Origin of the sequence: Paenibacillus cisolokensis (assembly GCF_050481165.1) — a bacterium.
Taxonomy (GTDB): Bacteria; Bacillota; Bacilli; order Paenibacillales; family Paenibacillaceae; genus Paenibacillus_AH; species Paenibacillus_AH cisolokensis.
Map to the genome: position 1 here is coordinate 1 of NZ_JBCNFP010000015.1, position 57,010 is coordinate 57,010.

The 57,010-nt window shown below is 60.0% G+C and carries 55 protein-coding genes, 2 pseudogenes and 2 riboswitches (1 of these 59 cut by a window edge); of the genes and pseudogenes, 50 read left to right on the plus strand and 7 right to left on the minus strand.

Annotated features, from left to right (window positions below; translation table 11 throughout):
- From ABEV74_RS02165 to ABEV74_RS02175, 3 genes are all read left to right on the plus strand, one after another.
- Positions 1-409: hypothetical protein (locus tag ABEV74_RS02165; RefSeq protein WP_430143136.1), on the plus strand; the 409-nt coding region annotated here is incomplete at its 5' end.
- Positions 410-811: 402 nt separating this feature from the next.
- Positions 812-3,076, plus strand: a complete 2,265-nt coding sequence (locus ABEV74_RS02170; RefSeq protein ID WP_430143138.1) for a heavy metal translocating P-type ATPase — start codon at positions 812-814, stop codon at positions 3,074-3,076.
- The gene (locus ABEV74_RS02175; protein WP_430143140.1) at positions 3,073-3,756 is read left to right on the plus strand and encodes a sulfite exporter TauE/SafE family protein; all 684 of its coding nucleotides are present in this window, start codon (positions 3,073-3,075) and stop codon (positions 3,754-3,756) included. The genes ABEV74_RS02170 and ABEV74_RS02175 overlap by 4 nt, the downstream gene beginning before the upstream one ends.
- Before the next feature lie 277 nt (positions 3,757-4,033).
- Here ABEV74_RS02175 and ABEV74_RS02180 read toward each other — a convergent pair whose 3' ends face one another.
- Positions 4,034-4,474 (minus strand): FixH family protein, encoded by a 441-nt coding sequence (locus ABEV74_RS02180; RefSeq protein ID WP_062492666.1) that lies wholly within the window; start codon positions 4,472-4,474, stop codon positions 4,034-4,036.
- Positions 4,475-4,671: 197 nt separating this feature from the next.
- A riboswitch (cobalamin riboswitch) is annotated at positions 4,672-4,901 on the plus strand.
- Between the two features lie 245 nt (positions 4,902-5,146).
- On the opposite strand from ABEV74_RS02180, the gene ABEV74_RS02185 reads away from it, so the two are divergent.
- The 6 genes from ABEV74_RS02185 (at position 5,147) to cobS (ending at position 10,627) form a co-directional block, all read left to right on the plus strand.
- Positions 5,147-6,193, plus strand: a complete 1,047-nt coding sequence (locus tag ABEV74_RS02185) for an ABC transporter substrate-binding protein (protein ID WP_430143142.1) — start codon at positions 5,147-5,149, stop codon at positions 6,191-6,193.
- 5 nt (positions 6,194-6,198) lie between these two features.
- Positions 6,199-7,236, plus strand: a complete 1,038-nt coding sequence (locus ABEV74_RS02190) for a FecCD family ABC transporter permease (protein WP_430143144.1) — start codon at positions 6,199-6,201, stop codon at positions 7,234-7,236.
- Positions 7,233-8,012, plus strand: coding sequence for an ABC transporter ATP-binding protein (locus tag ABEV74_RS02195; RefSeq protein WP_062492669.1), 780 nt, complete (start codon positions 7,233-7,235; stop codon positions 8,010-8,012). Before ABEV74_RS02190 ends, ABEV74_RS02195 begins: the two co-directional genes overlap by 4 nt.
- Before the next feature lie 30 nt (positions 8,013-8,042).
- Positions 8,043-9,095, plus strand: a complete 1,053-nt coding sequence (gene cobT / locus ABEV74_RS02200; protein WP_430143266.1) for a nicotinate-nucleotide--dimethylbenzimidazole phosphoribosyltransferase — start codon at positions 8,043-8,045, stop codon at positions 9,093-9,095.
- A 6-nt stretch (positions 9,096-9,101) separates the two neighbouring features.
- On the plus strand, positions 9,102-9,713 hold the full coding sequence (gene cobU / locus ABEV74_RS02205; RefSeq protein ID WP_213527786.1) for a bifunctional adenosylcobinamide kinase/adenosylcobinamide-phosphate guanylyltransferase: 612 nt from the start codon (positions 9,102-9,104) through the stop codon (positions 9,711-9,713).
- Between the two features lie 107 nt (positions 9,714-9,820).
- Complete coding sequence (gene cobS / locus ABEV74_RS02210) at positions 9,821-10,627, plus strand: adenosylcobinamide-GDP ribazoletransferase (RefSeq protein WP_430143146.1); 807 nt, start codon at positions 9,821-9,823, stop codon at positions 10,625-10,627.
- A gap of 135 nt (positions 10,628-10,762) precedes the next feature.
- Here the strand turns inward: cobS and gluQRS are convergent, their stop codons facing one another.
- The gene (gene gluQRS / locus ABEV74_RS02215) at positions 10,763-11,743 is read right to left on the minus strand and encodes a tRNA glutamyl-Q(34) synthetase GluQRS (protein ID WP_213527811.1); all 981 of its coding nucleotides are present in this window, start codon (positions 11,741-11,743) and stop codon (positions 10,763-10,765) included.
- Between the two features lie 405 nt (positions 11,744-12,148).
- On the opposite strand from gluQRS, the gene ABEV74_RS02220 reads away from it, so the two are divergent.
- Entirely contained in the window at positions 12,149-13,102 is a 954-nt protein-coding gene (locus ABEV74_RS02220; protein ID WP_430143148.1) for a hypothetical protein, read from the plus strand.
- Positions 13,103-13,305: 203 nt separating this feature from the next.
- On the plus strand, positions 13,306-15,912 hold the full coding sequence (gene hrpB / locus ABEV74_RS02225) for an ATP-dependent helicase HrpB (RefSeq protein ID WP_213527780.1): 2,607 nt from the start codon (positions 13,306-13,308) through the stop codon (positions 15,910-15,912).
- Positions 15,913-16,036: 124 nt separating this feature from the next.
- Here hrpB and ABEV74_RS02230 read toward each other — a convergent pair whose 3' ends face one another.
- Complete coding sequence (locus ABEV74_RS02230) at positions 16,037-16,711, minus strand: LysE family translocator (protein ID WP_430143150.1); 675 nt, start codon at positions 16,709-16,711, stop codon at positions 16,037-16,039.
- 133 nt (positions 16,712-16,844) lie between these two features.
- Between ABEV74_RS02230 and ABEV74_RS02235 the strand changes: the two genes are divergently transcribed.
- The 13 genes and pseudogenes from ABEV74_RS02235 (at position 16,845) to ABEV74_RS02295 (ending at position 30,084) form a co-directional block, all read left to right on the plus strand.
- A complete protein-coding gene (locus ABEV74_RS02235; protein ID WP_430143152.1) occupies positions 16,845-17,132 on the plus strand; it encodes a DUF1294 domain-containing protein in 288 nt (95 codons plus the stop codon).
- Between the two features lie 137 nt (positions 17,133-17,269).
- On the plus strand, positions 17,270-19,348 hold the full coding sequence (locus ABEV74_RS02240) for a HelD family protein (RefSeq protein ID WP_430143154.1): 2,079 nt from the start codon (positions 17,270-17,272) through the stop codon (positions 19,346-19,348).
- 180 nt (positions 19,349-19,528) lie between these two features.
- Entirely contained in the window at positions 19,529-20,437 is a 909-nt protein-coding gene (locus tag ABEV74_RS02245; RefSeq protein WP_430143156.1) for an EcsC family protein, read from the plus strand.
- On the plus strand, positions 20,415-21,503 hold the full coding sequence (locus ABEV74_RS02250) for a nitric oxide synthase oxygenase (RefSeq protein WP_062492678.1): 1,089 nt from the start codon (positions 20,415-20,417) through the stop codon (positions 21,501-21,503). The genes ABEV74_RS02245 and ABEV74_RS02250 overlap by 23 nt, the downstream gene beginning before the upstream one ends.
- Positions 21,504-21,830: 327 nt before the next feature.
- The gene (locus tag ABEV74_RS02255; protein ID WP_430143158.1) at positions 21,831-23,012 is read left to right on the plus strand and encodes a DUF3900 domain-containing protein; all 1,182 of its coding nucleotides are present in this window, start codon (positions 21,831-21,833) and stop codon (positions 23,010-23,012) included.
- A 1,083-nt stretch (positions 23,013-24,095) separates the two neighbouring features.
- On the plus strand, positions 24,096-25,184 hold the full coding sequence (locus ABEV74_RS02260) for an alanine racemase (protein ID WP_430143160.1): 1,089 nt from the start codon (positions 24,096-24,098) through the stop codon (positions 25,182-25,184).
- Positions 25,185-25,206: 22 nt separating this feature from the next.
- Complete coding sequence (locus ABEV74_RS02265) at positions 25,207-26,832, plus strand: N-acyl-D-amino-acid deacylase family protein (protein ID WP_430143162.1); 1,626 nt, start codon at positions 25,207-25,209, stop codon at positions 26,830-26,832.
- 23 nt (positions 26,833-26,855) lie between these two features.
- Positions 26,856-27,317: a RidA family protein gene (locus tag ABEV74_RS02270; RefSeq protein ID WP_430143164.1), complete on the plus strand. Its 462-nt coding sequence runs from the start codon at positions 26,856-26,858 to the stop codon at positions 27,315-27,317.
- Positions 27,318-27,347: 30 nt separating this feature from the next.
- Positions 27,348-27,623 (plus strand): annotated as a pseudogene (locus tag ABEV74_RS02275) (glycoside hydrolase family 130 protein); the annotation flags it as partial.
- 60 nt (positions 27,624-27,683) lie between these two features.
- Positions 27,684-27,923 (plus strand): annotated as a pseudogene (locus ABEV74_RS02280) (helix-turn-helix domain-containing protein); the annotation flags it as partial.
- 173 nt (positions 27,924-28,096) lie between these two features.
- Positions 28,097-28,456, plus strand: coding sequence for a Lin0512 family protein (locus ABEV74_RS02285; protein WP_430143166.1), 360 nt, complete (start codon positions 28,097-28,099; stop codon positions 28,454-28,456).
- A gap of 96 nt (positions 28,457-28,552) precedes the next feature.
- Positions 28,553-29,341, plus strand: coding sequence for an undecaprenyl-diphosphate phosphatase (gene bacA / locus ABEV74_RS02290; protein WP_430143268.1), 789 nt, complete (start codon positions 28,553-28,555; stop codon positions 29,339-29,341).
- A 173-nt stretch (positions 29,342-29,514) separates the two neighbouring features.
- Entirely contained in the window at positions 29,515-30,084 is a 570-nt protein-coding gene (locus tag ABEV74_RS02295; protein WP_430143168.1) for a hypothetical protein, read from the plus strand.
- Here ABEV74_RS02295 and ABEV74_RS02300 read toward each other — a convergent pair.
- Both ABEV74_RS02300 and helD read right to left on the minus strand, forming a co-directional pair.
- Entirely contained in the window at positions 30,053-31,468 is a 1,416-nt protein-coding gene (locus ABEV74_RS02300) for a hypothetical protein (protein WP_430143170.1), read from the minus strand. The two genes, ABEV74_RS02295 and ABEV74_RS02300, sit on opposite strands and share 32 nt — an antisense overlap.
- 107 nt (positions 31,469-31,575) lie before the next feature.
- Positions 31,576-33,939 carry an RNA polymerase recycling motor HelD gene (gene helD / locus ABEV74_RS02305; RefSeq protein WP_430143172.1) on the minus strand — a complete coding sequence of 788 codons (2,364 nt, stop codon included), beginning with the start codon at positions 33,937-33,939 and terminating at the stop codon, positions 31,576-31,578.
- A 279-nt stretch (positions 33,940-34,218) separates the two neighbouring features.
- Here helD and ABEV74_RS02310 point away from each other — a divergent pair, with 279 nt between their 5' ends.
- Positions 34,219-35,343 (plus strand): PQQ-dependent sugar dehydrogenase, encoded by a 1,125-nt coding sequence (locus tag ABEV74_RS02310; protein ID WP_430143174.1) that lies wholly within the window; start codon positions 34,219-34,221, stop codon positions 35,341-35,343.
- Positions 35,344-35,371: 28 nt separating this feature from the next.
- A complete protein-coding gene (locus ABEV74_RS02315; protein ID WP_062492694.1) occupies positions 35,372-35,644 on the plus strand; it encodes a hypothetical protein in 273 nt (90 codons plus the stop codon).
- On the opposite strand, the gene ABEV74_RS02320 is transcribed toward ABEV74_RS02315, so the two are convergent.
- On the minus strand, positions 35,639-36,103 hold the full coding sequence (locus ABEV74_RS02320; RefSeq protein ID WP_430143176.1) for a GNAT family N-acetyltransferase: 465 nt from the start codon (positions 36,101-36,103) through the stop codon (positions 35,639-35,641). The two genes, ABEV74_RS02315 and ABEV74_RS02320, sit on opposite strands and share 6 nt — an antisense overlap.
- Positions 36,104-36,128: 25 nt before the next feature.
- Entirely contained in the window at positions 36,129-36,743 is a 615-nt protein-coding gene (locus ABEV74_RS02325; RefSeq protein ID WP_430143178.1) for a DedA family protein, read from the minus strand.
- A 199-nt stretch (positions 36,744-36,942) separates the two neighbouring features.
- Here ABEV74_RS02325 and ABEV74_RS02330 point away from each other — a divergent pair, with 199 nt between their 5' ends.
- From ABEV74_RS02330 to ABEV74_RS02445, 24 genes are all read left to right on the plus strand, one after another.
- Positions 36,943-37,530 carry a cell wall hydrolase gene (locus ABEV74_RS02330; RefSeq protein WP_430143180.1) on the plus strand — a complete coding sequence of 196 codons (588 nt, stop codon included), beginning with the start codon at positions 36,943-36,945 and terminating at the stop codon, positions 37,528-37,530.
- A gap of 164 nt (positions 37,531-37,694) precedes the next feature.
- Positions 37,695-38,114 carry a WGxxGxxG family protein gene (locus ABEV74_RS02335; RefSeq protein ID WP_062492698.1) on the plus strand — a complete coding sequence of 140 codons (420 nt, stop codon included), beginning with the start codon at positions 37,695-37,697 and terminating at the stop codon, positions 38,112-38,114.
- Positions 38,115-38,322: 208 nt separating this feature from the next.
- Entirely contained in the window at positions 38,323-39,516 is a 1,194-nt protein-coding gene (locus tag ABEV74_RS02340; RefSeq protein WP_430143270.1) for a D-alanyl-D-alanine carboxypeptidase family protein, read from the plus strand.
- Positions 39,517-39,656: 140 nt separating this feature from the next.
- Positions 39,657-40,010 carry an anti-sigma F factor antagonist gene (gene spoIIAA, locus ABEV74_RS02345; protein WP_062492700.1) on the plus strand — a complete coding sequence of 118 codons (354 nt, stop codon included), beginning with the start codon at positions 39,657-39,659 and terminating at the stop codon, positions 40,008-40,010.
- A complete protein-coding gene (gene spoIIAB, locus ABEV74_RS02350) occupies positions 40,007-40,453 on the plus strand; it encodes an anti-sigma F factor (protein ID WP_062492701.1) in 447 nt (148 codons plus the stop codon). The genes spoIIAA and spoIIAB overlap by 4 nt, the downstream gene beginning before the upstream one ends.
- A gap of 20 nt (positions 40,454-40,473) precedes the next feature.
- The gene (gene sigF, locus ABEV74_RS02355; protein ID WP_062492702.1) at positions 40,474-41,229 is read left to right on the plus strand and encodes an RNA polymerase sporulation sigma factor SigF; all 756 of its coding nucleotides are present in this window, start codon (positions 40,474-40,476) and stop codon (positions 41,227-41,229) included.
- A gap of 121 nt (positions 41,230-41,350) precedes the next feature.
- A complete protein-coding gene (locus ABEV74_RS02360) occupies positions 41,351-42,010 on the plus strand; it encodes a stage V sporulation protein AA (RefSeq protein ID WP_430143183.1) in 660 nt (219 codons plus the stop codon).
- Positions 42,011-42,022: 12 nt separating this feature from the next.
- Positions 42,023-42,451, plus strand: coding sequence for a stage V sporulation protein AB (locus ABEV74_RS02365; RefSeq protein WP_062492704.1), 429 nt, complete (start codon positions 42,023-42,025; stop codon positions 42,449-42,451).
- Between the two features lie 21 nt (positions 42,452-42,472).
- On the plus strand, positions 42,473-44,107 hold the full coding sequence (locus ABEV74_RS02370) for a spore germination protein (protein WP_430143186.1): 1,635 nt from the start codon (positions 42,473-42,475) through the stop codon (positions 44,105-44,107).
- A gap of 112 nt (positions 44,108-44,219) precedes the next feature.
- Positions 44,220-45,551 (plus strand): diaminopimelate decarboxylase, encoded by a 1,332-nt coding sequence (lysA, locus tag ABEV74_RS02375; RefSeq protein ID WP_430143187.1) that lies wholly within the window; start codon positions 44,220-44,222, stop codon positions 45,549-45,551.
- Between the two features lie 25 nt (positions 45,552-45,576).
- Positions 45,577-46,008, plus strand: coding sequence for a peptidylprolyl isomerase (locus ABEV74_RS02380; RefSeq protein ID WP_062492707.1), 432 nt, complete (start codon positions 45,577-45,579; stop codon positions 46,006-46,008).
- Between the two features lie 258 nt (positions 46,009-46,266).
- Positions 46,267-46,467: riboswitch (FMN riboswitch) on the plus strand.
- 221 nt (positions 46,468-46,688) lie between these two features.
- On the plus strand, positions 46,689-47,828 hold the full coding sequence (ribD, locus tag ABEV74_RS02385; protein ID WP_062492708.1) for a bifunctional diaminohydroxyphosphoribosylaminopyrimidine deaminase/5-amino-6-(5-phosphoribosylamino)uracil reductase RibD: 1,140 nt from the start codon (positions 46,689-46,691) through the stop codon (positions 47,826-47,828).
- Positions 47,813-48,487, plus strand: coding sequence for a riboflavin synthase (gene ribE / locus ABEV74_RS02390; RefSeq protein ID WP_062492709.1), 675 nt, complete (start codon positions 47,813-47,815; stop codon positions 48,485-48,487). Before ribD ends, ribE begins: the two co-directional genes overlap by 16 nt.
- Positions 48,488-48,547: 60 nt before the next feature.
- Positions 48,548-49,798, plus strand: a complete 1,251-nt coding sequence (locus ABEV74_RS02395; protein WP_430143190.1) for a bifunctional 3,4-dihydroxy-2-butanone-4-phosphate synthase/GTP cyclohydrolase II — start codon at positions 48,548-48,550, stop codon at positions 49,796-49,798.
- Between the two features lie 8 nt (positions 49,799-49,806).
- Positions 49,807-50,277: a 6,7-dimethyl-8-ribityllumazine synthase gene (ribH, locus tag ABEV74_RS02400; protein ID WP_062492711.1), complete on the plus strand. Its 471-nt coding sequence runs from the start codon at positions 49,807-49,809 to the stop codon at positions 50,275-50,277.
- Between the two features lie 23 nt (positions 50,278-50,300).
- A complete protein-coding gene (locus ABEV74_RS02405; RefSeq protein ID WP_062492712.1) occupies positions 50,301-51,080 on the plus strand; it encodes a segregation and condensation protein A in 780 nt (259 codons plus the stop codon).
- Positions 51,049-51,684, plus strand: a complete 636-nt coding sequence (gene scpB / locus ABEV74_RS02410) for an SMC-Scp complex subunit ScpB (protein WP_430143192.1) — start codon at positions 51,049-51,051, stop codon at positions 51,682-51,684. The genes ABEV74_RS02405 and scpB overlap by 32 nt, the downstream gene beginning before the upstream one ends.
- Before the next feature lie 61 nt (positions 51,685-51,745).
- Positions 51,746-52,432, plus strand: a complete 687-nt coding sequence (locus tag ABEV74_RS02415) for a DUF2953 domain-containing protein (RefSeq protein ID WP_430143194.1) — start codon at positions 51,746-51,748, stop codon at positions 52,430-52,432.
- The gene (ytfJ, locus tag ABEV74_RS02420; protein WP_062492715.1) at positions 52,405-52,878 is read left to right on the plus strand and encodes a GerW family sporulation protein; all 474 of its coding nucleotides are present in this window, start codon (positions 52,405-52,407) and stop codon (positions 52,876-52,878) included. The genes ABEV74_RS02415 and ytfJ overlap by 28 nt, the downstream gene beginning before the upstream one ends.
- Positions 52,879-53,042: 164 nt before the next feature.
- Positions 53,043-54,206 carry a D-alanyl-D-alanine carboxypeptidase family protein gene (locus ABEV74_RS02425; protein ID WP_430143196.1) on the plus strand — a complete coding sequence of 388 codons (1,164 nt, stop codon included), beginning with the start codon at positions 53,043-53,045 and terminating at the stop codon, positions 54,204-54,206.
- A gap of 25 nt (positions 54,207-54,231) precedes the next feature.
- Positions 54,232-54,879, plus strand: a complete 648-nt coding sequence (locus tag ABEV74_RS02430) for a nucleoside recognition domain-containing protein (RefSeq protein ID WP_430143198.1) — start codon at positions 54,232-54,234, stop codon at positions 54,877-54,879.
- An 81-nt stretch (positions 54,880-54,960) separates the two neighbouring features.
- On the plus strand, positions 54,961-55,494 hold the full coding sequence (locus ABEV74_RS02435; RefSeq protein ID WP_062492718.1) for a spore maturation protein: 534 nt from the start codon (positions 54,961-54,963) through the stop codon (positions 55,492-55,494).
- 153 nt (positions 55,495-55,647) lie between these two features.
- Positions 55,648-56,388 carry a pseudouridine synthase gene (locus tag ABEV74_RS02440; RefSeq protein WP_062492719.1) on the plus strand — a complete coding sequence of 247 codons (741 nt, stop codon included), beginning with the start codon at positions 55,648-55,650 and terminating at the stop codon, positions 56,386-56,388.
- A 94-nt stretch (positions 56,389-56,482) separates the two neighbouring features.
- A protein-coding gene (locus ABEV74_RS02445) for a redoxin domain-containing protein (protein ID WP_430143200.1) crosses the window boundary here: on the plus strand, positions 56,483-57,010 show its 5' portion. 3 nt of this gene lie beyond the right edge of the window; 528 of the gene's 531 nt are visible here — the first part of the coding sequence; its start codon is at positions 56,483-56,485; its stop codon lies off the right edge, out of view.

The following is a 57,010-nucleotide window of genomic DNA, read 5'->3' on the forward strand; positions in this document are numbered from 1 at the left end:
GTTTGATGCAACGCTAGTGCAATTATTTCAGTCGGAACGTCCGAAAGAGGGGCACAAATTCGATTTTAGTTGCACGTTGTGCAATGAAATGGCTGAAAAAAGAAGCTACAGCGGCGGTTGGTTGCACAAAGTGCAATTATTTTGGCCGGAACGTCCGAAAGAGGGGCATAAATTCGATTTTAGTTGCACGTTGTGCAATGAAATGGCTGAAAAAGAAGCTACAGCGGCGGTTGGTTGCACAAAGTGCAATTATTTCGGCCGGAACGTCCGAAAGAGGGGCACAAATTCGATTTTAGTTGCACGTTGTGCAATGAAATGGCCGAAAAAGAAGCTGCAGCGGCGGTTGGTTGCACAAAGTGCAATTATTTTGGCCGGAACGTCCGAAAGGTGGTCACAAATTCGATTTTAGTTGCACGTTGTGCAATGAAATGGCCGAAAAAGAAGCTACAGCGGCGGTTGGTTGCACAAAGTGCAATTATTTCGGCCGGAACGTCCGAAAGGAAGGTTCAAATTCGAGCGAAGGAGGAATGGATTTCGGGAAGAGAAAACGAGCGAGGTGGCAAAACGATAGTGAGGTGGCAAAACGATAACGAGGCTACAAAACGACAACGAGGCTACAAAAGCTACAAAACGATAACGAGGCTACAAAAGTTACAAAACAAGAGCGAGACTGCAGAACGTTAACGGGACCGCGGCCATAATAGAATAACTTCGGAGCTTCAGCCTCTCTTGCCTCCGGCATGCGAACGGCTTATCCGCCATATATATGAGCGTAGAACGGTTACGACGCGGTCAGGAAGGCGGGGAGAAATTGAACGACGAAGCATACCGGAAACTATCGTACGGATCGATCGGGCCGGAAAGGATGAGCGAATCGCTCGATTTGCGCATACAGGGGATGAGCTGCACCGCTTGCGCCGCCCGCATCGAGAAGGCGGTCGGCAGGCTGCCGGGCGTACACCGGGTTTCGGTCAGCTATGCCGCCCGGACGGCGTGGATCAGTTATGCTCCGGACACGGCCACAGCGGAACGGATCGTCGACCGGATACGGGAGCTCGGCTTCGAAGCCGCCCCGCCGGATCAGGACGATCCGGAGCGGGAGACGGCCGCGCTGCGGCTGCGATTCGCCGTATCGGCCGCGCTTACGCTTCCGTTGATGTGGGCGATGGCCCATCATTATTCGTTTTTGCAGGACATGCCGGTGCCGGCGCTGTTCATGAATGGGTGGTTTCAGCTAGGGGCGGCTGCGATCGTACAGTTCGTTGTCGGATTGCCGTTTTATTTCGGCGCGTACAACGCCATTCGGGAGAAAGTGTTCAATATGGATGTGCTGGTGGCGGTCGGCACGTCGGCCGCTTTTCTGCACAGCCATTACACGCTGTTTCGCGGCGCCGCAAGCGGCGGAGCGGAGCAGCCGCTCTACTTCGAGACATCGGCTGTCGTCATTACGGCCGTGCTGCTCGGCAAGCTGCTGGAGTCTTCGGCCGCGGTCCGCGCGCTGCGCGAGGCGGGGGGAAGCGGCGGAACGGCGGCATCGCAAGCGACGGTCATTCGCGCCGGACAAGAGCTCCGCCTTCCCGCCGATCAAGTGCGGCCGGGAGATGATGTGCTGGTCCGGGAAGGAGAGCCGCTTCCCGTCGACGGTATCGTGACGCAAGGCGAAGCGAGCGTCGTCGAAGCGATGCTGACCGGCGAAAGCTTGCCCGTGGACAAAGCGCCGGGCGACCCCGTATGGGCCGGTACGACGCTCGCTTCCGGTCAGCTGCGCATCCGCGCGCGGGCGGCGGGCGGAGCAACGATGGTCAGCCGGATTTATGCGCTCGTCCGCCAGGCGCAATCCTCGAAGACGACGATTCAGCGCAAGGTCGACCAATTGGCCGGCTGGTTCGTGCCGCTCATGATGATGTTGGCGACGGCGACGTTCGCCGCATGGTATGTCTGGCTCGCGCCCGGCGACGGCGAACGGGCGATGATGAGCGCGCTGGCCGTGCTGCTGGCCGCTTGTCCGTGCGCGCTCGGCCTGGCGACGCCGATTTCTCTTGTGATCGCTTCCGGCAAGCTGGCCCGGCAGGGCGTCGTCGTGAAGGAAGCGGGCGCGCTGGAGCGGCTGGCGCTACTGGACGCCATCGTCGTCGACAAAACGGGAACGGTCACCGAGGGCAAGCCCCGCTTGACCGGCATGCTGGCTGTTCAAGGCTCCCGTTCCGCGCTGCTCCGCAATGCGGCGGCGGCGGAAGCGGACTCCGCGCACCCTCTTGCCAGGGCGATTCGCGAGGCGGCAGCCGCCGCCGGCCTCGTACCGCCCAAGCCCGCGGGCGCGAGCTTCCTGCCGGGGCGGGGTGTGGAGGCGGCGGTGGACGGCCGGCGGTTCGCCGTCGGCAATGCCGCCATGGCCGACGAGCAGGGATGGGCGAAAGACGAGCGCATTGCCGCCTTTGCGGCCGAGAGGGAGCGGAGCGGCGAGACGGTGCTGTATGCGGCCGAGAACGGGATAGCGGTCGGAGCGCTCGCCTTTGCCGATCCGGTCAGGCCGTCATCCCGCGGCGCGGTGCGCCGGCTGCGGCGATCGGGACTTGCGGTCGTGCTCGCCACCGGCGACCGCGAAGCTCCTGCACTGGCGGCGGCCCGGGAAGCGGGCATCGCGGATGTCCGCCATTCGATGCTGCCCGCTCAGAAGCTGCGGCTGATCGAGCAACTGCGGGCGGAAGGCCGGCGCGTCGGCATGGCCGGCGACGGCTGGAACGATGCGCCGGCGCTGGCGGCCGCCGATGTCGGATTCGCGATGGGCGACGGCACGGATGCGGCGATGGGGGCCGGACATATCGCGCTGCTGCGGTCGCAGCTTACCGGCATCGGCGACGCGCTGGCGATCAGCCGGCTGACGATGCGCAACATCCGCCAAAATCTGGCGTTCGCTTTCGCGTACAACGCGGTTATCATCCCGTTTGCCGCTTGCGGCATGCTCAAGCCTTGGATGGCCGGCACCGCCATGGCGCTGAGCTCGGTATCCGTCGTCGGCAACGCGCTCCGGCTCGGTCCCCGGCTTGCACGACTGGCCGGGAAGGAACGCCCGTGAACGCGGCGCAATGGGGGAGCGTCATGCTGACCGGCCTGTTCAGCGCGCCGCATTGCATCGGCATGTGCGGCGGCATCGTTTCGTCGGTCGCGCTCCAGTCCTCGGCGTCGGCGCGCCGCGTGCTGCTGCTGTATAACGGCGGCCGTGTTTTCTCGTATACGCTCCTCGGCGCCGCAATGGGCGCGGCGGGATCTTTTCTGGATCTGGCGGGCCGGCTTGCCGGCGTTCAGGGCGCCGCGTCGATCGTCGGCGGCTGCTTCGTTCTGCTGTGGCTATGGCGAAAATTTCAGCTGCCGCTGCTGCGGCGGGTTTCGGGCTTTTTGTCGCGGCGGCTTCGCCCAGGCGGGAAAAAACGGCGGTCGGCGGCTGAAGACGCGCATCTGCTGGCCACCGGGTTCGCCTTCGGTTTTCTGCCCTGCGGGCTGACGTATGCGATGCAGATGAACGCGGCCGCTTCGGGGGTATGGTGGCAAGGAGCGCTGGTGATGGGGCTGTTCGGCCTGTCGACGTTCCCCGCGCTTGCCGCGGCGGGGTGGCTGGCTTCATACGCCGGCAAGCGCTGGCGACGGATGATGCGGTACGGGGCGACGGCAGCCGCCGTCATCGTCGGCACGCTGTCCATCATGCGCGGGCTGGCGGCGAACGGCGTCGTGCCGACCTTGACGCCGTGGCTGTGGTAGCGAAAAGCCGGGACGATTCCCGGCTCCGCCATCAGCGCAAGGAAGCGCGCCGTAAAAAAGACGCGCTTCTCGCCGACGGCCCATATCCGTGCGTGTTTGTCGAGCTGCGCGAGACAACTCGTCCAGACAACACGGCCAAGCAACGCGACCAGCAACGCAGCCAGACAGCGTTAAGCAAACCAGACAGCGTTAAGCAACGCAGCCAGACAGCGTTAAGCAACACAGCCAGGCAGCACGACCAGGCAATGCGGCCAGGAGCAACGCGCTCGCTTCTTCGTTACCGGACGGCTGCGAACTGCCGGTTCACGTCGAACGAGCGGTCTGCCGCGTCAACCGTCAGACTCGCTTCCCAAGTCCCCGGCATCAGCGCATAGCCGGTTCCTTCATAGACGCCGGGAGCCGTTTCCTTCAACCGGAATGAAACGGTTCCGCAGCCCATATGCCGCATATCCAGTTCGGCGGAAACGTCGGCCGAGCGAATCGGCCGCCCGTCCGCATCGGCCAGCTTGACGGTAAAGCGACTTTCTTGAAGCGCCTTTGCCGGATACGGGCCGATCGTCCATTCCGCCTGCCAGCCGTCGCCGATATGCGTCGTCGCCGCCGGGGCCGGTTCGTCTCCGGCGCCGGCGTAACAGACCGCTCCGATCAGCAGCGCCGTCCCGGCGAGTATGCCCGCCGCCCACCGACAATAGCGGGATTTGCGTCTGTCCAAACCCATACGAGATTGCCCTCCTGTTCGCCGATGAACCGGACAAAATACGCCCAATCCGGCCGTTACCAGTTACGTATGCCGGCTTCGGCGCGGATATTCCCGCAGAGCGCACAGCCGGTGAAAAGAGGATAGACATTCCGCATGCGTCGTGATATAGTTACTACTGCGTTTAATGCAAAAATTGCATATATGGAGAAACAGGTGCCGGAAAGGCCGGAAAGGGCGAACGCGATTCCCCGCTCCGGACGTTTCCAGGCTTAATAGGGAAGACCGGTGCAAATCCGGCACGGACCCGCCACTGTAAGAAGCGCCGCCCCGCTAGCGGATGCGGCAATCGCATTCAATTTTCGCGCCACTGGATCGGCCGATCTGGGAAGGCTGTGAATGCGGTCAAGCTTCGAGTCAGGAGACCTGCCTGTTTTATCGACGCTGAAACCTACGTGGATTTAGGGAGGTGTTGGAAATCGGAGCGGCTTGCCGTTTGCGTAATGCGGCTGCTCGGACGCCGCGGGCGCTGAACGCCGGACAGAAAGCATTTCTGACACATGTTGTCGGGAATGCTTTTATTTTTAGCCGGGGCTGCCGGCAGCAATCCCCGCAAGATGGTTTGCGGTCGTGAATCACGGTCATTATTTTCAAGAATCGAAACATTATTTTGGGTATCGGAGTGAAGGAAGCATGCTGAAAACAGGTAACACATCGTTTGCCCGCTGGCTTACGCTGCTGGCCGTCGCCGCAATGCTCGTTTTGGGCGCTTGCGGCCAGACCGGCAAAAACGCGCCGGAGGTTGCGGGCACGGAGCAGAACGAGACGCAAAGCGAGACGCAGAACGCCGGGGAATCGACGAACGGACAAGCCGGAGAGGGACAGGAGGCGCCGGCTGAAGAGGAAGAAAGCGCCCAGGCGACCGTTTATCCGCTCACGGTGACGGACGGTACCGGAACAGAGCTGACGTTTGAGCAAGCGCCGGAGAAAATCGTAACACTCGCACCGAGCGAAACGGAAATTTTGTACGCGATCGGCGCCGGGGACCGGGTCGTCGGGGTGGACGAGTTCAGCAATTATCCGGAAGAAGCGCTGGACAAGCCGAAGATCGGCGACATGACGACGAATATCGAAGCGGTTGCGGCGCTGAATCCGGATCTGGTCGTCGCTTCCTCGGGGATGAACGGTCAGGCGATCGAGCAGCTCCGCAAGCTTGACTTGAAGGTTTACGCGACCGATCCGAAAACGTATGATGAAGTCATCGCGAAAATCGAACAAATCGGCGAAATCGTGGACGCCCAGGAGCAGGCCGGCGAGGTTGCCGCGCACATGCGCGAAGTGAAGGAGCAAGTGGCCGAAGCGGTAAAAGATGCGCCGCGTCCGAAGGTCTATCTGGAATTTTCGCCGGGCTGGTCGGTCGGCAAGGGCGAGTTTCTGGATGAGCTGCTGACGATTGCCGGCGGCGTCAACGTGGCGGGCGATCAGCCGGGCTGGTTCGAAATTACGCCCGAGAGCGTCGTGCAGCAGAATCCGGAAATTATTATCTATCCCGATTTGAATGTTGAGCCGAACCCGATACTGGAAGGCATCGAGAGCCGCCCCGGCTGGGATGCGATCGACGCCGTCAAGCATGATCGGCTTTATGAAGTCCCGCAAGATCCGCTCGTGCGGGTCGGGCCGAGACTGGCCGACGGATTGCTGGAGCTGGCGAAGGCGATTCATCCCGACCTGTTCTCGTAAACAACATGAAACGCAAATTGCTGGTATACGGAGGAGTCGGCGTACTCCTCCTTGCCGTTTCCGTCGTCGTCAGCCTGTCCATCGGCTCGGCAGGCATTTCGCTGCGCGATGTATGGAGCATTTTGCTGTACCGGTTCACCGGTCTTGAGTTCGGGGGCGGAACGTGGTCGGAAGGCGAAATGGCGATCGTGACGGAAATCCGGCTCTCCCGGGTGCTGCTGGCGATTCTCGTCGGCGCCTGTCTGGCCCTTGCCGGGGCGGGCTTTCAAGGCGTTCTCCGCAACCCGCTGGCCGATCCGTATACGCTCGGCGTCGCGTCCGGAAGCTCGGTAGGCGCGGCGTTTCTCATTCTGCTCGGTCTGCAGACGGCATTCGGAATCTGGACGATTCCGGCTGTCGCTTTTACGACGGGAACGCTGACGCTCGCCGCCGTGTTCTGGCTCGCGCGTACGAAAGGAGCGATGGCGGTCGAAACGCTCATTTTGTCGGGCGTCGTCCTGCAGGCGTTTTTCGGGGCGTTCGTGTCGTTCATGGTATCGCTGTCGCAGGATACCGTCAATCAGATTTTGTTCTGGATTATGGGCAGTCTGGCGATGCGCAGCTGGGAGTACGTCTATCTGCTCGTGCCGTTTCTCGCCGTCTGCCTGCCGGTTCTCATTTTGTACGGCCAGCCGCTTAATCTGTTCGTTCTCGGCGAACGCCATGCGGCGCATTTGGGCGTGCGGGTCGAGCGGACGAAGCTGGTCGTATTGCTGACGTCCACGCTGCTGACGGCCGCCGCCGTGTCCGTCTCCGGCGTCGTCGGCTTCGTCGGCCTTGTCGTTCCCCACTTGCTGCGGCTTCTCGTCGGGCCGGATTACCGGGTGCTCATTCCGTTGTCCGCCATCGGCGGCGGCATCTTCGTCCTGTGGGCCGATACGCTTGCGCGCACGGCGCTCAGCCCGCGCGAAATTCAGCTCGGCGTCGTCACGGCGCTGATCGGCGCGCCGTTCTTCGCTTACCTGCTCTACCGACGCAAAATGCTGCAGGAGGGAGCTTCATGATCGAAGCGCGAAACGTCAGTTACCGGCTGCAAGGCGTACAGGTGCTGAAGGAGCTCAGCTTTTCGCTCGCGGGCGGCGGGCTGCACGGCATCATCGGTCCGAACGGCGCCGGCAAGTCGACGCTGCTCAGGCTCATTTCCGCCGTTGAGACGCCGGATGAGGGAGAACTGCTGCTGGACGGCAGAAGATCCGACCGCTACTCGCGCAAGGAAGCGGCGCGCTGGATCGCAATGCTGCAGCAGGGCGGCCTGCCCCCGGCCGGGTTTACGGTACGGGAAATCGTCGCGATGGGACGCTATCCGTTTCAAAACTGGCTGGGAGAGGAGAAGGAGGACCCGTCCGCGCTTATCGACGAGGCGCTCGAGACGATGGGCCTTCTCGGCCTGCAAAACCGGCGGATGGATCAGCTGAGCGGAGGCGAGCGCCAGCGGGTGGCGCTGGCCAAGGCGATGGTGCAGCAGCCGCGCCTGCTGCTGCTCGACGAGCCGACCACTTATCTCGATATCGGCTACCAGGTGCAACTGCTCGACACCGTGCGCAGATGGCAGCGCAGCCGGGGGCTGACGGCGGTCGCGGCGCTGCACGATCTGAATTTGGCCGCGCTTTATTGCGACGATTTGCTCGTTTTGCACGAAGGGAAGGTTGTCGCGTTCGGAACGCCGTCCGAAGTGTTGACGGCCGATATGCTGAAGCGGGTATACGGCACGGAAGCGGCCATTATCGCCCATCCCGGGACCGGGGCGCCGCAGGTGCTGCTGCAGACGATGAAAGGATGATCTTTCGTGACCAGTGAAAATGTAACGCAGATGGAACGGCAGCTGCGCGAACGCATCGCGCAGATTCGGCCTGCGGACGAGGATGCCGCGGCGGCGGCGCGCCGTCATTCCGACCGGCTGACCAAGCCTCCGGGCAGCCTCGGCAAGCTGGAGGATCTGGCGGCGCGGCTTGCAGGGATGACCGGCAAGCTGTGGCCGGACGTTTCGCGCCGGGCGGTGCTCGTCATGGCGGCGGATCACGGCGTCTGCGAAGAAGGGGTCAGCGCTTTTCCGCCCGAAGTGACGCCGCAGATGGTGCTGAACTTTCTCCAAGGAGGGGCGGCGGTCAACGTGCTGGCGCGGCAGGCCGGAGCCGACGTCTTCTGCGTCGATGTCGGCGTCAATGCGGATCTGTCCCATCCCCGTCTGATCGATCGCAAAGTGCGCCGCGGAACGGCCAATATGGCCGCAGGTCCCGCGATGGAGCGGGAAGAGGCGCTGCGCGCCGTTCTGGCGGGGATGGAGCTCGTCGCCGGGCTGTCGGAGGAAGGCTACGGCATTTTTGTGACCGGCGAAATGGGCATCGGCAATACGACGGCAAGCGCGGCGATCGTTTCCGTTCTGACGGGAATGCCGCCGGAGCGCGCGGCCGGCAGCGGCACCGGCATCGACGAAGAGCGGCGGAAGCATAAAGCCGCCGTCATCGGGAGGGCGATCGAACGAAACAAACCGGACGCCTCCGATCCGATCGACGTGCTGGCGAAGGTAGGCGGTCTGGAAATCGCCGCCTTGACGGGAGCGATTCTCGGCGCCGCCTCGTGCCGCCGTCCGGTTGTTGTCGACGGCTATATTTCGTCGGCAGCGGCGCTTGCGGCCGTCCGGCTGGCCCCTGCGGCGGCCGATTATATGATCGCTTCCCATCTTTCCCGGGAACAGGGCCACGGCCCGCTGCTGGAAGCGATCGGCTTGTCGCCGATGACGCATCTCGACATGCGGCTCGGCGAAGGGACGGGCGCGGTGCTCAGCCTTCACCTGGTCGACGCATCGCTGCGTCTGATGCAGGAGATGGCGACATTCGAAAGCGCGGGCGTCAGCAGGGGGTGATGCGGCATGGAGAACAAAACGGTGCTCGTAACCGGCGGTGCGCGCAGCGGGAAAAGCTCGTTCGCCGAGCGGCTGGCGGCCAGACTCGGCCGCCGCGGCATCTATGTCGCGACCTCCCAGGCATTGGACGACGAAATGGCGGAACGGATTCGGCGTCATCGCCGTCAGCGCGACGAAGACGGATTTCCGTGGGAAACCGTCGAAGTGCCGTATGCGCTTGCCGAAAGACTGGACGAAATAACCCGGTCTGCCGAACCGGACACGGTCGTGCTCGTTGACTGCCTGACGCTGTGGCTGTCGAACTGGCTGCTGCGGCTGGAGGCGGACGGCGAGGGCGCGGCGGAAGCGGAGGAGCGGCTGGCGGCGCTCGCGGAGCAGCTGGCTGCTGTCGTGCGGCAAAGCGCGGTTCCGCTTATTCTGGTGACGAACGAAGTCGGGAGCGGTATCGTTCCCGCCTATCCGCTCGGGCGGCAGTTCCGCGACGCGGCAGGCCGTGTAAATCGCCGTCTTGCCGAGGTATGCGGCCGCATCTTTCTCGTCGTGGCCGGCATCCCGATCGACTTGAAAGCGGCGGCGTTCCGGCTGGAAGAATGGGATAACCCGGATGAAAAGACATAGGATGACCCGAGCGGGACAATTCCAGGAAAATGGACGAACGGTCTGCAGATCATGAATCCGGCCTGCCGTCGCGGCAGGCCGGATTTTGACGGGGGTGCTTGTTCGGCATGATCGATTTGGTGAAGAGGCACGCGCAAAGTTTCGCTGCTGCCATACAGTTTTTAACCCGGGTGCCCGTGCCGCGGCAGGTGCCGTTCGAGCGGCCGGTGCTGGCGCGAAGCGTTATCTATTTTCCGGCGGCGGGCTGGCTGATCGGGGTGCTGCTTACCGCCTGCGCCGATCTGCTCCGGATCGGTGTACCGCCGCTGCCCGGGGCCGTTATCCTCCTTGGCCTATGGGTCGCATTGAGCGGAGGGCTCCATCTGGACGGCTGGATGGATACGGCCGACGGCGTGTTCAGCGGGCGGTCGCGCGAACGGATGCTTGACATTATGAAAGACAGCCGCGTCGGCGCGATGGGCGTCATCGCGGCGGTTTTGCTGCTGCTGTTCAAGTTCGCGGTGCTGGCCGAGCTTGTCGCTTCGCCCGCGTGGAGAACGGCCGTCCCCGCCCTCATCGCCGTTCCGGCGCTGAGCCGCTTATGGATGGGGGCCGCCATCGCGGGCTGGCCGTCCGCCCGGCCGAACGAAGGGCTGGCCGCCTATTTTGCCGATGCCGGCCGCCACCATTCGGCTGGCGCGCTCATCGTCGCGGCGGCGCTGCTGCTGCCGGTATTCCGGCTGACGGGCTGGCCGCTGTCCGACGCGCTTCTGTTTTTGCTCGCCGCCGCAGCGACCGGGGCGCTCGTGAGCTGGCTGCTGGCCGGCTGGCTGTGCCGGCGGCTGGGCGGGCTGACGGGGGACACATACGGCGCGATCAACGAGGCGGTAGAAGCGGCGCTGCTGTTTGCAATCGCCGTGCTATGGACGCAATGAGGAAGAAGCCGCTCCGCAGGCAGGGGCGGCTTTCATGCTGAATACGGCTCGGGCTTGCCGACCGGTCGCCGGCCTGCCAGCAAGGCACGGCGGGAAACAGCGGGAAACGGCGATTCGACGGCCGCTTCCGGATTTTCAGCCTTTCCCCCCGCCAAGCCTCTCCAGCACGTCCGCCGAAACGGCGACCGGATGCTTCGGTACGCGTGAAAGGCGGAAGCCGGGAATGAGCTCCTCGGCGCGGACCGGCTCCGGCCGATCGAGCAGGCCGCTCCAATAGGCGAGATAGCCGACGAGGTTTTCAGCGCTCGTTCCCGCGCTGCGCAGCGCGGCCAATGCGACGGCTCCGTGCCGCTTGGACAGCCGTCTGCCGTCCGGACCGTTCAGCAGCGGCACATGGGCGTAACGCGGCGGCGCAAGTCCGAGCGCTTCGAACAGGACGAGCTGCCGCGCTGTGGAATCGAGCAGATCGCTGCCGCGCAGCACGTCGGTAATGCCCATGGCGGCATCGTCTACAACGACGGCCAGCTGATAGCTGAAAATGCCGTCGGCCCGCTTGACGATAAAATCACCTCCCGGCCCGCCGGGAAACGATTGCCGTCCTGCGGCCAAATCTTCAAAAAAGATCGGCGCGTTATCCGTCATGAAACGAAGCGAGGGGGGCTTGCGGGCCGCCCTCGCTTCGCGTTCGGCGGCGGTCAGTTCGCGGCATGTTCCCGGATATGCCGGACCTTCGGACGCAAGGCCGTGAGGCGCGCTGGCGATCGCCTGCAGTTCGGCCCGGCTGCAGTAGCAAGGGTAGAGCAATCCGGCCGCATCGAGCTTGGACAGCGCTTCTTCATACAGCGCTTCGCGTTCGCTCTGCACATACGGAGCGAACGGTCCGCCGACATCCGGTCCTTCGTCCCAGTCCAGGCCGAGCCAGCGCAGGTCGTCGATAATTTGGCGCGCATATTCGGGCCGCGAGCGCGGCTTGTCGATATCTTCCATGCGCAGCAGAAATTGTCCGCCGGCCTTGCGGACCTGAAGCCACGCGAGCAGCGCCGTACGGGCGTTGCCGATATGCAGAAAGCCCGAGGGGGTTGGGGCGAATCGTCCGCGCACCGTCATCGTCACCATCTCCTCGTTTGCCGCAAAACGGACAGGATCTTCGTTCCTGCCCGTCGGCCGTTTTCGTCGTTTGGCAGGTTGTATCATAACATGGCGCTCGCTGGCCGCGCAAGTTTGCTGCGGCTCTCGTGGCGGCCCGCTCCATAATGGATAGACATGTTGGAGAGACATTGGATAGACATGTTGGAAGGACATGATTGGGAAGACGTGATGGAACTTGAAAAGACGTGTTGAATAGACATGTTGGGAATGGTCTGTTGGGAATTACATGTTCAGTGAGAACTTGTTCGTCATACATGTCCGTCAAATACATGTCGGGGCGAATGTCCGGAAGACAGTTGCAACTTCGTAACCGTTCGGGCAGTATTAAAAGATATGCGTCAAATCCGGAAAGACGGGAGAGGGGATGGGAACATGGCGGTACTGGAGGAAATGGAACGGATCAACCGGGAGCTGGACGAATGGCGGGATAAAGCGCATCGACTGGCGCGGGCCGAGCGGCGCCGCGAACAATTGCAAACGCGTTTGGCGGAAACCGAACGCCGCATTGTCAAGCTCGAAGTGGAACTTGATATGGAGAAAGAGGATGTGGAAAAGCTGCTCCGGCTTTCCTGGACCAATCTGTTCCATACGCTGCTGCGCAGCAAGGAGGAGCAATTGGAGCTTGAGCGCCAGGAGGCTCTCGCCGTCTCGCTCAAGCTGCAGGAAGCGCGGCGCGAGGCGGAGGAATTGAAGCGTGAACTGGCGGAAGTCGGTTCCGAGCTGCGGGCCGTCGCAGGGGCGGACAATACGTACCGGGAGCTGATGGCGCGCAAGGAGCGGCTGCTGCGGGAAAGCGGGACGCCGGCTGCCGAACAGCTGCTGGAGCTTGACCGCAGGATGGAGCAGTCCGGCGGCCGGCTGAAGGAGCTTAAGGAAGCGCTGGATGCTGCGCGGCGGCTCGGTCATGCGCTTCGCGACGCGGCCGAAAGCTTGGGCAAGGCGAAAAACTGGGGGACCTACGACATGCTTGGGGGAGGGATGATCGCCACCTCCATCAAGCGTTCGCATATGGACGAGGCAAACACTCACATTCACAACGCGCAGCATCTGCTTCACCGGCTGCGCAAAGAGCTGGAGGACGTCCATATTTCGGAAGATCTGCAGCTCGATACGGGAGGCTTTTCCCATTTTGCCGATTATTTTTTCGACGGTCTGATCGCGGATTGGATCGTGCAGGGCCGCATCACCGGTTCGCTCGAGCAGGTGGAGCGCCAGGCTTCGCAGCTGCGGACGCTGGAACGGCGGCTTTCCGAAGAGGTGCAACGTCTGGAACAGGAGACGGCTGCCGTCAGGCGGGAGCGCGAAAAGCTGCTGGAGTCGCACTGACGGCATGACCGCAGCCCGGCCGCGCATGCGGTTGATCGCCACTGTGCGGTGAAAAGACAAATGCCGGGGCCGAACGCTCGTCCCGCTCGACACATCGAAGCCGGGCCGAACGCTCGTCCCGCTCGACACATCGGGGCGGGACGGACGATCGCGGCCGGGCTGGGGCAAAGATGAAGAGGACACGAAGGAGAGCTAAGGCAAGCATGAAACGATTACCGATCGACGATGTATGGCCGGATTTGCGGGATGCGCTGCGGGCGGGGCCGAACGCGGTACTCGTGGCGCCGCCGGGATCGGGCAAGACTACGCGGGTGCCGCTTATGATGCTGGACGAGCCGTGGCTTGGCGGCCGCCGCGTTTTGCTGCTGGAGCCGAGAAGGCTCGCCGCCAGGTCGGCCGCCGCTTTTATGGCCCGGTCTCTTGGCGAGCAAACGGGCGAAACGGTCGGTTACCGGGTGAGGCTCGATACGCGGGTCGGACCCGGTACGCGCATCGAGGTCGTCACCGAGGGCGTGCTGACGCGCATGCTTCAGGAGGACCCCGCGCTTGAAGGAGTCGGAGCGGTGCTGTTCGACGAGTTTCACGAGCGGAGCCTGCATGCGGATCTCGGTCTGGCGCTCTGCCTGGAGGCGCAATCGCTGCTCCGGAGCGATCTGCGTCTTGTCGTCATGTCGGCGACGCTCGAAGCGGAACCGGTCGCCAGACTGCTTGGCGATGCGCCGGTTATTGCAAGCGACGGCCGCGCCTTTCCGGTCGAGACGATCTATCTGGGGCGATCGGCCGAACGGACAGCGGAATTCGGGCCGCACTTCCGGGCCGGCCGTGCCGGTGCGCTGGAACGCGACGTCGCTGCCGCCGTGATGAGGGCGCTCACGGAACGCGAAGGCGATATTCTCGTCTTTCTGCCGGGCGCCGGCGAAATTCGGCGGACGGAGGCGCTGCTCTCGGCGGAGCGGCTGCCCTCTTCCGTCGAGGTGATGCCCCTGTACGGCAGCTTGCCTGCCGAACGGCAGGATGCGGCAATCGCGCCGGCGGCGGCCGGCCGGCGCAAAATTGTGCTGTCGACCTCGATAGCCGAGTCGAGTCTGACCGTGGAAGGGGTACGCGTCGTGATCGATGCGGGACTGATGCGGGTGCCGCGATTTTCGCCGCGCACGGGCATGTCGCGGCTGGAGACCGTTCCGGTGTCGCAGGCGTCCGCCGACCAGCGCAAAGGCCGGGCAGGCCGCGTAGCCCCAGGAACGGTGTACCGGCTATGGTCGGAACGCGACCATGCGCTGCTGCCGGAGGCGCGTACGCCCGAGCTGCTTGAAGCGGATCTGGCCCAGCTGGCGCTGGAGCTTGCCGTATGGGGCGTATCGGACCCGGAGCGGCTTCAATGGCTCGATCCGCCGCCGCGCGGCGCTTTCGCGCAGGCGCGGGAGCTGCTCCGCCGGTTGGGTGCGCTTGATGCCGACGGCCGGGCAACCGCGCACGGCCGCCGGATGGCCGAGCTCGGCACCCATCCCCGTCTTGCGCACTGCATACTGCGCGCCCATTCGCTCGGATGGGCGGACGCCGCCTGCGAGCTCGCGGCGCTGCTCGGCGACCGCGATCTGCTGCGCGGCGAACGAAACGCCGACATGCGCCTGCGCGTCGACGCGCTCCGCCGCGCGGCGCGCACCGGCAGTCCGCCGCAGGGAGCCGATCCCGCCGCCGTCAGACGGCTGTTGGCCGAAGCGCGCGAGCTGCGCCGGGCAGCGGATCGCATCGTTCGGGCGGAAGGCGCGGCAAGCGGCGGGTCCGCCGCTGCTGCCGGCCCCGGAGCGCCGGCCGCCGGCGCGGCCGCGCATGGCGCCGATGCCGTGCCGGTCGGATTGCTGCTGGCTTTCGCATTTCCCGACCGGATCGCGCAGCGGCGGCCTGACGGCCGGTATTTGCTCGCGAACGGGCGAGGAGCCGTGCTGCCGGGCGCTCAGCCGTTATCGCGGGCCGAATATATCGTCGCCGCCGAGTTGGACGATAGCGGCACGGAAAGCCGCATACTGCTGGCGGCGGAGGTATCGGCTGCGGATCTGGAACGGTATTGCGCCGAATCGATCGCGGCGGAGGAAAGCGTGGAATGGGACAGCGAAGCCCGAGCGGTAAGGCCGCTCAGGCGTATCCGGCTGGGAGCGATTGTCCTGAAGGAAGGGCGTCTTGCGCATCCCGATCCCGAATCGGTTCGGAAGGCGCTTATTCGCGGATTGCAGGAAGCGGGACTCGAAGCGCTGCCGTGGACGAAGACGGCGCGGCAGCTGCTGGCCCGCATGCGGATGATGAGCCGCTTCGGCGGCGATTGGCCGGACGTATCCGAGGAGGCGCTTCTGTCGCGGCTAGACGAGTGGCTCGGTCCGTATATCGAAGGGGCGACCAAGCTGCAGGATGTGCTGAAGGTTGCGCTCGCCGACGCTTTAGAAGGGATGCTGACCTGGCGACAGCGGCAAGAGCTGGACCGCGAAGCGCCTACGCATATCACCGTGCCGAGCGGCTCGCGCATTCCGATCGATTACAGCGATCCCGAATCGCCGGTATTGGCGGTCCGATTGCAAGAGCTGTTCGGCCTGAAGGAAACGCCGAAGCTGGCCAACGGACGCCTGCCGCTGACGCTGCACCTGTTGTCGCCCGCGCATCGTCCGGTGCAAGTGACGCGGGATTTGTCCAGCTTCTGGAGCGAAGCGTATTTCGAGGTAAGGAAAGAATTAAGAAGCCGCTATCCGAAGCATGTATGGCCCGACGATCCGTTGTCGGCGGCGCCGACGAACCGGGCCAAGCCGCGCGGCAACCATTGACCGGGGGCCATGTTGTACGCGCGGGCGGACAACCGGCTCCGACCGCACCGAACGTCCGGGCCGACACCCGTACAGGGTTGCCGCATCCGCGCCGACCTACGACCGCCGCCATTGCCGCAAGCGTTCAATTGCCGGTCAGCAGCAGATTGACGGCCAGTCCGGCGTAGATGACCGCTTCGGCAACCGCAAAACGGGCCGTCCATTTGGGGGAACGGTTCATGAGGCTGCGCCCGATCCGGCCCGCAAGCAGCGCGACGACGGTAAACACGGCCAAAGCCTGCGCCATAAACAGCGCCCCCAGCTGAATCATCTGCAGCGGCACGGAGCCGGCCGCAGGCGTGACGAACTGGGGGAGCAGCGCCAGGAAGAACAGCGACACTTTCGGATTGAGCGTGCTCATGAGGATGCCGCGCCGGTACAGCGCCGGCAACCTTTCGCCGGCCGTTTCCGCCGCGCCCGCCGCCGGTTGCGGCGTTGCCGGCGAAGCGGCCGTTTCGCCGCCATCGTTCCGCCGGATGCCGGAGACGGCTTTCCACGCCAAGTACAAGAGGTAAAGCGCGCCAAGCGCCTTGACGAGGCGGAAGGCGACCGGCGACGACAGGACGACGGCGGATATGCCGCCCGCCGCCAGCGACGTATGCACGATGAGCCCGGTGCACAGTCCGAGCGCGACCGCGATGCCGCTGCGTGCGGATCGCGAGACGCTCTGCGCGGCGACGAACAGAATGTCCGGGCCGGGCATAAGCGTCAGCGCGACGGCAACGGCGAGAAAGGCGATTATTTGTTCCAATGGCAGCATGCGGCGAATACCTCCGTGTTGCAAAGTTGCCATATTTCTGTCAAACGCTATAAACGCTATTTTGTAAACGCGTCCGTTCGCAGGTTCGACTACGAAGCGGCGGATTGCGCAGCATAGGAAGGAAGTGCGGACCTTGAACCGATGGACGGCATTTATTAGCGCGTATCTGATCATCGTCAATTTGATCGGATTTGTCATGATGGGCGTCGACAAGCGGCGTGCCGGCGCGAAGCGGCGGCGAATCCGCGAAAAAACGCTGTTTGCGGCGTGCGCCGCAGGAGGCGCTGCGGGCGTCTGGGCCGGCATGCGGCAGTGGCGCCACAAGACAAAGCACCGGCGCTTCGTCATCGGCGTGCCGGCGCTCCTGCTGCTGAATATCGCCGTGTTCGGCTGGCTGCTGTACGCGTCCGCCGCGATTTGAACACCAATGATACCATTGTGGACGAAGTCGGGGATTTTGTCGAGCATCATTTCCACATATTGAAACGGGAAACTATTTATGCTATATTGGTCATTCGCTTTATAATTCGCTCGATCAAATCTTAGGAGGTAACTGACGTGCCCGTTCAAAGTGCCTATCAAGAAGAAAAGAAGCGATTGACCGGCGTATTGGCGGAAATCCGGCGGCAGCTTGAAGCGATCGGCCCCCGTTACACCGGAGACGATTTTACCGAACAGATGCTGGATGTGCAGCGCGGGAAGCGGATCGAAAGACTGGAAACCGCGTATCGCGAACCTTATTTCGGACGGCTGGATTTTCAGGAGGCGTCGTCGGACCGGCCGGTACCGCTTTATATCGGCAAATCGGGCGTTTCCGGTCCGGGACGGGACGAGCTGCTCGTGATCGACTGGCGCGCCCCCGTGGCAAGCATGTTTTATTCGTTCGCAGGCGGCGACGGGCCCGCTTCGTACGAATCGCCGGAAGGCGAAGTGACCGGTACGGTCCATCTGAAACGGAATCTCGTCATCCGCGGCGGCGAGCTGATCCGGATGGCGGACAGCTACACGCGGGGACAGGACGAAGCCCTCGTCACGGACGAGTTTCTCCTTTACCGTCTCGGGGAGAACAAGGACAACAAGCTGCGCGACATCGTCTCGACCATTCAGGCGGAGCAGGACCGGATTATCCGTGCGGACAAAAACAAGGTTCTATTCATACAAGGCGTCGCCGGCAGCGGCAAAACGACCGTAGCGCTGCATCGGCTCGCCTTTTTGCTGTACCGGTACGCGGATCGGGTCCGCGCGAGCCGCATGATCATTTTCGCGCCGAACCGGATGTTCCTCGATTATATATCCGGCGTGCTGCCGGAGCTCGGGGTAGGGGATATCCGGCAGACGACGTTCGAGGATTGGACGATCGAACTGCTGCGCAACGAGGTTCGGGCCGCCGACCCGGCCGATACGCTTTACGATTGGTTCGAGCGGCCGCGTTCGGCGGCGGATTTGGATAGCGCTTCGGGCCGGTGGAAAGGGAGCAGGGCGTTCGTCGCGCTCGTCGAAGAGCGCTTGCGGGAAATCGAGGCGTCGTTCGTGCCGCAGGAGCCTTTCGAACCGGTCGAAGGGGTGAGGCTGCAGCCGGAAACGATGCGGCAATGGGCGGAGACCGACTACGGGGCCGAGCCGATTATGCGCAAGCGCGAGCGGCTCGTCAACCGGCTAAGGCGATGGCTGGAAACCGAGCTGAAGGACCGGAAATGGACGGACCGCAGCATCCGTTCCAAAGCGCTGTCGCGGCTGAACGCATTTGTGAAGAAAATGCCCTCCTACTCCGCGCCGCAAGCTTACCGGACGATGTTCGAAGGAAAGCGCGCCGCGGCAATTCCCGACAAACGGATCGTTACCGAGACCGTCGCCCGCCTGAAGAAGGGCATTGCCGCCGAGGAGGATTTGGCTCCGCTCGCCTATATCCATATCCGGCTGTACGGACTTGATCAGCCGCCGTTCGACCATATCGTCATTGACGAAGCCCAGGATTATTCGCCCTTTCGGATCGAAGCGCTGAAGCTGTGCCAGCGGCGGCCGTCGATGACGGTGCTCGGCGATTTGCAGCAAGGCATTCACGGCTATGCCGGCGTTCGCAGCTGGCGCGAGCAGATGGAGCTGTTCGATGACGAGGACGTGCAGTACTACGAGCTTGACCGAAGCTACCGTTCGACGATGGAAATTATCGAGTTCGCCAATCGGGTGCTGGCCGGCATGGATGGCGGCGTGCGCCCTGCCGTTCCGGTGTTTCGCAGCGGCGAACCGGTGGAAATCGAACGGACGGAGCCGGAAAATTGGCTGGCCGCCGTCGAGGAGTCGGTGCGAAGCTGGCAAGCGGAAGGCCGGTACAAGACGATCGTCGTCATTGGCCGTACGGCTCGGGAATGCGCGCTGCTTTATGAGCGGCTGGCCGCCGGAGGGCTGTACGCGGCTCTCGTGGAGAGCAGCCAACCGTCCTACGGCGGCGGCTTGACGGTCGTTCCCGTCTATTTGTCGAAAGGACTGGAATTCGATGCGGTCGTCATGGCGGACGCGGGCGAAGCGGCTTACGGCGATGCGGACGCCAAGCTGCTTTATGTCGGCTGCACCCGCGCGCTGCACCGGCTGAAGCTGCTTTACCGCGGCCGTTTGACCCGTCTCGTAAGCGGGGGGTGAGCGGCGCGCCGATGCGATCGCCGCGGACGCTTTGCTTTGCTGCGTTCCCTCTGGCATGCTTCTCTATGCGAAGGTCCGTTCCCGGGCAGCGTCACGGTCCGGACCGGGCGGCCGCAAATGCGACCTGCAAACGGGACGGCCGTATAAATGAATGTAATTTGCAGAAGGAGATGGATGCTTATGTCCGATAGCGGCGACGCGAACCAAGCGGCGTACCCGGTGCCCGACAGCAGGGAGGAGCTGCTTCAGGCGTTGAAGGAAGCCGAAGCGTGGGAGCGGGAACAGAAGGATTTATGGTTCTGGGAGAAGCTCGGGCGGCTGCCTTTCGCGCTGCTGGACCGGCTGACGCCCAAAGCGATACACCGCAAGATCGGCCAGGCGCTCGACGAGATCGGCGGCTTTATCCAGCATGGCGGCCGTTATCTCGTCAGCGAAAGAAGTATTCTCGACAAAGTGAAGGCGAACTGGGACGGCGGTCCGTACGAGCATTCCAAGACAACGGAGCTGCAAATGCGGGATATGCAGCGCGTTCCGCTCCGTGTGATGGACAAAACCGCCGATCGTCTGACGTCAAGCCGCAGCACGATCGCTACCGCTCAAGGTGCGACGACCGGTTTCGGCGGACTGTTCACCCTTGTGGCGGATATCCCGGCCATTCTCGGGCTTTCGCTTAAAATCATACAGGAGATGGCGATTTGCTACGGCTTCGATCCGAAGTCGGAGGAAGAGCGCGCATTCGCCGTCAAAGTGCTGCAGTTCGCCTCGTCGGATATCGTCGGCAAGCAGGCCGTGCTGGGCGAACTGACCGTACTGGAAAACGGGCAAAGGCACGCGCTTTCCCAGCTGCAGGGCTGGAGAGAAGCGATGACGGTTTATTGGGACAATTTCGGATGGAAAAAGCTGTTTCAGGCGATTCCGGTGGCGGGCATGCTGTTCGGAGCGCTTATCAACCGGGGGATGCTGCAGGATGTCGCGGATACGGCCAAAATGCTGTACCGGAAGCGAAGAGTGCTCGAAAGGCTGAATGCGGCGACAGAACATCAGGAAGGGAACGTGCAACACGGCAATGGAGACGCTGCAACCACATAAAGCTGCCGAGGCGGAGCGATTCATTTACGCCTGCTACGAAGAAATGGGACGAAGCCGCGAGGAAGCGGACGCGCGGATGGCGGAGATCCGCCGGGAGTTGGAGAAGACCGGAACCTATGTGCATACGAAAGAGGAGCTGGAGCATGGCGCCCGCATGGCCTGGCGCAACAGCAACCGGTGCATCGGCCGACTGTTGTGGCAGACGCTGGACGTGTTTGACGCCCGTTCGATTACGGACGAGCAGGAGGCGGCGGAGACGTTGTTCCGGCATATCCGGTATGCGACGAACGGCGGCAAAGTCCGCTCCGCCATTACGATTTTTGCGCCGGATACGGCCGAGCGAAGCATGAGGATCTGGAACCACCAGCTGACAAGGTACGCCGGGTACGCGACGGATCGGGGAATCGTCGGCGACCCGGCTTCGCTGGCGTTGACCCGCATCTGCGAGCGGCTCGGATGGCGCGGCGCCGGCACGCCTTTCGATTTGCTGCCTGTCGTCTTGCAAATGTCCGGCCGTCCGCCCGTATGGTTCGAGTTGCCGGAAGGGCTTGTCCTGGAAGTGCCGATCGAGCATCCCGATATTCCGGGTATCGCGGAGATGAACGTCAAATGGTATGCCGTTCCGTTTATTTCCGATATGGCGCTCGAAATCGGAGGCGTTACGTATCGGGCGGCGCCGTTTAATGGCTGGTATATGGGAACGGAGATCGGCGCGCGCAATTTGGCCGATGCCAACCGTTACAATTTGTTGCCTGCCGTCGCGCGGCTTATGGGGCTGAACACCTCGGCGAACGCATCGCTCTGGAAAGACCGGGCGCTCGTGGAGTTGAATGTGGCGGTGCTGCATTCGTACAGAAAAGCGGGCGTAACGATCGTGGACCATCATACGGCCGCCGAGCAGTTCATGACATTTGTCAAACATGAGAAAGAAAGCGGCCGAGAGGCGACGGGAAGATGGTCGTGGCTTATTCCGCCTTTGTCGCCTTCCGTCACCCCGATATGGCACGAGCGAATCGAGGACCGGATGAATACGCCGAATTTCTTGTACCAACCGAAGCCGTACTGACGGAAGCTGTCGCCGACGGCTGGGCAGGGAAGCCGACGGCCGGACAGGAAAGCCGACCGGAAAAATACCGGAACCGTTGCACAAGCCGTCAGCCGACAGACGCCGGACGGGAGAGAACAGCCCCGGCGCCTCAGCCCGCCGGACGGCATGAGGACAGCCTGGGTGCCTGAGCCCGCCGGACGGCATGAGGACAGCCTGGGTGCCTGAGCCCGCCGGACGTCCGTTGAGGCTTAGCTTCTAACGGCTCATGTCCGCAAGATGCAAATTATGATATGCTACTTTTTGATGAGTTCATGATACAGGGGCGAAGGAGTTACAGGGAAGCGAATGGAAGTTTTGGTGCAGTTCTTGTCATTTTTCGTCATCCGTACGGAGGGGACGGAAGGAAGCGGCTCGAAGCAGTACAAGCATTATCGGACGATGAACGGGCATGAATACATGGAAAGCGAGCTGCGTCCGTTTCTGGACGGGGAATTCGTCCGCATCGTGAAGCGGAAGGCGGAGCGTCACCCCGTAACGGGCGACGCGCCGACGAAGATCGGCCGATTCGTCGTCGAGCCCGGCCACGAGCCGGACAGCAACCCGAATTTCAATTTGCTGAACCGGCTGCGCCGCGCCGAGGACGCTGGGCAATTCCACGGCTGCGCGGACGATCTCGTCCGGCTCTATCTCGATACGAGCGCGGCGCGCGGCGGCGCGCTGATCGTCGCGCAAGCGCGGCTTCCGCGCTGTTCCGGCGATCCGTTCGTGTTTGTCATGAAATGCGATTTCGAACCGAAGATCGCCCGCATCGCCGACGAACGGAGCCTGATCGCCAAGGTGGATATGGCGATCAGCGCGCGCGGCATGAAGTCGATTCAATATCCGCATATGCCCGAGGAGGGCATCGTCGAGGAATGGGAGCTGAAGCTTCATCAGGCGTCGCATGCGCGGTATTTTGAAGATTTCCTGAAATGGGTCGAGTACGGCAAGCCGATGCCCGAGGTGATGGAGGAGCAGGTGCTCGGGATGGTGCAGCAGTATATGGAGGAAAAATGGGGCGACCAGCCGGCCGAAGCCCGTGAACAGGAAGAGGAGGAGATCGAACTGTGGGCGGCCGCCGACAAGCGGGGACTGCTCGAGCGATGGCCGGAAGAGCGGGTCGCCGCAGCGGCGGCGAAGCTCGTCGAGCAAAAGCCGGATTTGCCGATCGCTTTCAAGCTCGGCGGCGTAACGGTAAAAGGGCTGTTGTCCGAATTCGGCAACGCCATCCATCTGGCCCGCCATAACGGCAAATATATTGTCGTCATCGAAGGAGACGCCTTTCAGTTCGAACGCGGCATGTCGCCGGTCGAGCTGCTGCACCCGCCGGAGCTTGCGGAAATTATGGAACGGATCGGCGGCACCTCCGGATCGGCCGGGGCGGATGCGGTTGCCGAAGCGGCCGTCTCCGTCGGCGAAGACGGCGATGCGAGGCGGGTCTTATCGGAAGCGGCCGCTGCGGGCGAGGACGATGCGCCTCCATGGTGAACGCAAGGCACTCGACGACAACTCGCCGACCAAGAACGGCATCAAAAATGCGAAAGTCGTCGCCAAACTCGCCATCGACGGTCGCATACAGTGCCGCAGCTGCCGGAAGGCGTTTACGCTGACCGGCGTGCGTTTACGCTGACCGGCGTGCGTTTACGCTGACCGGCGTGCGTTTATGCTGACCTGCGTGTGCTGATGAACCAGAGGGACCGTTTGTGCGGGGATTTGAACCGTGCGAAGGGTCCTCGCTCGCTCATCTTTGAATGTACTGCGAAAAAGTTTTTCTTTACATCCATCACGAACCGCTGCGAATCCGTTTCAAGCGGTTTTTGTTTTTTAAAGATTAAAGAAAGATAAAACTCATTTGCCTCTGTTAACCGTCCGCGCCTTCCGTCAAATCGTCGCCCGTCCGTCGTCCGTCGGCCCGTCGTCCGTCGCCCGTCGTCCGTCGCCCGTCCGTCGGTGTCCCGCCTTCAGCCCCCCCTTCTCCCGGCAGATTGCTTTGGCGAAAAAGCTGCAAAAATACAGGAACTTTGGCCCGAACAGATGACTATGGTGCAAAATCCTGCGAAAATACAGTAATTTTTGGCAGTTTTCGCTTGTTTGGCTTGAACGGATCAAAAAAACTGTATAATCGCAAAAATTTTCGCGTTGTGGTTATTTTACGCCCGAAAAAGCTGCACTTTTGCAGCATTGCCCTTTTATGGTCTCATCTTCTGGATGCCGGCCGCCGCGGAGCCGGAGTAAAGCAAGCCATTTCGGGACTGGTGGCCGTTCACAGCGGGGTACGAGCGGACGAATAAGCCCTGGAGCTTCGCAATCAGGCGCCCAGCGGTTGGGTGTGCGAGGGAATAGAGCCCTGGCCGCCATCTTGTATGAGCAGTTGTCGCGAAACAGTGCCGCCCTCCGACGACGGAGTCGTTTTTTTCATGAGAAGTACGGAGATCATCCCTTGCCCGTACTTTTTTAAAGCGCATGCAATTTAACGGATGTTTTATTAAAAATGTGGGATACCGCGCAAATGCCATCAATTATATAATCTTTGCAATGAGTTATTTGACAACAGGGAAAGGAAGCGGTTGCATGCTTGAGACACCTTGTATTGTCATCGATCGTGAGGTTATGAGCCGAAATATAAGGCGGATGGCGGGGATGGCCGCGGCTAACGGCGTAGAGCTTAGGCCGCACATCAAAACCCATAAAATCCCCGAGTTTGCCGTGGAGCAGCGAAAGGCCGGATCGAAGGGCATCACCGTTGCGAAGGTCAGTGAAGCGGAAGTGATGGCCGAACAGGGAATCGACGATATTTTCATCGCGTACCCGATTGTCGTTCCGTCCAAAATCGACCGCGTGATCGCGCTGGCCAAACAGAACCGCATTTCCGTCGGGGTGGACAATGTGGAAGGGGCTCGGGCATTATCGAAGAAAGCGGAGGAGGCGAACCTTCGGCTGCAGGTCCGGCTGGAAATCGACACGGGGCTGAAACGGACCGGCATTTCTCCCGATGACGTGCTTGAAGTGGGAAGGGCCGTTTCGCAGTTGCCGGGCGTCGAGCTGAACGGAATTTTTACGTTCAAGGGAGCGGTGCTGCGGGGAGAGGCCACAACGGATTTGGAGGCGGCAGGCCGGGAGGAAGGCTGGATTATGGTTGAAGCCGCAAACCGATTGCGGTCGGCCGGCATTGATATTCGGCACGTCAGCGTCGGTTCTTCCCCGACGGCGCCTTTCGCCGCAGCGGTGAAGGGCGTGACGGAAATTCGGCCGGGCACGTATATTTTCAACGACCGGATGCTGCTCCGCATGGGCGTGTGCGAACGCGGGGACATTGCCGCCAAGGTGAGAGTGACGGTGATCAGCGTGCCTTCTCCGTTCCGCGCCGTCATCGACGGGGGAAGCAAAACGTTCGCTACCGACGTGCAGCCGGGAAAGCCGCCATTGTTTATGGAAGGGTTCGGAGAAATTGTCGGCCACCCGGATGCGGTATTGGAACGCATGAACGAAGAACACGGGATCATCGTTTCAACGGCTCCGCACGGATTAAACATCGGGGACACGCTGGACATTATCCCGAATCACATTTGTTCCACGGTCAATCTGCACAATGCCGTTTGGTTAAAGGAAGACGGGCAATGGCGGCAAATCCTCGTATCCGCACGGGGGATGCTGGCATAGCACATACAGGAGGGGAAGCGTGATGCTCGACTTGTTGATTAAGAACGGGAGAGTGGTGGACGGAACCGGAAACCCATGGTATTTCGGCGACGTCGGCATCAAAGACGGGCTGATTGCAGCAACGGGGCGGTTGGATCAGGAGAGCAGGGAAGTGATCGACGCCGAGGGAAAAGTAATTGCGCCGGGATTCATCGACGGCCATTGCCATTCAGACCTCCTGATTCTGGACCAGCCGTTCAGCGAAGTAAAAATGCAACAAGGCGTCACGACGGAGGTCGTCGGCAATTGCGGTCTTGCGCCGGCTCCTTATTTACAAAAGACCAGGGAGCAATTGAAAAGCTACGTCGCTTCGGTTATCGGCACGACGGAGTGGGAATGGCAATGGGAGACCGTCGGAGAATATATCGACGTCCTGTCGAAATCCAGGCCGTCGGAAAACGTGGCCACCTATGTTGCCCACGGAGCGTTAAAAATTTCGGTGATGGGCTTTGAGAACCGGCCGGCAACGGAGAGCGAATTGCAGGATATGAAGGCGCTTCTGGAGGAAGGGATGCGAGCGGGGGCGCTCGGGTTGTCGATCGGCCTGCTGTATGCCCCGGGCAGCTATACGAAACGGGAAGAATTGGCCGAGCTCTGCAAAGTAGTCGCCAAATACAACGGTCTTCTTGCCACGCATATACGCGGAGAAGGCAACAATTTGCTTTCTTCCGTGAAGGAAGTCATTTGGATCGCCGAACAAAGCGGCGTGTCACTGCACGTCAGCCATCTGAAAGCGGCGGGAGCGGCCAACTGGGGGGAAATCGAGGATGCGATCGGTTTGATCGAGGACGCCCGGAGCCGCGGAATGGACGTTACCTGTGATGTGTACCCGTATAATGCCGGCTCGACGATGATGACCACCATTCTGCCGCCGTGGGCTTTGGAAGGCGGCATTCCGGCCGTGCTGGAGAGGCTTGAGGACCGGTCCGTTCGCGAGCGGATCAAGCGGGAACTTCGCCGGGAACAGGAGGATTGGGATAATCTGATCCATTCCACAGGCTGGCAGAGCGTCTATATTTCGGCCGCCCGGACCGCGGAAGGACGTGCTCTTGAAGGAAAGCACATGCTGGAAATCAGCGAAATGATGGGGAAGGATCCCGAGGATGCGATGATGGAGCTGTTAATCCGCGAAGGGGGGAATCTATCCATCGTCTATTTCCATATGTCCGAAGCGGATGTCAGAAAAGTGATCGCATACGACAAATCCTTGATTGCGTCGGACAGCTTGGGCTGCGTGACCGGCAAGCCCCATCCGCGGTCGTACGGCACGTTTCCGAAGGTGTTTGCCAAGTACGTCCGCGATGAGAAGCTGCTGACGTTGGAGCAGGCTGTCCGCAAGGTTTCGTCTTTTCCGGCATCGCGCTTCAAGCTCGGCAAACGCGGGCTGCTGGTGCCCGGATATGCGGCCGATCTTGTCGTATTCGATCCGGATACGATCCGCGATACGGCAACCTATCAGGAGCCCATCCGATTTCCGGACGGCATCTCTTGCACGATCGTCAACGGAAAGGTGACGGTGTCCGGAAAGCGCCATACGCAAGAACGTGTGGGAAGCTTCATTCCCGCACAACATCATTGCGTACACGACGGCTGCAGCCGTCATATCTAACTTGTGATCAGGAGGAAATTCAAATGGCAAATGTGGAAAAAAGATTGGAAGAGCTGGGCATTCAGCTGGAAAAGGTTCCGAAGCCGGTGGCGGAATATGTTCCGGCCAAAACCGTTGGCAATCTGGTCTATACGTCCGGATGCGATTGCCGGAAAAACGGCAAATTGCTGTATGAGGGAAAGGTAGGCGGAGATCTGACCGTCGAGCAGGGCAAAGAGGCGGCGCGACAAGTCATGATCAATATTCTGGCCGTTTTGAAAGAGCATATCGGCGATTTGGATCGCGTGAAACAAGTCGTGAAGATGCTTGCATTTGTCAACTCTGCGGAAGGTTTCGTCGAGCAGCCGTTTGTCATTAACGGGGCATCGGAGCTGTTGGTTGAGGTGTTCGGCGAGAAAGGGAGACACGCGCGTTCCGCCATCTCCGCCAATGAATTGCCGTTTAACACTCCGGTTGAGATCGAGTTAATTGTCGAAATCGAATAATTTACATTGAACACATCAGGGGGATCTATGCTGAGCATTACCAGGCATCCGCAAAATCCTATCGTTGTTCCCGGCTTATTTGAATGGCGGAAAGCGACCGTATTTAATCCCGCCGTCATCATTCACAACGACAAATTTTATATGATTGAACGCACGGCAGGCTCTTTGACGCCTTGCAAAAACTTCTTGGGACTGCTTGTGAGCGACGACGGCGTCAACTTTACCCATGTGAAGGACGAACCGATCGTCACGCCGGATATGCTCGGATTTCCTTACGGGAGCGTACAGGATCCGAGGATTGTGAAGAAATACTTGTCCGAGCATTACCGAGATGATGTGAAGGCTTCGGAAATCGCGGAATGGCTGAAAATTACGCCAAGCTATTTCAGCCTCCTTTTCAAGCAAAGCACAGGGAAGAGCTTCAAAGAATACATGAATGAGCTGAGGATGGAGCAAGCGAAGCACCTGCTCGCCACCACACACGAGAAGGTGTTCGAAATCGCAAATGAAGTCGGTTACAAAGAGTATAAATATTTTGTTTCCGTATTTAAATCGTACACAGGAATGACGCCGAAGGAGTATCGCGCGCTCACGGCGGCGCTCTAATACGGATTCGATTGACCGTCCGGATCGGCCTCGCAGGAAAAAATGATTGAAATGACAGAAATAATATGTTTCTTTATTGTAATAGAATTTATCGAGGACTCGCGGTCGTTCATACGCGATAGTCATGCGATACGTTTTAAAAATCTGCGAAAACGATCATGGAGGAAAATCCGGTGGAAAAGATTCTGTTTATCGAAATCGGAATGGGGACCGACCTGCACGGCCAGGATGTGACGAAAGCGGCCGTTCGCGCCGTGCGCAATGCGATTCATCGCAATTCGATGCCAGGACTTAGGTCCATCCTTCCGGGAGGAAGTCTGGACTCGATGAAGGTGCGCGTCAAGCTTGCGGTGCCTTGCGACCGCGACAAGCTCGATACGGATGCGGTGAAGGCGCAGCTCCCGTACGGAGAGGTCGAAGTTGTGGTAACGGAGGGCGGCATGCTGACGTCAAGCGGCATCGTGCTGCCGGACAAGGGCGACCGGAACGATCTGATCTATGTCGTGATCGCCGCCGTCGAAGTCGGCTACTAGCAGGAAATTGCGGGCCGCCGCCGAATCATTTTGTAGCCGGAGCCGGATCGGCGGATGCCGGCCGGCACACAGAGAGAACGGATGGAGGGATGCCGCCTGAGCGACATTTGGATTGGGATTATAATGGGAATTGTGGAAGGCTTGACCGAGTTTTTGCCCGTATCGTCGTCAGGACATATGATTCTGACCGCGCATCTGCTCGATTTTACCGGAGAACGGGCCAAAACGTTCGAAATCGTCGTGCAGCTCGGTGCCGTACTGGCGGTGCTAGTTTTGTACAGGCGGCGTTTCCTGTCGCTGCTTAACTTTAATTTGGCGAAGTCGAAAGGTTTGAATGCGCTGCACGTCGTCATGGCGATGTTCCCTACCTTCGTCGCGGCCGTGCTGTTCTACAGCCCGATCAAAACGTATCTGTTCGGTCCGATGACCGTCGTGTGGGCGCTTGTCGCCGGCGGCATTCTGATGATTGTTGCCGAGAAGGCAAACCGGCGGATTACGGCGGAGACGCTCGACGATCTGACGTACAGACAGGCATTCGGCATCGGCTGTTTTCAAATTTTATCGTTGTGGCCGGGTTTTTCGCGTTCCGGCTCGACCATTTCCGGGGGCATGCTGCTCGGCGCCAGCAAGACGGCGGCGGCTGAATTTACGTTCATCGTCTCCGTTCCGATTATGTTCGGGGCGAGCGGATACGATTTGTACAAAAGCTGGGAATATCTCGATTGGGCTGATTGGCCGCTCTTCCTGACCGGTCTCGTCGCATCGTTCCTCGTTGCCATGTTGGCCGTCGTCACCTTCATCAATTTGCTTAAACGGATCAGCTTTACCTGGTTTGCGGTATACCGTTTTCTTTTAGCTGCTGTATTCTTTTTTGTTATTTTATAATTCCGGAAAGAAATGAGAGCGCGGTGTCGGCTTGCCGGCAACATCCGCGCTCTTATTTCTTTCCGGCATCGTATTTCCGCGGGCGGTTGCGCCGCGCAACTTTTCCGGAACGGGCAACGTCTGTGTCGGTAAAATAACGGCGCTTCTGGCCGCTTGCGAAAGGGGAGTCCTCATTGGAACGCGTTCGGACGATCTTGGCCGTCATGCTGTTCGTATCGTTCGCCGCGGCGCTGCTCGTCGTGCCGCAGCCGGCTCATGCCTGCTCCTGCGCCGCCAAACCGGATATCCGGGAGGAGCTGCGGCGAAAGACGGCGATCTTTGCCGGAAAGGTGACCGCCATCGAGCAGCCGGGGTGGGGGCTCGTAAGATCGAGCGCCGACCCGGTAAAAGTAAGCTTCGAGGTTACCGAGGTGTGGAAAGGGGATGTCGGCCCTCGGACGGTCGTCCGAACGGCATTGGACGGCGCTTCCTGCGGTTTTCCGTTCGAGGCCGGCGCCGATTATATCGTTTATGCCTATAGCGACGAAAACGGCCTGGCGACCGGCATGTGCGAGCGGACGGCGAAGCTGTCCGCCGCGGCCGAAGATTTGAAAGCGCTTGGAACCGGCTCCGTGCCGCCGGATCAGACGGCACGGAGCGGCATGCGCCCGGCGCTATGGATCGCCGCAGGAGCAGCCGTCCTTGCCGCCGGTTGGCTGCTCTGGCGGTCGGTCAGATCAGGAACATCGCGACGACCGTCGTGACGGCAAGGCCGAGAAGGACCGGCTTCAGGTTGCGGCGAGCCAACTCGAACGGATCGACGCCGCAGATGGCGGCTGCCGGGATGAGCGCCCACGGCACGAGCGTACCGCCGCCGACCCAGATCGCCGCGATCTGACCGAGCGCCGTCAGCGTCGCGGTGCCGGAGTGGATCGCCGTACCGAACAGATTGGCGACCGATCCGGCCAGTGAAATGCCGGAGAAGCCGGAACCGTCAAGACCGGTAACGGCGCCTACAGTGGTGAGCGTGACGGCGCTGACGGCGCCGTTCACCGGTACGGTGCCGGCCAGCGCAACGCCGAGATCGTTGACGATACCGTGCGAACCGGCGGGGAGCTTGTCGCCGAACAGGGCGGCGAACGCCGAGTCGCCGAGGTAGAAGAAGGCGGCGATCGGGATAACGGGCCCGAACACTTTAAAGCCGAAGACGAAGCCGTCGATCAGATAGGAAGTGGTCTTCTCCAATGCGCGGTTGAGGTGCGCCAGCAGCGTAACGGCAATCATGATCAGCAGCGCTGTTCCGCCGATGAGCGCCGTAGCGTCGCCGCCCTGCAATTTCCATATCGCCAGGGCGGCGACGTCGGCCGCAAACAGCAGCGGGATGGCGACGGCCAGCGTTCGCTTCGCGCGGGGAGACAACAAAGCGGCGCCATTCGCGCCGCCGTCGCCCGGACGTTCTGCAGCGGAAGAATCCGAAGCGGATACGGTTCCGTCTCGCCATGTGCCGCTGCGCATATCGCGCCGCATCATCCAGAACGCGGCGGCGGTCGTGACGACGCCCATCACCGCGACGAGCGGAACGCTGGCCGCCATGACGTCCGCAACGGGCAAGCCCGCGGCATCCGCCGTAAGCTTCGGCGCGCCCTGAATCATGTAGTCGCCGGACAGGGCGATGCCGTGTCCGAACAGATTCATCGCCATGGCGGCGCCCAGCGCCGGAAGACCGACGCGCACGGCGACGGGAAGCAAGACGGTGCCGATCAGCGCCACGGCGGGGGAAGGCCAGAAAAACCACGACGTGACAAGCATGATCAGGCCGATCCCCCAATAGGCGAGCGCCGGCGTGCGCAGCATCCGGGCGAAGGGAGCGATCATCGTTTCGTTGATGCCGGTACGGATCAGTATCCGGCTCATCGCGACGATGATCGAAATGATCAGAATCGTGCCGATAAGCTCTTTGATCGCAAAGATGAAGCTCTCGAATACGGCGCTGACCGAGGGGCCGACACGGCCGGTGGCCAGCAAGCCGATGGCGAAAATGCCGACGATGCAGATGAGCGATGTGTCTCTGCGCATCGCCATAAACCCGATAATCGCCAAGATAAAGCTTAGGTATACCCAATGAATCGCCGTCAAATGGATATCCATTCTGAACCGCCCTCTCCCGTAAAACTAGGCTTGCAGTCCAGTCTATGCGGGAGAGGGGATAGGCGTTCATCGAGCGCCGGCTGGCGGCGGGCTGTCTGTCTCTAACGTTATGGCCGTTCGACGACGCTGTAGGATGACGGCGAGACGCCGGCCAGAAACGGAGTCGGTTCGCCGACGGCATACAGGCGCAGACGGTGCATCGCCCGGGTGCAGGCGGTATAGAACAGCTTGCGTTCGCTTTCCGCTCCGTATGTCTCCGCCGACGCGTCGAAGATGAGCACCGCGTCGAATTCCACCCCTTTGGCCAAATAGGACGGAATGACGACCGTTCCTTGCTCGAACGAGGCGGTATGCTTGTCGACCAGCGTCAGATGCGGGCCAACGTTCTTCAGCGCTTCGTAGGCCGCAGCGCTCTCCGCTGCCGTCTTGCAAATGACGGCGACAGATCCGAAGCCCTCGGTCAGCAGATCCGCCATATCGCTGGCGATCGCTTCGATCCGCGCTTGTTCGTTCGCTGCGAATACGACGGCCGGCAAGCCCCCGCTCCGGTCGAACGGCTCGATTTCGTGGCCGTCCGGCAGCATCTGCCGCGTAAATTCAACGATTTCCCGGGTCGAACGGTAGCTGCGCCGCAGCGTGATCCGCTCCGTTTCGGCTTCGCCGAACAGACGCGCGATCGGCGTATCCCCGCTTGCCAGCTCCACGGCATGGGTGAAGATCGCCTGGTTAAAATCGCCGAGCGCCGTCATTCGGCTGCGCGGGAACAGCCGTTTCAAAAACTCGAATTGAAACGGCGAATAGTCCTGCGCTTCGTCGATCAGCACGTAACGGATCGTATTGTTCGTCTGGAATCCTTCGACCAGTTCCTTCAAATACAGATACGGCGTCGCGTCCTCGTATGCCAGCTCGCCGGCGTCGAGCCGCCGGATCGATGCTTCGGCGATTTGCGGCCATGTGCCGGCCCCGTGATCAAACGCCTCGAAATCGGCTGCCGTTTCGGGATCGTTCAGCAATTGACGGTAGAGGGACGTGACGTCGGCAAACCGGAGCCGCTTCACGCTTCGCCGAAGCGGTTTGAAACGTTCCTTTACCAGATAGGCGCGAATCAGCTCCTCCTCCTGAACGGCGTCGTCGAAGGCCGGGTCCTTGCCTTTTTGCCGTTTGCGCAGCTGGTTGTAAGCTAGCTGGTACTGCTCGTTGTCGAGGTAATTCATTTCTTCGGTTACCCAGTCGGCCGACCGTTCCGCCTTCTCCAGTTCATTCAGTCGTTGCAGCAGCCATTCCTTGAGCAGATGAACCCGGTTCGCAAGCCGGATCGCCGAATCGCAGCTGTAAAACTGCCGTTCCATTTCTTCGGCGGATACGAGCGTGCGCCCTTGAAAACGGATGCTGCGGAACGCCATGCCGCCCGCAAGAAGGCGTTTCCCGAACGATTGCACGGCTGCAAGGAACCGCTCCGACGCCTTGTAGCGGATGCCCGCCATTCGCGCCTCGTAATCCGGTTCATGCCGGGCGGTCAGCATGTACTCCATCTGATCGTAAGGGTCTTCCAGCCGGAAGACGTCGCCGAGACGATGCTCCAGATATTCCTGGAATGTCGTTTGCTGCATATTTTCTTCGCCCAGCTCCGGAAGAACGGAGGAGACGTAGCTGTTGAACAGCGGATTGGGCGAGAACAGCACCATCTGGTCGGCTGTCAGCCGCTCGCGATGCTTGTAGAGCAAGTACGCGACGCGCTGCAGCGCGGCCGATGTTTTGCCGCTTCCCGCAGCCCCCTGGACGATCAGCATGCGGGAACGGTCGTTGCGGATAATCCGGTTTTGCTCCTGCTGTATGGTCGCTACGATCGACTGCATGCGCGATTCGGCGCCTTTGCCCAGCACCTGCTGCAGCAGCTCGTCGCCGATCGTAATGCCGGTGTCGAACAGCGCGCGAATGACGCCGTCGCGAATTTGAAACTGCCGCTTCAGCTCCATCGTGCCGCCGATCGTGCCTGCAGGCGTCTCGTACTGTACCGGACCGGGCGCATAATCGTAATACAGGCTCGCAACCGGCGTGCGCCAATCGTATATGAGGTATGTTCCATCGTCCTCGTCCTCGAATGAAGCGATGCCGATATAGATCCGTTCGGCCTCTGCTTCGCCGTCTTCCCTGAAATCGATCCGCCCGAAATAAGGCGAAGGATAAAGCCGCTTCATCCTGTTCAATCTGGCCTGCAAATGCCGGTGGCTGCGCTCGCGCTCGGAAAGCACTTCCGCCTGCTGCTTCATGCTGATCGCCGTTTCGAGTATATCGTCGCCTGTCGACAGGTTGACGGTGACGTCGTCCCAAAAATTTTTGCGCATTTCGACGACCTGGCTCCGCAGTCCGGACACGATGGGTTCGTCCCGTTCAATGCCGCGCCGCAGCTTCTCCCTGACATCGTCGACGCGGCGCTGTTCGTGCAACCGTTCCTGATCCGTAACGCTCATGCTTCAACCTCCGTAAATGTTTATTGAAATTTCCGCTCCTTGCCCATGCTTGACATCATGTTTCCATAGTGTTATAATTAGAATTGACTAATTGCGTATTTAATCAACAACTGGTTGAACGCATCTTTTAGTGTACCACGTTTGAAGACATCTTTCAATCGAAGGGCGCGGGTTTTGTTCCCGCCCCTTTTTTGTTTTTCCGCCCGCTTGGGCCGCGGCGCATTTTTGGTGTACAATGGATATTGTCAACAAAAACCGGAAATAAAGGGTTGAGATGCGATGAAAGATCGGATCGCGCTTGTTCTGCTTGCCGCGGCGCTGCTTTTGCCCGCCTGCATGCGGGAGGCTGTCCCCGACGTTTCGTCCGGTGCCGAAACGGTTACGGGTCCGGGGCGCGCGGAAGAAGAAGCGTCAAAACCGAAGCGGGAATCCGGGGGCGGCCCTGCGGCGGTGGTGTCCGGACTGCGGATTCCATGGTCGGTTCAGCGGTTCGGGGAAACGTTCTATATCAGTGAACGCGGCGGACATATCGTTGTGGCGTCTAACGGCTCGTTCGATCGCCAGGAAGTCCGCCTCGGCCGGCCGGTTTACGAACAGGGCGAGGGCGGTTTTTTGGGGTTGGCGCTGGCTCCGGATTTTGCCCGCACGCAGACCGTTTATGCTTACTATACATACCGGGATGGCGGCAGGACGTATAACCGGATCGTATCGCTTGTGCCGGAAGGAGGGAGCTGGCGCGAGCAGGACGCGCTGCTGGAGCGCATTCCGGGAGGCGTAATCCATAACGGCGGGCGGCTTGCGTTCGGACCGGACGGCATGCTCTATGCGACGACCGGCGATGCGGGCGACGAGGAGCTGCCGCAAAATTTGCAAAGCCCAGGCGGCAAAATTTTGCGGATGAAACCGGACGGCGGCGTTCCCGAAGACAATCCGTTTCCCGGTTCCTATGTTTATTCTTACGGTCACCGCAATCCGCAAGGCATCGGCTGGGCAACCGACGGGACGCTCTACAGTACGGAGCACGGTCCTTCCTCCGTGCCCGGCGGCCATGATGAAATCAACGCCATCGAACCGGGCGGCAATTACGGCTGGCCGGAGACGATCGGCGATGAAAGCCGGGAAGGGATGATTCCTCCTCTGTATCATACCGGAGAAGATACGCTCGCGCCGTCCGGCATGGCGGTCGACCGGGACGGTCGGGTGTTGGCGGCCGGATTGGCCGGCAACCGGCTTGTCCGTTACACGCCCGGCGGCGAAGATGTCGAAGTGCTGCTGGAAGGCGAAGGGCGGCTGAGGGATGTGCTGCTGACGGAAGACGCCGCCTATATTCTGACCGGCAACACGGACGGCAGGGGGCGGCCTAAACCTGAAGACGACAGGCTTCTGCGGATCGATCTGCGATGATTTACGAAGAGAGAAAGGCGGAATGCGAATGGAAATCGTAATATTGGAAGCGCAAATGTCCCGGGATGCCGACGGTTATGTCGGAACGGTGCGATTCGAGGCGAAAGGGCATTCCCAGCCCTATGAACTGACGTTGCACAGCAAGAGCGGGGAGGATTGGGGTTACAGCCTGCTCTTCTACGGCAAATCGGGCGTCGAAAGCGAAATTATGGCCGTCGAGGAACGGCTGGAAGAAGACGACGAGCTGTTCGACAAGCTTGTCGGGGCCGCGCTGGAGAGCATGAATCCGGAACCGTCATGACAACGGTTCCGGATGGAAAGCCGGTTCCAGCTTCGTCATGCGGACATGCGGAATGCCGGCATCCAGGAAAGGCTCGTCCGAGACGGTCCGGTAGCCGAGCTTGGCATAGAACGGCTCGGCGTGGCATTGGGCGTCGAGCACGATGCGCCGGAATCCGTCACGCCAGGCTTGCTCTTCCATCGCCTCGACGAGCCGGCGCCCCGCCCCTATGCCTCTATATTCGGGCAGAACGGCAATCCGCTGCAGCTTGGCCGTCCGCTCCTCATATCGTATTATTCTTCCCGTTGCGGCCGGCTGACCTTCGACCGTCAGCAGCAAATGGACGCATGCCAACGGCGAATCGTCATAACGGTCGATTTCGATCGCCGGGTCGACTCCTTGTTCCTTCACGAATACTTCCTCGCGTATAGCCAGACATTGCTGCAGCTGCTCAAGCGTTGCTGCGCGCATCACGTTCATGAATCCCATCCACTCCCGTTTTCCGTTACTGACTTTTGCTTTTCGCTTTGCGGCGGACGCTGAAATATTTTACGGCCATGAATAGCGCGAAACCGACAGCCAGAATCCAGATGACGACAAGACCGTATTGATAAATGAGCTGTCCGATTTCCTCCACGCGATCCCCGACGAACATCCCGAGCACAAAATAGATGGAAGTCCAAATGAAAGCCGAGCTGTAGGCAAACAGGGCGAATGTGCCGTAGATCATATGGTTCAGTCCGAGCGCGTAAGGGGTCACATGCCTTAGCAACGGAAGAAAGATGCTCAGGCATATCGCATACCCGCCGTATTTTTGCCCGAGTTGCTGTGCCCTTGCCAGAAACTGGCCGATGCTTTTTCTCCGCGCCAGCCGGGCATGGAACTGGTGGCCGGCGCAGCGGCCGACCGAATACCCGAAAGTCATTCCCGACATAATGCCGAGCGTCGTCATGGCGAATGTCGGAACCGGCGGAAGAATGCCGCTGACCGCTAGCAGGCCGGCGGTCATCACGACGACCTCGTTCGGGATCGGCAAGCCGATAAGGCCGAGGCAGAGCACGATAAAGAAAGTGTATTGGCCCCAATCGCCGACGATCGCCAGCAGCGTTTCGTATCCCATTTTTCAGTTGTTCACCCGATTCTGCAATCGTTTATGTCCCTATCATATCTTATTGGCGGTTTCGTTGACAAATGATAGAGGTTCTATCGATCCTTTGGATGCGGAAAAATCTGCAGGTTACGTTCGCGAAACGCGCCGTGTTACAATCGTCACAAGTCTTGTTCCTTCGATATCCGCATGACGGGAGGAGGAGAGCTTCGTGAACAAGGCCTTTGACCGAACGGTACGCGGAGCGCTTCTTGCGGCTTGCGTACTGTTTGTTTTTATGCCGGCCGCATACGGCTCGGTTTCGCAGACTACTGCCGGGGACAGCGGCTCTTTTTATCGTTTGATGACCGCCGATCCGGCGGAACGATACGGCCGGTATGCCGGAATGATAACGCAAGGACTGGCCGGGCATCAACCGTGGACGAATTCGCCGGCAGTCCCGGTCGGAAGCGCCGAGTTCGAACAGCTTGCCCGCATTATTCACGCCGAAGCCCGGGGCGAATCGTTTGCGGGGCAGGTTGCCGTCGGCGCCGTCGTTCTGAATCGGGTTCGGGAGGAAGGCTTCCCCGATACCGTGAGCGGCGTCATTCATCAGCCGCGCGCGTTTACGGCGGTCGCGGACGGGCAATACGAGCTGGAGCCGAACGATACCGCTTACCGCGCCGCATTGGAAGCGGTAAGAGGTTGGGATCCGACCGGCGGGGCGTTATATTATTATAATCCGGATATTGCCACATCGGACAGGATCCGAACACTGGAGCCGATCGTGACGATCGGCCGGCATATATTCGCCCGGTAGCGGAATTGCCAGAAAACGATATGACTCGATTTCCGGCAATCGGCCGCATTTTACAGATATTGACCGCTCCCGGTCCGCATGAGTTCAGGAACGCAGGAGAAAAACAAAGCAAGGGAACGGATTTCGTATCCCGTCACTTTATAATACAAAGGAGACCTGCGTTCATGAACAAAAGGCTGAGCGGTTTTGCGCTCACGGCATGCCTTGCGTTGACGCTCGCTGTTCCCGCGCACGCGGCGGGGGATACGGCGTCGAAATCGGGCACGGCCGACGGCGCAAGAATCAATGCATATGGCGTAAACGATACGAAAAGCAGGGTGAACCGGTTTGCGGAAGTGAACACCAATACGTACGATACGTACGGCATGGACCGCAATAACCGTTACGGCACGGACGGCACGTACCGCTACAGCGGCGACCGTCTGATGAACGGCAACGGCCGCGCCACGACGTACGGTACGACCGGCACGACCTATCGCGCCAGAACGACCGCTAACAACGGCGGATTCGACTGGGGATGGCTCGGCCTGCTTGGCCTGATCGGCCTTGCCGGGCTGCGCGGCCGCGACCGCGAGCGCACCTGAACCACGTTTACGGCCGATCCGATTACCGGCGACAGGGAGACCATACAGGTCTTCCTTTTTTTGTTTACATTCGTTTTGGAATATTTTCTTGGGTTAAGGGTGAAACTGGAAATGGACAATACCCCGAGAACGGCCTGCGGCTTCTGATGCCGCGCCCGCCGGAAACATCATCATGCAGGAGGGAATAAAGCCCGTGAAAACTGTTGTAATGAAGCTGTGCGCTTTGCTGCTCGCCTTTGCGGTCGCCATGCCGGCTGCCGCCGCATGGGCGAAGGAGCCCGATCCGGCCAAGGACAAGAAGGAAGCGCAGCAATCTCCGCAGGGCGAGCTCGATCTGGCTCCGTCCGCGTTGTCCGCCATTCTGATGGATGCGGACAGCGGTACGATCATCTATGAAAAGAACAGCCACGACAGACTTCCGCCGGCCAGCATTACGAAAGTGATGACGCTGCTGCTCGTGATGGAAGCGCTGGATGACGGCAGGCTGAAGCTGACGGACAAAGTGCAGACCAGCGAACATGCCGCATCGATGGGCGGTTCGCAAATTTTCCTCGAACCGGGAGAAGAGATGACGGTGGAGGAAATGATCAAAGGCATCGCGCTCGCATCCGGCAACGACGCTTCGGTCGCACTTGCGGAGAAAATCGCCGGAACCGAGCAGCAGTTCGTCAACATGATGAACGAGAAGGCGAAGCAGCTGGGGCTGAAAAACACGCATTTCGTCAATTGCAGCGGCTTGCCGGCGGAAAATCATTACACGTCCGCCCACGACATTGCCATCATGTCCAAAGAATTGCTCAAGCATACCGAAATTACGAAATATACCGGGCTCTACCAGGATTACTTGCGCAAATCGTCGCCCAAGCCGTTCTGGCTCGTCAATACGAACAAACTTGTCCGATTTTATAGCGGTGCGGACGGCTTGAAGACCGGATTTACGAGCGAAGCGAAATTTTGTCTGACCGCGACGGCGAAGCGCGACAATTTCCGGGTCATTGCCGTCGTGATGGGCGAACCGAACACGAAGACCCGCAATGCCGAGGTCGGATCGATGATGGATTATGCATTTGCCCAATATACGAACTATCCGATCCTGAAAGAAGGCGATCCGATCGGCAAGGTGAAAATCGAAAAAGGCGATGTGCCGGATTTGAACCTGACAGCCAAGCATCCGTACAGCGTCCTGATCAAAAAAGGAGCCTCGACGCAAAATATCCGCCACGAGCTGAAGCTGGACGGCGTGCTGAAAGCGCCGATCGGGATCGGGCAGCCGATCGGGCGAATCGTCGTCTATCAGGACAACCGCGTCATATCGGAATTTCCGGTCGAATCGCCGGTATCGATAGACAAGGCGGGTTGGTGGAAGCTGTTCAAACGGACGTGCGCCGGGCTGTTTACATAGGCGCCGAATTGGCGGATGCCGTCGTCCGAGGCCGATTTTGTCGGGTTGTAGCGTCCTGCTTCTAGTTTTGTCGGGAGGCAGGAGAAGCTTCTCCCTGTGGAGAATTGCTTGTTCATCACGGGGAGGAGTTGATTTAGGGCATGAGTCTTCAAGTGGAATTGGAGCACTACCGCAATGTGCTGATCGTCCGCCTCCGCGGAGAGCTTGACCATCATACGGCCGACATCGTGCGCCACAAGATGGAGGAAGCGATATTGCGGGGAAATAGCGATCACATCATCCTCAGTCTCAAGGAGCTGCAGTTTATGGACAGCTCCGGACTTGGCGTCATCCTTGGCCGATACAAACAGTTGAAGGCCAAAGGCGGAAAGATGGCCGTCTGCGCCGTCAATCCGAACGTGTATCGGTTGTTCGAGCTGTCGGGCTTGTTCAAAATTTTGACGATTCACGAGAATGAGCGCGCGGCGCTCACAAGTCTGGAGGTCGTATCATGAACGGAGCCAACAGGATGATGCTGACGTTTTCGGCACGCTCGGAGAACGAATCGTTCGCCCGGGTGGCGGTTGCCGCTTTCGTCTCGCAACTCGATCCGACGATGGAAGAGCTCAATGATTTGAAGACGGCCGTGTCCGAAGCGGTGACCAATGCGATTATCCACGGCTACGACGGCGATCCTGACGGTATGGTGACGATCGAAGTGGCGATCGAGGGCGATACCGTATCGATCGTCGTGATCGACAAAGGCCGGGGAATCGAGGATCTGGAGCTGGCAAGGCAGCCGCTGTATACGTCGAAGCCGGAATTGGAACGTTCGGGCATGGGCTTCACGATTATGGAAAATTTCATGGACCGCTTCGAGGTGTCCAGCGAACCGGGCCAAGGGACGCAAATCGCCATGACGAAGCGCATCGAGTCGAAAAAAGCGCTGTACAATTAAGCGCATAGGGGTTGGACCTCATGGATGTCGATTGGAAACATAACGCGCAGCCGTATCTGGACGACGCGGAAGTGAAACGGCTTATCGCGCTCAGTCAGACCGGAGACTCGCTTGCCAGGGATACGCTCGTACAATGCAACATCCGGCTCGTCTGGTCGGTCGTGCAGCGGTTCATGAACCGGGGCTACGATCCCGAAGATCTGTTCCAGATCGGCTGCATCGGGCTCTTGAAATCGGTCGACAAATTCGACCTGTCCTATGACGTCAAGTTTTCCACATATGCCGTTCCGATGATCATCGGCGAAATTCAACGGTTTTTGCGGGACGACGGCACGCTCAAGGTGAGCCGATCGCTGAAGGAGACGGCTAACAAGGTCCGCAAAACGCGGGACGAGCTTTCCAAGACGCTCGGCCGCCTGCCGACCGTGAGGGAAATCGCCGACCGGCTCGGCATTACGCCGGAAGATGTCGTTTTCGCCCAGGAAGCGAACAAGCCGCCCTCCTCGATTCACGAAACGGTATTTGAGAACGACGGGGATCCGATTACGCTGATGGATCAGATCGCGGACGATTCCCAGGACCGTTGGTTCGACAAGATGGCGCTGAACGAAGCGATCGAAGGGCTGTCGGAGCGGGAGAGGCTGATCGTCTATTTGCGCTATTACCGCGACCAGACCCAGTCGGAAGTCGCAAGCCGGCTCGGCATATCGCAAGTGCAAGTCTCCCGCCTCGAAAAAAAGATTTTGCAGTCCATCCGAAACCAGATTGCGCAATAGCGCATCTGGTTTTTTACATATTTTGAATCGAAAAGAAACGATTAACGGGTCGGCGGTCATCTCATACTAACGATAAGCAAACGATGCAACCGAAAGGTGCGCAATAAAGGGTGAACGCAGCATGAATACGACGAAACCGTCCGTTCTTTACATCCGGCTGCGAAAGCGGATATCGATCAGGCCGGGCCAGACTGTCAAGCTGGGCCACGCGGCCCGCCTTTTCACCGATATCGGGATGGAGACGGAACTGAAGGAGCTTGTCCTGTACCGCCACCGCCAGGAGGACGGCAACCGGGTCGTCATCGATTTGCTGCAGGTCGTCAAAACGGTCCGCGAGGCCGCGCCCGATCTGACGGTGGAAGCGTACGGCGAACCGCAAGTGCTGGTCGTGGTGGCGGAGAAGTCGGCGAAACCCCGCTTCTACATCCTCGTGTTCGCCTGGCTGCTGCTCTTTTTCGGAGCGGGACTGGCCATCATGAATTTTCATACCGACGTAAGCATGAAAGAAGTCCATATGCGGATTACGGAGCTTGTCACCGGCGAGCGGGTCGACCATCCGCTATGGTTTCAAATCCCGTATTCGCTCGGCGTCGGTCTTGGCATGATGGTGTTTTTCAACCACCTGTTCCGGAAGAGGTTCAACGAAGAGCCGAATCCGCTGGAGCTGGAGCTTTATATGTACGAGGAAAACGTTAACGCCTATGTGATTGCCGACGAAATGCGCAAAAAGTCGGGCGGAGTAAATCCGGTGGACGGCAGGAAGCCGGAGTCGGGCGGATAAGGAGGTGTTCCGATGGCAGAATGGGCTGCGAACGGATTTATCGCCTTTCTGGGCATCGCGGGAGGCGTCGCCGTCGGAAGCGGCATGGTGGCCCTGCTGATCGTGCTGGACCTGATCCCGCGGCTCGCCCAGATCGCTTGCGCCTACCGTCATTCGGTCTGGTTCGAAACGGCGGTTATCGCCGGATCGCTGTACTGGACGTTCGCCGATTTTCTCGACTGGAAAATTCATGTTCCGGCGCGGGCTGCACTTAGCTTCGTCGGATTGATCGACGGCATTTTTATCGGCATGCTTGCCGCGGCGCTAACCGAAGTGATGAACGTCATTCCGATTTTGGCAAAGCGGCTGAATCTTTCCGATTATCTGGTTGCGCTCCTGATGGCGATGGCGCTCGGCAAAACGGCCGGTTCGCTGTTCGACTGGCTTGTATATCAGCGATAAATAGACCTGCGAGGTGACATCATGACGAATTGGCGGCAAAATACGGGAGAAGGCGATATTGGCGATATTCGGGAAGTGATCCCGCCTTTCGCGGAAACCGGAGGAGACGGACGCGAAGGCATGGACAGCTTCGAGGAGACGGAAAGCATCCGTCTGGAAATGGAAAAGGCGGGCGCGCCGGGCGGGAACAACGGCGAAAACGAAGTTTCGCCGTCCATCGACCGCGTGCTTGAACGGCTGAAGGAAGAATGCGGCCTTGACACCAGCTTCGATGTCGTCGTGCGCGAGATGACGCTCGGAGGGCGAAGAACCGCGCTTCTGCATATGAACGGACTTGTCAAGGACCAACTGCTGACGGAAGTGTTGGAGCGGCTCACTTATTTGCATCCGGATGCCGTGTCGGCGGATGCCCTCCACGATTTCTTCCGCTATTATGTTCCCGCCATTCAGGTGAAAATCGAGAGCGATTGGAACAAGCTCGTGACGGCGTCTCTGTCCGGCAACGCTGTCCTGTTCATAGAAGGCGAACCTGCCGCCCTTATGATCGATGCGAAAAATTTTCCGACGCGCTCGCCGGAGGAGCCTTCGCTGGAACGCGTCGTTCGCGGGAGCCGGGACGGCTTTACCGAAACGCTCATGACGAATGTATCGCTCGTGCGCAGACGGCTGCGCGACCCGAGGCTCAGATACGAAGTGGTGCAAATCGGCAAACGAACGAAGACAGACGTTTGCATCGCCTATATTGACGACATCGTCGACAGGCGGCTGCTCGAATCGATTCGCGACAAAATCAAGCAGGTGGAAATCGACGGCATCCCGCTGGCCGACAAGCAGCTGGAGGAGGCGACAGTCAAACGGGGATGGAATCCGTTTCCGCTCGTCCGCTACTCCGAACGGCCGGATGTCGTGGCGGCGCATCTGCTGGAAGGCAATGTGACCGTCTTTGTCGATACCTCCCCGAGCGTCATGATTTTGCCGACCACCTTCTTCGATCTGATGCAGCACGCCGAGGAAAACCGGCAAACGCCGTTCATGGGCACCTATTTGCGCTGGGTCCGGTTTATCGGCGTACTCGCTTCGCTGTTTTTGATGCCGCTCTGGTTTCTGCTCGTGCTCGAACCCGGCATGGTGCCGCCCGGCATGGCCTTTATCGGACCGAACGAGACGGGCGACATTCCGCTCGTCATGCAGTTCGTGCTGGCCGAAATCGGGGTCGATCTGATGCGCATGGCGTCCGTCCATACGCCGTCTCCGCTGGCGACGGCCATGTCGTTGATCGCGGCCATCCTGATTGGCGACGTGGCTGTGAAGACAGGGCTGTTCGTCAACGAGGTGATTCTCTACATGGCGGTCGCCGCCATCGGCATGTTCGCAACGCCCAGCTACGAGCTCGGTCTGGCCAACCGGATCGTGCGGCTGCTGCTCATTATCGCCGTCGCGCTGTTCCGGGCGCCCGGCTTAATCGTCGTGACGACGCTGATTTTCATCATGCTGGTGACGATGCGCTCGTTCAACCGCCCGTACATGTGGCCGTTCATTCCGTTCGATTTGCGGTCGATGGCCAACTTTCTCATTCGCCCGCCCGTGCTGCAAAACCGGATGCGCCCCAATTTGCTGCGGCCGCAGCAGCGCGACAAAATGCCGCGTACCGATTAATACAAATCAAATGCTGAATTATCCATTTCTCCCGAAGCGGGTTTGCGCTATACTGGTGAAATAGGTGCAAACTTATTTTTCCGAACGATGGAGAAAGCAGAGGGATCGATTTATGTATTTGCATGGAACTTCTAAGATTAATGCCAAAGGGCATCTGGAAATTGGCGGTTGCGATACGACCGAGTTGGCGAAAGAATTCGGCACTCCTCTTTATGTCGTGGACGAGGCGCTCGTCCGTCAGCGCGCCCGTGAATATGTCGAGGCGTTCCGCGCTTCGGGCCTGAACTTCCAGGTCGCATACGCCAGCAAGGCGTTCAGTGTGATGGCGATGTGCGCCATCGCCGAGCAGGAAGGCCTGTCGCTTGACGTCGTCTCCGACGGCGAACTGTACACCGCGCTGCAGGCGGGATTTCCGGCCGGCCGCATCCACTTCCACGGGAATAACAAGACGCCCGAGGAAATCGTCATGGCGCTGGATGCCAATATCGGCTGTTTCGTCGTGGACAACTTTACCGAGTTGAAGCTGCTGAACGCACTGGCGGGGGAAAAGGGTAAAAAAGCGAATATTCTGCTGCGCATTACGCCGGGCGTCGAAGCGCATACCCACGACTACATCTCGACCGGACAGCAGGATTCCAAGTTCGGCTTCGACCTTGCCAACGGTTCGGCTTATCGCGCCGTCAAGGAAGCGATCGAGCAGCCGAATCTGGTGCTGCTCGGCGTTCACTCCCATATCGGCTCGCAAATTTTCGAGGTGGAAGGGTTCAAAATGGCGGTAGACAAAGTAGCCGCTTTCGCCATTAAAGTGCGGGACGAGCTGGACGTTACGTTCAAGGTCGTCAACCTTGGCGGCGGCTTCGGCATCCGGTATACGGCGGAAGACAAGCCGCTGCCGATCCGCGAGTATGTCAAGGCGATTACGGACGCGGTCATCTCCAATTTTACGGCGGCCGGATTCCCGCTGCCGGAAATTTGGGTGGAGCCGGGCCGAAGCATCGTCGGCGACGCCGGCACGACGCTGTATACGGTCGGGACGACCAAGGAAATTCCCGGCGTACGCAAATATATCGCCGTCGACGGCGGCATGACGGACAACCCGCGCCCGGCGCTGTACCAGTCGAAATACGAAGCGGTGCTCGCCAACCGCGCGAACGAGCCGGCCGAAGAGACGGTTTCGATCGCCGGCAAATGCTGCGAGAGCGGCGACATGCTGATCTGGGATCTCGATTTGCCGAAAGCGAATATCGGCGATTTGCTTGCAGTCTTCTGCACGGGAGCGTACAATTATGCGATGGCGAGCAATTATAACCGCATTCGCCGTCCTGCCGTCGTATTCGTGAAGGACGGACAGGCGGATCTTGCCGTGAAGCGCGAGTCGCTGCACGATATTGTCGCCAATGACGTGATCCCGCAGCGGCTGCGCAAAGCGCCGACCGGGAAATAACCGAACGCGTAAGGAGCGTGACCGCATGGCAAAGCAAGCGAAAATTACAATGGAGAACGGCGCGGAAATCGTCATCGATCTGTTCGAACAGGACGCGCCGAACACGGTCGGCAATTTCGAGAAACTGGCCAACAGCGGATTTTACAACGGCCTGGTCTTTCATCGTGTCATTCCGGGCTTCGTCGCGCAGGGCGGGTGTCCGAAGGGCAACGGCACCGGCGGCCCCGGCTATACGATCAATTGCGAAATCAACCCGAACAAGCATGAGCGCGGTACGGTGGCAATGGCGCATGCCGGCCGGAATACGGGCGGCAGCCAGTTTTATATTTGCTACCAGCCGCAGCCGCATCTCGACGGCGAGCATACGGTGTTCGGCAAAGTGTCCAAAGGGATGGAGCATGTCGACGCGTTCAAAGGCCGCGACAAAATGGACAAGGTGGAAGTATACGAGGTGTAAAAATAGCCAACGGCCGACAGGCCGTTGGCCTTTCTTGCTGTCCGCGGCTTTATTCGCTCGCGTCGCCCCGGCAGCGCGCCCGATAGGGCTCCTCCGACGGCCGGCGCAGGAAAGGCGCTGCGGCCTCGGGCGTACCGACGGCGCTTGCCGCGCTGGCGAACGCTTGCTTTTTTCTTGATGAAGTGGTACTATTTCATTCAACGTTAGGCGTTTGCTTTTCGTCTAACCGGCAAAGCGCATAAGAATACGATCTTAGCGGCTTTCCTTCGGGGCTGGGTGAAATTCCCAACCGGCGGTGATCGGGGAAGCGCGGCACCGGACATCCGGACCGCTTGCACTTTCTTCGTCAGTCCGTGACCCGGACCGCCATTCCTTACCCGATATGCGGGACGGAGGCGGTACGGTGGACCTGGTGCGAATCCGGGACCGACAGTATAGTCTGGATGGGAGAAGGGGAACGCTTCGGTATTGCGTGCCATACTTAAGGTCTGTTTGCTCATGTTCTTTTTTTCACCTGCCTTTGCGAGCGGCCGGTTGATCGGTCGTAAAGGATATGGAGGCAGGAGCGATGTCCGGACAGAGCAGACCTTTGTTTGCGTATGCTTTCTTTCGAAGCTGATACGAACCGAAAAACCCCATCACCCCCGTCGGCGGTCGCCCGGGGGTGATTTTGTCGTTTTATGGACGTCATCAATGACGAATATTATATGTCTCTGGCGCTCGATCTCGCTTCGCGGGCTCAAGGGCAAACCGGCATCAACCCGGTTGTCGGCTGCGTCATCGTCAAGGACGGACGGATCGTCGGCATCGGCACGCATTTGAAGCGCGGAACCGCTCATGCGGAAGTGCATGCGCTTGCGATGGCGGGCGATGAAGCGCGGGGCGCGACCGTCTATGTGACGCTCGAGCCGTGCAGCCATTACGGCAAGACGCCGCCGTGCTGCGACGCGCTCATCGCGGCCGGCGCGGCGCGCGTCGTCGTCGCCTGCGAGGACCCGAACCCGCGCGTTGCCGGCCGGGGGATTGCCAAGCTGCGGGAAGCCGGCATCCCGGTAGAGACGGGAACGCTTGGCGAGCGGGCGAAGCGGCTGAACGAAGCGTTCAACAAATATATCACGACCGGCCTTCCGTTCGTCACCTGCAAGGTTGCGAGCACGCTGGACGGACGAATCGCCGCCCGCACCGGGGACAGCCGCTGGGTAAGCGGCCCCGAGGCGCGCGAAGCGGTCCACACGCTCCGTCACCGGCATGACGGCATTATGGTCGGCGTCGGCACCCTGCTGGCCGACAACCCGTCGCTGACGACCCGCTTGTCGGTGCCGGCGCTTCATCCGGTGCGCATCGTCGTCGATTCCGCGCTGCGGACGCCTCCTGATGCGCGGGTGCTGCAGCAGGAAGCCGAAGCGGGAAGAACCGTTATCCTGACGACGGAAGGCGCCGACGCGAGCCGCCGCGCAGCGCTGGAGCGCACCGGGGCCGAAATCGTGCCGTGCGGAGCCGGCCCCAAGGTCGACTTGGCGGAAGCGATGCGCCGGCTCGGCGAACGGGAAATCGGCTCGGTGCTGCTCGAAGGCGGCGGCATCCTGAACGGCGCCATGCTTGAAGCCGGACTGATCGATAAAGTCATATTGTTCATTGCGCCGAAAATTATCGGCGGGCCGGAATCGCCGTCGGCTTTCGCCTTTGCGGGCTTCGAAAAAATGAACGATGCGGTGCGGCTCGAGGAGATGACGGTCGAGAAGATCGGCGGCGATCTGTGTCTGACGGGTTATCCCCGCTACAGAGGACGGGAGGAGGAGAACGGATGTTTACCGGATTGATCGAAGAGATCGGCACGCTGTTGAGAGTCGGGCGGCACGGCGAGGCGATGACGCTGACGATCGGCGCCTCCCGCATATTGGAGGGCGCTGCTGTCGGGGACAGCATCGCGGTGAACGGCGTCTGTCTGACGGCAACCGCGATCGGCGGCTCGTCGTTCACCGTCGATGTGACGCCGCAGACGTACCGTCATACGAATCTCGGGCGACTGCGGCCGGGCGGCAGGGTCAATTTGGAAAGGGCGATGCGGGCGGACGGACGATTCGGCGGACATATCGTCCAGGGCCATGCCGACGGCACCGCGACGATCGTCTCCCGGGAGAACGAGGCGAATGCGGTCAATTACGGCATCCGCCCGACGGACGCCGGACTGATGCGGTACATTATACCGCAAGGTTCTGTCGCCGTGGACGGCATCAGTCTGACGGTGGCCCGGGTCGAAGGCGGAACCTTCTATGTGTCCATCATTCCCCATACGCTTGCGGAGACCGCGCTTCAGGACAAGGGGCCGGGCGATACGGTCAATATCGAAACGGACATTCTGGGCAAATATGTCGATCATTTGCTTCGTTTCGGCGGCGCCGGACGCGAAACCGAAGGCCGGGCCGACCGGACGGGCGGCGTGACCGCCGCCTTTTTGGCCGAGCACGGCTTCATGTAAAATTCGTTGCCGAAACGATAAGACCGGCCATTACGGATCAAAGCAGGAGGTTGAATCAGCATGCCAGACAAGGAAGAACATGAGCCGGACATCCGGTTCGATTCGATTGAAGAGGCCATTTACGATTTGATGCTCGGCAAGGCGGTGATCGTCGTCGACGACGAGGACCGGGAGAATGAGGGCGATCTTGTCGCGCTGGCGGAAAAAGCGACGCCGGAGATGATCAACTTCATGATCACCGAAGCGCGGGGGCTTGTCTGCGTACCGATCACCCAGGAGCGCGCCGAAGAGCTCGATCTTCAGCCGATGGTCGCGCACAATACCGATTATCACGGCACCGCTTTTACGGTTTCGGTCGACCATCTGTCGACGACGACCGGCATTTCGGCGCATGAGCGCTCGATGACGGTCCGTGCGCTGATCGACAGAAAGACCAGGGCGCACGATTTCCGCCGCCCCGGCCATATTTTTCCGCTGATCGCGAAGAATGGCGGCGTGCTGCGCAGGGCTGGGCATACCGAAGCGGCGATCGATCTGGCCCGCTTGTGCGGCGCCGAGCCGGCCGCCGTCATCTGCGAAATTATTAACGAGGACGGCACGATGGCCCGTCTCCGCGATCTGGTCGCATTCAAGCGGAAGCACGGGCTGAAGCTGATTACGATCCGCGATTTGATCCATTATCGCAATGAAAAGGAGAAGCTGGTCGAGCGCATCGTCGAAGTGAAGATGCCGACCGATTTCGGCACGTTCCGCGCCGTCGCCTATACGAATGAAGTCGACGGCAAGGAGCATGTGGCGCTTGTGAAAGGCCAAATCGACGGACGGACGCCGGTGCTCGTCCGCGTACACTCGGAATGTCTGACGGGCGACGTGTTCCATTCGCATCGCTGCGACTGCGGACCGCAGCTGGAGGCGGCGCTGCGCCAGATCGACGAAGCGGGCGTCGGCGTACTCCTCTATATGCGGCAGGAAGGCCGGGGGATCGGGCTGATCAATAAACTGAAAGCTTACAAACTGCAGGAGCAGGGATTCGACACGGTCGACGCGAATATTAAATTGGGCTTTGCTCCCGATTTGCGGGATTACGGCATCGGCGCGCAAATCTTGAAAGATCTCGGCGTGCGCAAAATGCGGCTTTTGACCAACAACCCGCGCAAGATCAAAGGGCTGGAAGGCTACGGGCTGGAAGTGGTCGAGCGGGTGCCGATTCAGATGAAGGAAAGCAAGGACAATGCCCGCTATTTGCGGACCAAACAGGCGAAGCTCGGACATTTGCTGCGGTTTGAAGACCAACAACAGGCGGAAGGATGAGAGAGGATATGGCAAAACATTATGAAGGCAAACTGGTATCCGAAGGACTGAAATACGGCATTGTCGTCGGCCGTTTCAACGAATTCATTACAAGCAAGCTGCTGAGCGGCGCGCTGGATGCGCTGAGCCGCCATGGCGCGGAAGAGAACGATATCGAGATCGCCTGGGTTCCCGGCGCCTTCGAAATTCCGCTTATCGCGCAGAAAATGGCCGAAAGCGGAAAGTACGACGCCGTCATTACGCTCGGCGCCGTCATCCGCGGGTCGACGCCGCACTTCGATTACGTATGCAACGAAGTGGCGAAAGGGGTGGCCGCGATTTCGCTGAAAACCGGCGTGCCGACGATATTCGGCGTGCTGACGACGGATTCGATCGAGCAGGCGATCGAGCGGGCCGGCACCAAAGCGGGCAATAAAGGATGGGAAGCGGCTTCCGCGGCAATTGAAATGGCCAACCTGACGAAGGCGCTGCAAGGCTAAAGCGGGGGCGGGAGGAAGACGCCATGGCGGTGCTGTACAAACTGGAATCGTTCGAAGGGCCGCTCGATCTGCTCCTTCATTTGATCGACAAGGCTGAAATCGATATCCATGACGTCTCCATCAGCGAAATCACCGATCAGTATCTGGAATATTTGAACGCGATGCAGGAGCTGGAGCTGGACGTGACGAGCGAGTTTCTCGTCATGGCCGCCACGCTGCTGTCGATCAAGAGCCATCAGCTTCTTCCCAAGCCGCCGGTTATTGAAGATTTCGCGGAATGGGAAGACGAAGAAGGTCCCGATCCGCGGGACGAATTGATCCGGAAACTGGTCGAATATCGCCGTTACAAGCAGATTGCGGAGCGATTGAGAGAGATGGAGCTGGAACGCAGTCGCGTTTATACCCGGGAGCCCGAAGATTTGACCCCTTACATGCGGGTCGTTCCCGTCAACCCGGTGGAGGGGCTGCACGTATCGGACCTGGCGAAGGCGTTTCAGAAGGCGCTCCGCAAGGCGGCGCGCCGCCAGCTGGTCACCACCGTTCACCGGGACGAAATATCGGTCAAAGACCGCATTCGCGATATCGTGGAAGTGCTGCGGCAGCATGAAACGGTCCGCTTCTCCCGGCTCATCCGCCGGCATATGGATCGCCAGGAGATCGTCGTCACGTTTCTTGCGCTGCTGGAGCTGATGAAAATGAAGCATATCCGCTGCTTCCAGCACGGGCTGTTCGATGATATCGTCATTCATTGGAGAGGGGAAGCTACGGAAAGTGGATTATCCGAAATTGAAGTCGATTATTGAAGGATTGCTGTTTATGGCCGGCGACGAAGGCCTGAATCCGAAGCAGCTTGCCGATATTTTGGAGCTGGACGCCGGCCTTGCCGCCGAGCTGGTCCGCGAGCTCAAGGAAGATCTGGACCGGGAAGGCAGAGGCGTCCAGGTTGCTGAAGTCGCCGGGGCGTTCCGGCTGACGACGCATCCCGAGCATGCGCCTTATTTCGAACGGATGGCCTATACGCCGACCCGGTCGGCGTTGTCGCAGGCCGCCCTGGAGACGCTCTCGATCGTCGCCTACCGCCAGCCGATCACCCGCGTCGAAATCGAGGAAATACGGGGGGTCAAATCCGATCGGGCGATTCAGTCGCTCATTTCGAAAGATTTGATCGAGGAGACCGGGAGGGCGGAGCAGATCGGGCGCCCGATCCTGTATGGAACGACCAAGGCATTCCTCGACTATTTCGGCTTGCCGGGACTGGATGCGCTTCCGGAGCCCGAATCGGTCGATCCCGAGGAGCTGCTGAACGAGCAGACGCAAATGCTGTTCGAGAAGCTGGACGGCCGACAGATGACGATCGACGAAGTGGAAGCGCTCCAAGAGCGGCTTGGCGCGCAGCATGAAGAATGAGATTTGACCGCCGGGTCATACTATAACCATCCAACAACAGGGAAGCGGGGGAAAGACATCCATGCTCGGATACCCCTACGGATGGCTCGCGGCGGCAGGTCTCTTTTTTTTATGCGCGATTGTCGTATTATTGTCGCCTGTCGTCATCAGCGGGCGGTTCATCCGGATACAGGAAAACGATGATTTGGAGCTGCGGGTGAAAGCTCTGTTCGGCCTTATTCGAATGCAGTGGAAATTGCCCGACATCAGGCTCGGCAGCAGTGAGATCGAATACGAGCGGATTCGGAAAAGCGAACGGCTGGCGTCCAGCCAGGTTCGGGACGCCAGGATGGAGCTGGACCGGCAAAAAGTAAAGAAGTCGATCGAGCGGTATCAGCTGATGCTTCGGCAAATTCATAATCTGACCGGATGGACGCTGCGGCTGCTCTCCAAAGTTCGTCTTGTGGAATGGAAATGGCATACGGCGGTAGGCACGGGGGACGCCATGTGGACGGCGCTGGCAACCGGCTCGATCTGGACGATCCAATCCAGCGTTATCGGCTTTCTGTCGCACATCGTCCGTCTGCAAACGAAGCCCAGCATGGAAGTGCAGCCGGATTACAGCCGGGCTCATTTTTCCACGCAATGGTCCTGTATAGCCAAAATCAGCTTCGGATATGCTATTCTTGCCGGTCTTCAGCTGGTGTTTCGTTTGAAAAATGTGAAGGGAGGCGTTATCGTATGGCAGAACATCCGATCCAAGGCCTGATGCAAACCGCTATGGAGAATATTAAAGAGATGGTGGATGTCAATACGATTGTCGGCGACCCCGTCCAGACGCCAGACGGCAGTGTTATTATGCCCATTTCCAAAGTAGGCTTCGGTTTCGTCGCAGGCGGCAGCGACATTCGCTTCGACGACCGAAACGACGGAACGGCATCTGCCGGCGTTTCGAACGGGACCGGTCACCACAATGCGAGCGTGGCGCTTCCGTTCGGCGGCGGCAGCGGCGGCGGCGTTTCGATTACGCCGATCGCATTCCTCGTCGTCGGAGCGAACGGGACCGGGGTGCGCGTGGTGCCGCTCGACAATCAAACCCATCTGATGGAACGCGTCATCGACGCGGCGCCGCAAGTGTTCGAGAAAATTCAGCGGATGATTCGCAATCGCGAAACGGAAACCGACGTTCTGGAAAGCGCGACGATCGTCGATTAACGGCGGGCGACTGCGGCAAGGGCGATTGGCGCAAGGTCAACCAGCTATTGGTTGGCCGTTTTTGCGTAATCATAACGGTACAGGCCAGGGCATATATTGGTACAAGTCTGCTTGGCAGGGTTGTCCGCCCGATGCCGCTTGAATCTTGATGGAGGGAAATACGGATGATCAAACGCAATTGGATGCGCAGCATCGCGGCCATCGCGGCGGCCGCCGCTTTGGCGGCCGGAACGCCGTCTCCCGCTGCGTCCGCTCCGGAACCGATCTATACGCATGCGAAGGCGGCGGCGCTGATCGACGTGGAATCCGGCCGTATCCTGTACAGCCAGCACGGGGACGAGCCGATGCGCATCGCCAGCCTGACGAAAATTATGACGGCGATCGTCGCGATCGAACACGGCAAGCTTGACAGCGTGGCGACGGTAAGCCGGCGGGCGGCCGGCAAAGAGGGATCGTCCATCTACTTGAAAGTCGGCGAAAAAATGACGCTCCATCATCTGCTCTACGGATTGATGCTCAGATCGGGCAACGATGCCGCGACCGCAATCGCCGAGCATGTGGGCGGGTCCGAGGAAGGCTTCGTCTATCTCATGAACGAGACGGCCGAACGTCTAGGACTGGCGAACAGCCGGTTCCGGAACCCGCACGGCCTTGATGAGGAAGGCCATTATTCGTCGGCCAACGATCTGGCCAGGCTGACCGCGTATGCGCTCAAAAACCCGGTCTTCTCGGAAATTGTCGGCACGAAGCGCAAGACGGCGCCGAACCCGTACGATCCTTGGGACTATGTCTGGACGAACAAAAACAAAATGCTGGCGATGTACGAAGGAGCCGACGGGGTGAAAACGGGATATACGAAAAAAGCGCTTCGCTGTCTCGTCAGTTCGGCCACGCGCAACGGTCAAAGGCTGGCGGCCGTCACACTCAATGACGGGAACGACTGGGAGGATCACCGGAAGCTGCTCGACTGGGGCTTCGCCCATTATCCGCTGCAAACGGTGGTCAAACAGGGAGAGCGGATTGCCGGATTTGCCGTCGTTCCGGGGCGGACGTTCCGCTATCCGCTTGCGGAAGGGGAACGGGAGCTGTTGCGCAGCAAGCTGACGCTGGCCGATCCGAACGGCGTAAGGTTCGCCTTGGGCGAACGGGGAACGCTGGAATGGTATTTGGGCGATGTCCGCATCGGTTCGGTGCCGGTATACGATCCGGGCAGCGTGCGCCTTCGGTCGGGGCGAACGCACCAAGCGACCGCCGCCGCAGGTGCGGGAGAAGCGCCGGCTTGGAGCGATGCGGTAAAGGCAGTCGCCGTTCAACTGTTCCGACATTAGCGGCCGAAAGGAGCGGATTGTCATCATGGTCAACTGGATTTGGCTGTTCTTGATCGTCGCAAGCTTCGTCGTCGCCGCCGCGAACGGCCGGATGGAAGCGGTGACCGCCGCGGCTTTCGACGGAGCGAAGACCGGCGTGACGGTCAGCTTCGGGCTGATCAGCGTTTTGGTATTCTGGCTCGGCCTGATGCGCATCGCCGAGGATGCCGGCTTGCTCCGCAAGCTGGCGAAGCTGCTCGGCCCGGCGGTCAGGCTGCTCTTTCCCGATGTGCCGAAAGACCATCCCGCAATCGGCTACATTATGAGCAATATGAGCGCAAACATTTTCGGACTCGGCAATGCCGCGACGCCGATGGGCATCAAGGCGATGCAGGAATTGCAAAAGTTGAATCCCGACAAGGAAACGGCCACGCCGGCCATGTGCACGCTGCTCGCGCTCAATACGTCCAGCATTACGCTGGTGCCGACGACGCTCATCGCCATCCGGATGAATTACGGATCGGCCAATGCGGCAGATATCGTCGGCACAACGCTGGCGGCCACGATCGTCGCCACGGCGGCCGCAATCGCGGCGGACCGCTGGTATCGAAGGCGGTCGGCCGGCCCCCCGCAGCGGAACGCCGGCGCGAACCGGGCCGCTCAGCCGCCTGACGCCGGCAGCCGCGCCGGCTAGCGGCCCGGACCTGGGCTTTCGCTTCCGGCGGCTCGGATCGCATGCGAAAGCGGGAAGGATTGTGCGAAAGGAGAGCCGGATATGTATGAGGCTGTATCGCTGCTGTCCGTCTGGTTAATTCCCGCCATCATCGTTTTTATTCCGCTTTATGGAGCTTTTCGGAAAGTTCCGGTATATGAAACGTTTACCGAGGGAGCAAAGGACGGCTTCGGAACCGCTATCGGCATCATCCCCCATCTGGTCGGCATGATGGTGGCCATCAGCATGTTTCGCGCTTCCGGCGCGATGGACGCGATCGTCGATGCGCTGCGGCCGCTGCTTGGCTGGATCGGGATTCCCGGCGAGGTGCTGCCGCTCGGCCTGCTGCGGCCGCTGACCGGCGCCGGCTCGCTTGCCTTCACGACCGACCTGATTCAAACCTACGGCGCCGATTCCATGATTGGAAGAATCGCTTCCACGATTCAGGGCAGCACGGATACGACGCTCTATGTATTGACCGTATACTTCGGGGCAATCGGCATCCGGCGCACCCGGTACGCGTTGAAGGTCGGGCTGTTTTCCGACGCAGTCGGCTTTCTGGCCGCCGTCTTCATCTGTCTGCTCGTATTCGGTTAGGCCCGATCGTCCGTCCGACGGACGGCACTAAGGGTTGCCCTCTCAGCGTTCCGCTGAAAGAGGCAGCCCTTTTTGTGCTGCGGGAGCGGCCGGAGAGCGGCAAGCTTGTGCTTTCGCTTGCGAATCGGTATGATGGAGGATGAGGTGAAACGATTGGAACGACTTCAGAAAATATTGGCCCAGGCCGGTGTGGCCTCCCGGCGCAAATGCGAGGAATTGATTGTGGCCGGCCAGGTGGAAGTAAACGGCGAAAAAGTGACGGAGCTCGGCGCGAAAGCCGACCCGGCGACGGACGTCATTACGGTGAACGGAAAACCGATTCGCGCGGAAAAGAAACTGTATCTGATGCTGAACAAGCCGAAAGGCGTCATTACGAGCGCCAACGATCCGCAAGGCCGCAAGGTCGTCACGGACTTTTTGCACGGAATCCAGGAGCGGGTCTATCCGGTGGGGCGGCTCGATTACGATACGGAAGGGCTGCTGCTGCTGACGAATGACGGCGAATTAGCGAACCTGCTGACCCATCCGCGCCATCATGTACCGCGCACGTATCTGGCGACCGTCAAAGGGATTCCCCACGGCACATCGCTCGAAAAGCTGCAGAAGGGCATCGAGCTCGAAGACGGCGTGACGGCGCCGGCCGAAGTGGAATATTACGACGTCGATACGGAGAAAAATGAGGCGACCATTACGATTACGATTACCGAAGGGCGGAACCGGCAAGTCAGGCGGATGTTCGAGGCGATCCGTCATCCGGTCCGGAAGCTGAAGCGGATCAAGTTCGGAGACTTGACGCTGCAGTCGCTGCCGAGAGGCAAATACCGCCATTTGACGCAGCAGGAAGTTCAGGACTTGCGGAATTTGGCCGCTCAGACACATAAAGTTCATAAATAGGCGGCTGCGGCATCCGGCCACGCCGCCCGAATTTCGTTATAATAGTAGTATTGCATTCCGTGCGACCGCGTGTTTCGAAGGTGGTGAAGGTGAAGTGGGGAAAGCCCGCAGACCGGTTCAAATCGTAATTTTGCTCGGCGTCTTGCTGCTCGGAGGCTATGCGATCGGCGAGGCGTTGTTTGCTTCGGACGATAAAATATTGAAAGCGGGGGAAAGGCCGCCCGATTTCAAACTTCTCGATTTAAACGGCGAAGCGAAGGAGCTTCAGGACTTTCAGAAGGACGGCAAAGCGCTGGTCATTAATTTTTGGGGCACCTTCTGTCCGCCTTGCGTGAAAGAAATGCCGGAATTTCAACGCCAGTACGAAAAATGGAAAGATTCGCTCGAGATCGTGGCGATCAATTTGAGCGAGGACGATTTGACGGTTCGTAACTTTGTCAGCCGATTCAAGCTCGACTTCCCGGTTCTTCGCGACAGCAATCGAATGGTCGAACGAAGATACGGGCTCCGGCAGTATCCGACGACGTTTTTCGTCAAACCTGACGGCAGAATTATGGAGATTTTTGTCGGGGGGATGACGGAAAAGGACATCGATAAGCGGATCGAGCGGCTGCTTGCGTCC

Bases quoted from the DNA above. Each gene is read 5' to 3' on its own strand.
- ABEV74_RS02335 (WP_062492698.1), top strand. From the start codon at position 37,695: ATGAACAAAAGGCTGAGCGGTTTTGCGCTCACGGCATGCCTTGCGTTG.
- ABEV74_RS02380 (WP_062492707.1), top strand. From the start codon at position 45,577: ATGGCAAAGCAAGCGAAAATTACAATGGAGAACGGCGCGGAAATCGTC.
- ABEV74_RS02415 (WP_430143194.1), top strand. From the start codon at position 51,746: ATGCTCGGATACCCCTACGGATGGCTCGCGGCGGCAGGTCTCTTTTTT.
- ABEV74_RS02405 (WP_062492712.1), top strand. From the start codon at position 50,301: ATGGCGGTGCTGTACAAACTGGAATCGTTCGAAGGGCCGCTCGATCTG.
- helD (WP_430143172.1), bottom strand. From the start codon at position 33,939: ATGAGCGTTACGGATCAGGAACGGTTGCACGAACAGCGCCGCGTCGAC.
- ABEV74_RS02325 (WP_430143178.1), bottom strand. From the start codon at position 36,743: ATGGGATACGAAACGCTGCTGGCGATCGTCGGCGATTGGGGCCAATAC.
- ytfJ (WP_062492715.1), top strand. From the start codon at position 52,405: ATGGCAGAACATCCGATCCAAGGCCTGATGCAAACCGCTATGGAGAAT.
- ABEV74_RS02365 (WP_062492704.1), top strand. From the start codon at position 42,023: ATGGCAGAATGGGCTGCGAACGGATTTATCGCCTTTCTGGGCATCGCG.
- ABEV74_RS02395 (WP_430143190.1), top strand. From the start codon at position 48,548: ATGCCAGACAAGGAAGAACATGAGCCGGACATCCGGTTCGATTCGATT.
- ABEV74_RS02190 (WP_430143144.1), top strand. From the start codon at position 6,199: ATGAAACGCAAATTGCTGGTATACGGAGGAGTCGGCGTACTCCTCCTT.
- ABEV74_RS02260 (WP_430143160.1), top strand. From the start codon at position 24,096: ATGCTTGAGACACCTTGTATTGTCATCGATCGTGAGGTTATGAGCCGA.
- ABEV74_RS02245 (WP_430143156.1), top strand. From the start codon at position 19,529: ATGTCCGATAGCGGCGACGCGAACCAAGCGGCGTACCCGGTGCCCGAC.
- ABEV74_RS02270 (WP_430143164.1), top strand. From the start codon at position 26,856: ATGGCAAATGTGGAAAAAAGATTGGAAGAGCTGGGCATTCAGCTGGAA.
- ribE (WP_062492709.1), top strand. From the start codon at position 47,813: ATGTTTACCGGATTGATCGAAGAGATCGGCACGCTGTTGAGAGTCGGG.
- ABEV74_RS02250 (WP_062492678.1), top strand. From the start codon at position 20,415: ATGGAGACGCTGCAACCACATAAAGCTGCCGAGGCGGAGCGATTCATT.
- spoIIAB (WP_062492701.1), top strand. From the start codon at position 40,007: ATGAACGGAGCCAACAGGATGATGCTGACGTTTTCGGCACGCTCGGAG.
- ABEV74_RS02315 (WP_062492694.1), top strand. From the start codon at position 35,372: ATGGAAATCGTAATATTGGAAGCGCAAATGTCCCGGGATGCCGACGGT.
- ABEV74_RS02180 (WP_062492666.1), bottom strand. From the start codon at position 4,474: ATGGGTTTGGACAGACGCAAATCCCGCTATTGTCGGTGGGCGGCGGGC.
- ABEV74_RS02370 (WP_430143186.1), top strand. From the start codon at position 42,473: ATGACGAATTGGCGGCAAAATACGGGAGAAGGCGATATTGGCGATATT.
- ABEV74_RS02430 (WP_430143198.1), top strand. From the start codon at position 54,232: ATGGTCAACTGGATTTGGCTGTTCTTGATCGTCGCAAGCTTCGTCGTC.
- ribH (WP_062492711.1), top strand. From the start codon at position 49,807: ATGGCAAAACATTATGAAGGCAAACTGGTATCCGAAGGACTGAAATAC.
- lysA (WP_430143187.1), top strand. From the start codon at position 44,220: ATGTATTTGCATGGAACTTCTAAGATTAATGCCAAAGGGCATCTGGAA.
- ABEV74_RS02300 (WP_430143170.1), bottom strand. From the start codon at position 31,468: ATGGATATCCATTTGACGGCGATTCATTGGGTATACCTAAGCTTTATC.
- ABEV74_RS02340 (WP_430143270.1), top strand. From the start codon at position 38,323: ATGAAGCTGTGCGCTTTGCTGCTCGCCTTTGCGGTCGCCATGCCGGCT.
- ABEV74_RS02320 (WP_430143176.1), bottom strand. From the start codon at position 36,103: ATGAACGTGATGCGCGCAGCAACGCTTGAGCAGCTGCAGCAATGTCTG.
- ABEV74_RS02310 (WP_430143174.1), top strand. From the start codon at position 34,219: ATGAAAGATCGGATCGCGCTTGTTCTGCTTGCCGCGGCGCTGCTTTTG.
- hrpB (WP_213527780.1), top strand. From the start codon at position 13,306: ATGAAACGATTACCGATCGACGATGTATGGCCGGATTTGCGGGATGCG.
- cobU (WP_213527786.1), top strand. From the start codon at position 9,102: ATGGAGAACAAAACGGTGCTCGTAACCGGCGGTGCGCGCAGCGGGAAA.
- ABEV74_RS02265 (WP_430143162.1), top strand. From the start codon at position 25,207: ATGCTCGACTTGTTGATTAAGAACGGGAGAGTGGTGGACGGAACCGGA.
- ABEV74_RS02195 (WP_062492669.1), top strand. From the start codon at position 7,233: ATGATCGAAGCGCGAAACGTCAGTTACCGGCTGCAAGGCGTACAGGTG.
- ABEV74_RS02220 (WP_430143148.1), top strand. From the start codon at position 12,149: ATGGCGGTACTGGAGGAAATGGAACGGATCAACCGGGAGCTGGACGAA.
- cobT (WP_430143266.1), top strand. From the start codon at position 8,043: ATGGAACGGCAGCTGCGCGAACGCATCGCGCAGATTCGGCCTGCGGAC.
- ABEV74_RS02230 (WP_430143150.1), bottom strand. From the start codon at position 16,711: ATGCTGCCATTGGAACAAATAATCGCCTTTCTCGCCGTTGCCGTCGCG.
- ribD (WP_062492708.1), top strand. From the start codon at position 46,689: ATGGACGTCATCAATGACGAATATTATATGTCTCTGGCGCTCGATCTC.
- ABEV74_RS02425 (WP_430143196.1), top strand. From the start codon at position 53,043: ATGATCAAACGCAATTGGATGCGCAGCATCGCGGCCATCGCGGCGGCC.
- sigF (WP_062492702.1), top strand. From the start codon at position 40,474: ATGGATGTCGATTGGAAACATAACGCGCAGCCGTATCTGGACGACGCG.
- gluQRS (WP_213527811.1), bottom strand. From the start codon at position 11,743: ATGGTGACGATGACGGTGCGCGGACGATTCGCCCCAACCCCCTCGGGC.
- spoIIAA (WP_062492700.1), top strand. From the start codon at position 39,657: ATGAGTCTTCAAGTGGAATTGGAGCACTACCGCAATGTGCTGATCGTC.
- cobS (WP_430143146.1), top strand. From the start codon at position 9,821: ATGATCGATTTGGTGAAGAGGCACGCGCAAAGTTTCGCTGCTGCCATA.
- ABEV74_RS02360 (WP_430143183.1), top strand. From the start codon at position 41,351: ATGAATACGACGAAACCGTCCGTTCTTTACATCCGGCTGCGAAAGCGG.
- ABEV74_RS02185 (WP_430143142.1), top strand. From the start codon at position 5,147: ATGCTGAAAACAGGTAACACATCGTTTGCCCGCTGGCTTACGCTGCTG.
- ABEV74_RS02255 (WP_430143158.1), top strand. From the start codon at position 21,831: ATGGAAGTTTTGGTGCAGTTCTTGTCATTTTTCGTCATCCGTACGGAG.
- ABEV74_RS02435 (WP_062492718.1), top strand. From the start codon at position 54,961: ATGTATGAGGCTGTATCGCTGCTGTCCGTCTGGTTAATTCCCGCCATC.